This is a genomic window from Harryflintia acetispora, from assembly GCA_004340125.1.
In the GTDB taxonomy this organism is placed as follows: Bacteria; Bacillota; Clostridia; order Oscillospirales; family Ruminococcaceae; genus Harryflintia; species Harryflintia acetispora.
This window is the reverse complement of the sequence record SLUK01000001.1, coordinates 228957-285905: the sequence shown is the minus strand read 5'-3', so window position 1 is coordinate 285905 and position 56949 is coordinate 228957. Positions and strand designations below refer to the sequence as shown.

Annotated in this window: 52 protein-coding genes and 1 tRNA gene (1 of these 53 cut by a window edge); 19 read left to right on the top strand and 34 right to left on the bottom strand. The window is 60.4% G+C overall.

Annotated elements, in window-relative coordinates; translation table 11 throughout:
* Window positions 1–1774, top strand: partial view of a glycoside hydrolase family 31 protein gene (locus EDD78_RS01360; RefSeq protein ID WP_132083613.1) — the 3' portion only. Its footprint begins 239 nt before the window's first position; only the last 1774 of its 2013 coding nucleotides appear in the window; its start codon lies beyond the left edge, outside the window; the stop codon is at window positions 1772–1774.
* Window positions 1775–1790: 16 nt separating this feature from the next.
* Window positions 1791–3329 carry a xylulokinase gene (gene xylB, locus EDD78_RS01355; RefSeq protein WP_350308569.1) on the top strand — a complete coding sequence of 513 codons (1539 nt, stop codon included), beginning with the start codon at window positions 1791–1793 and terminating at the stop codon, window positions 3327–3329.
* A gap of 71 nt (window positions 3330–3400) precedes the next feature.
* On the opposite strand, the gene EDD78_RS01350 is transcribed toward xylB, so the two are convergent.
* From EDD78_RS01350 to EDD78_RS01320, 7 genes are all read right to left on the bottom strand, one after another.
* Window positions 3401–3772 (bottom strand): YkvA family protein, encoded by a 372-nt coding sequence (locus EDD78_RS01350; protein WP_079700363.1) that lies wholly within the window; start codon window positions 3770–3772, stop codon window positions 3401–3403.
* Between the two features lie 112 nt (window positions 3773–3884).
* Window positions 3885–3961, bottom strand: a tRNA-Arg gene (locus EDD78_RS01345).
* A gap of 62 nt (window positions 3962–4023) precedes the next feature.
* The gene (locus EDD78_RS01340; protein WP_079700362.1) at window positions 4024–4578 is read right to left on the bottom strand and encodes a hypothetical protein; all 555 of its coding nucleotides are present in this window, start codon (window positions 4576–4578) and stop codon (window positions 4024–4026) included.
* 21 nt (window positions 4579–4599) lie between these two features.
* On the bottom strand, window positions 4600–5028 hold the full coding sequence (gene ruvX / locus EDD78_RS01335) for a Holliday junction resolvase RuvX (protein ID WP_079700361.1): 429 nt from the start codon (window positions 5026–5028) through the stop codon (window positions 4600–4602).
* A gap of 24 nt (window positions 5029–5052) precedes the next feature.
* The gene (locus EDD78_RS01330; protein WP_132083611.1) at window positions 5053–6312 is read right to left on the bottom strand and encodes a TPM domain-containing protein; all 1260 of its coding nucleotides are present in this window, start codon (window positions 6310–6312) and stop codon (window positions 5053–5055) included.
* 38 nt (window positions 6313–6350) lie between these two features.
* Window positions 6351–7265 (bottom strand): dihydroorotate dehydrogenase, encoded by a 915-nt coding sequence (locus tag EDD78_RS01325; protein ID WP_132083609.1) that lies wholly within the window; start codon window positions 7263–7265, stop codon window positions 6351–6353.
* Between the two features lie 13 nt (window positions 7266–7278).
* Entirely contained in the window at window positions 7279–8046 is a 768-nt protein-coding gene (locus EDD78_RS01320; protein ID WP_079700358.1) for a dihydroorotate dehydrogenase electron transfer subunit, read from the bottom strand.
* Between the two features lie 182 nt (window positions 8047–8228).
* Between EDD78_RS01320 and EDD78_RS01315 the strand changes: the two genes are divergently transcribed.
* Complete coding sequence (locus tag EDD78_RS01315) at window positions 8229–8756, top strand: QueT transporter family protein (protein ID WP_079700357.1); 528 nt, start codon at window positions 8229–8231, stop codon at window positions 8754–8756.
* A gap of 468 nt (window positions 8757–9224) precedes the next feature.
* On the opposite strand, the gene EDD78_RS01310 is transcribed toward EDD78_RS01315, so the two are convergent.
* The 3 genes from EDD78_RS01310 to EDD78_RS01300 are packed head-to-tail and all read right to left on the bottom strand — an operon-like array spanning window position 9225 to window position 12382.
* Window positions 9225–10400, bottom strand: a complete 1176-nt coding sequence (locus EDD78_RS01310) for a SpoIIE family protein phosphatase (RefSeq protein ID WP_079700356.1) — start codon at window positions 10398–10400, stop codon at window positions 9225–9227.
* Window positions 10397–12112, bottom strand: a complete 1716-nt coding sequence (locus EDD78_RS01305; RefSeq protein ID WP_079700355.1) for a [Fe-Fe] hydrogenase large subunit C-terminal domain-containing protein — start codon at window positions 12110–12112, stop codon at window positions 10397–10399. Before EDD78_RS01305 ends, EDD78_RS01310 begins: the two co-directional genes overlap by 4 nt.
* Window positions 12113–12382, bottom strand: coding sequence for a (2Fe-2S) ferredoxin domain-containing protein (locus EDD78_RS01300; RefSeq protein WP_079700354.1), 270 nt, complete (start codon window positions 12380–12382; stop codon window positions 12113–12115).
* 610 nt (window positions 12383–12992) lie between these two features.
* Here EDD78_RS01300 and EDD78_RS01295 point away from each other — a divergent pair.
* Window positions 12993–13265: a thioredoxin domain-containing protein gene (locus EDD78_RS01295; RefSeq protein WP_079700353.1), complete on the top strand. Its 273-nt coding sequence runs from the start codon at window positions 12993–12995 to the stop codon at window positions 13263–13265.
* Window positions 13266–13301: 36 nt separating this feature from the next.
* Window positions 13302–14816 (top strand): 4Fe-4S dicluster domain-containing protein, encoded by a 1515-nt coding sequence (locus tag EDD78_RS01290; RefSeq protein ID WP_079700352.1) that lies wholly within the window; start codon window positions 13302–13304, stop codon window positions 14814–14816.
* Between the two features lie 437 nt (window positions 14817–15253).
* Here the strand turns inward: EDD78_RS01290 and argF are convergent, their stop codons facing one another.
* The 9 genes from argF to EDD78_RS01245 form a co-directional block, all read right to left on the bottom strand.
* Window positions 15254–16186, bottom strand: a complete 933-nt coding sequence (argF, locus tag EDD78_RS01285) for an ornithine carbamoyltransferase (RefSeq protein ID WP_132083607.1) — start codon at window positions 16184–16186, stop codon at window positions 15254–15256.
* A gap of 15 nt (window positions 16187–16201) precedes the next feature.
* Window positions 16202–16948, bottom strand: a complete 747-nt coding sequence (locus tag EDD78_RS01280) for an amino acid kinase family protein (protein WP_132083605.1) — start codon at window positions 16946–16948, stop codon at window positions 16202–16204.
* Window positions 16949–16968: 20 nt separating this feature from the next.
* Window positions 16969–18138: an aspartate aminotransferase family protein gene (locus tag EDD78_RS01275; protein WP_132083603.1), complete on the bottom strand. Its 1170-nt coding sequence runs from the start codon at window positions 18136–18138 to the stop codon at window positions 16969–16971.
* Between the two features lie 16 nt (window positions 18139–18154).
* A complete protein-coding gene (argB, locus tag EDD78_RS01270; RefSeq protein WP_132083601.1) occupies window positions 18155–19012 on the bottom strand; it encodes an acetylglutamate kinase in 858 nt (285 codons plus the stop codon).
* Between the two features lie 47 nt (window positions 19013–19059).
* Window positions 19060–20286 (bottom strand): bifunctional glutamate N-acetyltransferase/amino-acid acetyltransferase ArgJ, encoded by a 1227-nt coding sequence (gene argJ, locus EDD78_RS01265; RefSeq protein ID WP_132083599.1) that lies wholly within the window; start codon window positions 20284–20286, stop codon window positions 19060–19062.
* A gap of 15 nt (window positions 20287–20301) precedes the next feature.
* Window positions 20302–21336: an N-acetyl-gamma-glutamyl-phosphate reductase gene (gene argC, locus EDD78_RS01260; RefSeq protein ID WP_132083597.1), complete on the bottom strand. Its 1035-nt coding sequence runs from the start codon at window positions 21334–21336 to the stop codon at window positions 20302–20304.
* Window positions 21330–22712, bottom strand: a complete 1383-nt coding sequence (argH, locus tag EDD78_RS01255; RefSeq protein WP_132083595.1) for an argininosuccinate lyase — start codon at window positions 22710–22712, stop codon at window positions 21330–21332. Before argH ends, argC begins: the two co-directional genes overlap by 7 nt.
* 76 nt (window positions 22713–22788) lie before the next feature.
* Window positions 22789–24015: an argininosuccinate synthase gene (locus EDD78_RS01250; protein WP_132083593.1), complete on the bottom strand. Its 1227-nt coding sequence runs from the start codon at window positions 24013–24015 to the stop codon at window positions 22789–22791.
* 175 nt (window positions 24016–24190) lie between these two features.
* Complete coding sequence (locus EDD78_RS01245; RefSeq protein ID WP_132083591.1) at window positions 24191–24871, bottom strand: HAD family hydrolase; 681 nt, start codon at window positions 24869–24871, stop codon at window positions 24191–24193.
* A 202-nt stretch (window positions 24872–25073) separates the two neighbouring features.
* Between EDD78_RS01245 and EDD78_RS01240 the strand changes: the two genes are divergently transcribed.
* A complete protein-coding gene (locus EDD78_RS01240; protein ID WP_117507657.1) occupies window positions 25074–26351 on the top strand; it encodes an adenylosuccinate synthase in 1278 nt (425 codons plus the stop codon).
* Between the two features lie 272 nt (window positions 26352–26623).
* On the opposite strand, the gene EDD78_RS13870 is transcribed toward EDD78_RS01240, so the two are convergent.
* Entirely contained in the window at window positions 26624–26797 is a 174-nt protein-coding gene (locus tag EDD78_RS13870; RefSeq protein WP_165873057.1) for a hypothetical protein, read from the bottom strand.
* A 145-nt stretch (window positions 26798–26942) separates the two neighbouring features.
* On the opposite strand from EDD78_RS13870, the gene EDD78_RS01235 reads away from it, so the two are divergent.
* The 4 genes from EDD78_RS01235 (at window position 26943) to rsgA (ending at window position 33200) form a co-directional block, all read left to right on the top strand.
* On the top strand, window positions 26943–27134 hold the full coding sequence (locus EDD78_RS01235; protein ID WP_117507659.1) for a toxin-antitoxin system protein: 192 nt from the start codon (window positions 26943–26945) through the stop codon (window positions 27132–27134).
* 368 nt (window positions 27135–27502) lie between these two features.
* Window positions 27503–29740, top strand: a complete 2238-nt coding sequence (locus EDD78_RS01230) for a heavy metal translocating P-type ATPase (RefSeq protein ID WP_079700340.1) — start codon at window positions 27503–27505, stop codon at window positions 29738–29740.
* Window positions 29741–29874: 134 nt separating this feature from the next.
* Entirely contained in the window at window positions 29875–31992 is a 2118-nt protein-coding gene (locus tag EDD78_RS01225; RefSeq protein WP_117507661.1) for a sodium-translocating pyrophosphatase, read from the top strand.
* Window positions 31993–32132: 140 nt separating this feature from the next.
* Entirely contained in the window at window positions 32133–33200 is a 1068-nt protein-coding gene (gene rsgA / locus EDD78_RS01220; protein ID WP_117507663.1) for a ribosome small subunit-dependent GTPase A, read from the top strand.
* A gap of 64 nt (window positions 33201–33264) precedes the next feature.
* On the opposite strand, the gene EDD78_RS01215 is transcribed toward rsgA, so the two are convergent.
* Window positions 33265–34365 carry a hypothetical protein gene (locus tag EDD78_RS01215; protein ID WP_079700337.1) on the bottom strand — a complete coding sequence of 367 codons (1101 nt, stop codon included), beginning with the start codon at window positions 34363–34365 and terminating at the stop codon, window positions 33265–33267.
* 230 nt (window positions 34366–34595) lie between these two features.
* Here EDD78_RS01215 and EDD78_RS01210 point away from each other — a divergent pair, with 230 nt between their 5' ends.
* Both EDD78_RS01210 and pduL read left to right on the top strand, forming a co-directional pair.
* On the top strand, window positions 34596–35243 hold the full coding sequence (locus EDD78_RS01210) for a uracil-DNA glycosylase (protein ID WP_079700336.1): 648 nt from the start codon (window positions 34596–34598) through the stop codon (window positions 35241–35243).
* A gap of 151 nt (window positions 35244–35394) precedes the next feature.
* Entirely contained in the window at window positions 35395–35970 is a 576-nt protein-coding gene (gene pduL / locus EDD78_RS01205; RefSeq protein ID WP_079700335.1) for a phosphate propanoyltransferase, read from the top strand.
* 69 nt (window positions 35971–36039) lie between these two features.
* Here pduL and EDD78_RS14145 read toward each other — a convergent pair whose 3' ends face one another.
* From EDD78_RS14145 to EDD78_RS01180, 5 genes are all read right to left on the bottom strand, one after another.
* Window positions 36040–36432 carry a VOC family protein gene (locus EDD78_RS14145; protein ID WP_286170661.1) on the bottom strand — a complete coding sequence of 131 codons (393 nt, stop codon included), beginning with the start codon at window positions 36430–36432 and terminating at the stop codon, window positions 36040–36042.
* A 64-nt stretch (window positions 36433–36496) separates the two neighbouring features.
* Complete coding sequence (locus tag EDD78_RS14140) at window positions 36497–37435, bottom strand: hypothetical protein (protein WP_132083589.1); 939 nt, start codon at window positions 37433–37435, stop codon at window positions 36497–36499.
* Window positions 37432–38301 carry a DNA alkylation repair protein gene (locus EDD78_RS01190; RefSeq protein WP_159449077.1) on the bottom strand — a complete coding sequence of 290 codons (870 nt, stop codon included), beginning with the start codon at window positions 38299–38301 and terminating at the stop codon, window positions 37432–37434. Before EDD78_RS01190 ends, EDD78_RS14140 begins: the two co-directional genes overlap by 4 nt.
* 19 nt (window positions 38302–38320) lie before the next feature.
* Window positions 38321–39898: a DHHW family protein gene (locus EDD78_RS01185; protein ID WP_079700332.1), complete on the bottom strand. Its 1578-nt coding sequence runs from the start codon at window positions 39896–39898 to the stop codon at window positions 38321–38323.
* A 10-nt stretch (window positions 39899–39908) separates the two neighbouring features.
* Entirely contained in the window at window positions 39909–41318 is a 1410-nt protein-coding gene (locus tag EDD78_RS01180) for an MBOAT family O-acyltransferase (RefSeq protein WP_132083587.1), read from the bottom strand.
* A gap of 178 nt (window positions 41319–41496) precedes the next feature.
* On the opposite strand from EDD78_RS01180, the gene EDD78_RS01175 reads away from it, so the two are divergent.
* The 4 genes from EDD78_RS01175 to EDD78_RS01160 all read left to right on the top strand — a co-directional run bounded on the left by EDD78_RS01175 (window position 41497) and on the right by EDD78_RS01160 (window position 46486).
* The gene (locus EDD78_RS01175) at window positions 41497–42390 is read left to right on the top strand and encodes a DMT family transporter (RefSeq protein WP_165873056.1); all 894 of its coding nucleotides are present in this window, start codon (window positions 41497–41499) and stop codon (window positions 42388–42390) included.
* A 153-nt stretch (window positions 42391–42543) separates the two neighbouring features.
* Complete coding sequence (secA, locus tag EDD78_RS01170; RefSeq protein WP_132083583.1) at window positions 42544–45291, top strand: preprotein translocase subunit SecA; 2748 nt, start codon at window positions 42544–42546, stop codon at window positions 45289–45291.
* 165 nt (window positions 45292–45456) lie between these two features.
* Window positions 45457–46098: a helix-turn-helix transcriptional regulator gene (locus EDD78_RS01165; RefSeq protein ID WP_079700328.1), complete on the top strand. Its 642-nt coding sequence runs from the start codon at window positions 45457–45459 to the stop codon at window positions 46096–46098.
* A 16-nt stretch (window positions 46099–46114) separates the two neighbouring features.
* On the top strand, window positions 46115–46486 hold the full coding sequence (locus tag EDD78_RS01160; RefSeq protein WP_132083581.1) for a RidA family protein: 372 nt from the start codon (window positions 46115–46117) through the stop codon (window positions 46484–46486).
* A gap of 48 nt (window positions 46487–46534) precedes the next feature.
* On the opposite strand, the gene EDD78_RS01155 is transcribed toward EDD78_RS01160, so the two are convergent.
* The 8 genes from EDD78_RS01155 to EDD78_RS01115 form a co-directional block, all read right to left on the bottom strand.
* A complete protein-coding gene (locus EDD78_RS01155) occupies window positions 46535–46930 on the bottom strand; it encodes a NifB/NifX family molybdenum-iron cluster-binding protein (RefSeq protein WP_132083579.1) in 396 nt (131 codons plus the stop codon).
* Window positions 46927–47325: a DUF134 domain-containing protein gene (locus EDD78_RS01150; RefSeq protein WP_132083577.1), complete on the bottom strand. Its 399-nt coding sequence runs from the start codon at window positions 47323–47325 to the stop codon at window positions 46927–46929. Before EDD78_RS01150 ends, EDD78_RS01155 begins: the two co-directional genes overlap by 4 nt.
* 144 nt (window positions 47326–47469) lie before the next feature.
* Window positions 47470–48153 (bottom strand): DUF2461 domain-containing protein, encoded by a 684-nt coding sequence (locus EDD78_RS01145; protein WP_350308568.1) that lies wholly within the window; start codon window positions 48151–48153, stop codon window positions 47470–47472.
* A complete protein-coding gene (locus EDD78_RS01140; protein ID WP_286170657.1) occupies window positions 48150–49001 on the bottom strand; it encodes an RNA polymerase sigma factor in 852 nt (283 codons plus the stop codon). Before EDD78_RS01140 ends, EDD78_RS01145 begins: the two co-directional genes overlap by 4 nt.
* A gap of 88 nt (window positions 49002–49089) precedes the next feature.
* A complete protein-coding gene (locus EDD78_RS01135) occupies window positions 49090–49566 on the bottom strand; it encodes an SAM-dependent methyltransferase (protein WP_132083573.1) in 477 nt (158 codons plus the stop codon).
* Between the two features lie 1235 nt (window positions 49567–50801).
* Window positions 50802–51749: a PIN domain-containing protein gene (locus EDD78_RS01125; RefSeq protein WP_132083569.1), complete on the bottom strand. Its 948-nt coding sequence runs from the start codon at window positions 51747–51749 to the stop codon at window positions 50802–50804.
* 220 nt (window positions 51750–51969) lie between these two features.
* A complete protein-coding gene (locus tag EDD78_RS01120; protein ID WP_165873055.1) occupies window positions 51970–53016 on the bottom strand; it encodes a hypothetical protein in 1047 nt (348 codons plus the stop codon).
* Window positions 53017–53544: 528 nt separating this feature from the next.
* Complete coding sequence (locus EDD78_RS01115) at window positions 53545–54579, bottom strand: hypothetical protein (RefSeq protein WP_132083565.1); 1035 nt, start codon at window positions 54577–54579, stop codon at window positions 53545–53547.
* A 188-nt stretch (window positions 54580–54767) separates the two neighbouring features.
* Between EDD78_RS01115 and EDD78_RS01110 the strand changes: the two genes are divergently transcribed.
* Genes EDD78_RS01110 through EDD78_RS01100 form a run of 3 tightly spaced genes read left to right on the top strand, consistent with a single transcriptional unit; the run spans window position 54768 to window position 56815 of the window.
* Window positions 54768–55478, top strand: a complete 711-nt coding sequence (locus EDD78_RS01110) for a tyrosine-type recombinase/integrase (protein WP_132083563.1) — start codon at window positions 54768–54770, stop codon at window positions 55476–55478.
* Window positions 55475–56443 (top strand): tyrosine-type recombinase/integrase, encoded by a 969-nt coding sequence (locus tag EDD78_RS01105; protein ID WP_132083561.1) that lies wholly within the window; start codon window positions 55475–55477, stop codon window positions 56441–56443. Before EDD78_RS01110 ends, EDD78_RS01105 begins: the two co-directional genes overlap by 4 nt.
* A gap of 54 nt (window positions 56444–56497) precedes the next feature.
* Window positions 56498–56815, top strand: a complete 318-nt coding sequence (locus EDD78_RS01100) for a DUF6809 family protein (protein WP_350308567.1) — start codon at window positions 56498–56500, stop codon at window positions 56813–56815.
* Window positions 56816–56949 lie beyond the last annotated feature (134 nt).

The window sequence follows — 56949 nt, the reverse complement described above, 5'->3', positions numbered from 1 at the left end:
CAAGGTGCTCTTTTATAATCGTCAGGGCGGGCTGCTGCTGGAGGAATACCTGCGCACCGAGGAGGCCGTCGGGGGATTTAACAGCCTCTTAAAGGTGAAGGCGCGGGACCTGCGCCCGGTGATCGGCGGGGAATACTCCCTCACCATGCGCTTTGAGTCCAAGCGGGACGAGCGGCTCTACGGCATGGGCCAGTACCAGCAGAGCATCCTCAATCTGAAAGGGGCCACGCTGGAGCTCGCCCAGCGCAATTCCCAGGCGAGCGTGCCCTTCCTGCTGTCCGACTCGGGCTACGGCTTTCTGTGGAACAACCCGGCCATCGGGCGGGCGACCTTCGGCACCAACCTGACCGAATGGGAGGCGAAGAGCACCCAGCAGCTGGACTATTGGATCTGCGCGGGGGACGCCCCGGCCGAGATCGTCGAGCGCTACAGCGCCGCCACCGGCCGGCCACCCATGATGCCCGACTACGCCACTGGCTTCTGGCAGTGCAAGCTGCGCTACCAGACCCAGGAGGAGTTGCTGCAGGTGGCGCGGGAATATAAGCGCCGCGGCCTGCCGCTCTCGGTCATCGTAATCGACTACTTCCACTGGCCCAATCAGGGCACCTGGCAGTTCGACCGGGAATACTGGCCCGACCCGGAGGGGATGGTGCGCGAGCTGCGGGAGCTGGGAGTCGAGCTGATGGTCTCGGTCTGGCCGACGGTGGACTCCGAGAGCCCTAACTTTCCCCTCATGCTCGAGCGCGGGCTCCTGGCCCAGACCGACCGGGGAGTGCGCACCCAGATGCAGTTTTTGGGCAACGAGACCTTCTTCGACGCGACCAACCCCGAGGCGCGCGAGTTCGTCTGGAACGAATGCAAAAAGAACTACTATGACTACGGGATACGCTCCTTCTGGCTGGATGCGGCCGAACCGGAGTACTCCACCTATGACTTCGACCTCTACCGCTACAGCCTGGGCAGCAACCTCAAGGTGGGGAACATCTACCCCGCGCTGTACGCCAAGGCCTTTTACGATGGGCTGAGGCGCGAAGGCGAGGACCCCCTCATGCTCATACGCTGCGCCTGGGCCGGCTCCCAGCGCTACGGGACCCTGGTCTGGTCGGGGGACATCCACTCGAGCTTCGAGTCGATGCGGGACCAGTTCGCCGCGGGGCTAAGCATGTCCATCGCGGGAATCCCCTGGTGGACCACCGACATCGGCGGCTTCAACGGCGGGGACATCCACGACCCGTATTTCCATGAGGTGCTGGTGCGTTGGTTCCAGTACGGCGCCTTCTGCCCGGTCATGCGCCTGCACGGCAGCCGCCTCCCCTGGAAGGAGCCGCTCAGCGACAAGGTGGGCGGGGGGATGTGCTCCTCGGGGGCCGAGAACGAAGTCTACAGCTTCGGCGGGCCGGTCTATGAAATCTGCAAGGACTATATGCAGCTGCGCGAGCGGATCCGCCCCTATGTCACCGGGCTGATGGCCGAGGCGCACAAAAAGGGCACCCCGCCCATGCGCCCGATGTTCTACGACTTCCCGCACCAGAAGGAGGCCTGGGAGACGGAGGACCAGTACATGTTCGGCCCCGACGTGCTGGTGGCCCCCGTGATGTACCATGAAATGCGGGAGCGGGGCGTCTGGCTCCCGGAAGGCCGGGAGTGGATCGACACCGCCACCGGCGAGCGCTTCGCGGGCGGTCAGCGGATCGTCTGCCAGGCGCCGATCGAGCGCATGCCGGTGTTCTGCTCAAACGAGGCGCTTTCAATTACAATTCGCGGCTCACACTGATGAAAGGAATGGTCGTATGAGCATGGACAAGCTGCTGTTGGGAATCGACGTGGGCACCTCGGGCACCAAGACGGTGCTCTGCGCGGGCGATGGGACGCTCCTCAGCTCCAAGACGGTGGATTATCCCCTGAGCCAGCCGCAAAACGGCTGGGCCGAGCAGGATCCCGAGGATTGGTGGCAGGCGGTTCTGGAGGGGATCCGCTGCGTACTGAAAAAGAGCGGAGGGGACCCCCGACGGATCGCCGCCGTCGGGCTGACCGGCCAGATGCACGGGCTCATCATGCTGGACCGCGACGGCGCGGTGCTGCGCCCGGCCATCCTCTGGTGCGACCAGCGCACCGAGCGCGAGTGCCGGCGCATGGAGGAGCTGGCGGGCCGGGAGAGGATCCTCGAAATCACCGGGAGCCCGGCCATGACCGGCTTCACCGCCTCCAAAATCCTTTGGGTCAAGGAGCACGAGCCCGCGCTCTACGCACGGTGCGCGCACATTCTGCTGCCCAAGGATTATATCCGCTACCGCCTGACGGGGGAGTTTGCCACCGACGTCAGCGACGCGTCGGGGATGCAGCTGCTGGACATCCGCACCCGCCGCTGGAGCGAAGAACTGCTCTCCATTTTCGACATCGACGCGTCGCTCCTGCCGGCCCTCTATGAGTCCGCGCAGGAGTCGGGCCGGGTCAGCCGTAAGGCCGCCGATGAAACCGGGCTTGTCCCGGGCGCGATCGTGGCGGGCGGGGCGGCGGACAACGCCGCCGCCGCCGTGAGCGCGGGGGTGGTCAAGGAGGGGAAGGCCTTTACCACCATCGGCTCCTCCGCCGTGATCTACGCCATCAGCGACCACGTCCGGGTGGACCCCAAGGGGCGGGTCCACGGGCTCTGCGCGGCGGCGCCGGGGAAATGGAGCGTCATGAGCTGCACCCAGGCGGCGGGGCTCTCCTTAAAGTGGCTGCGGGACACCTGCTGCGCGCCCGAAACCGAGCAGGCGCAGCGGGAGGGCGTGGACGTCTACACGCTCATGGACCGGCTGGCGGAGAAAATCCCGATCGGGGCGGGGAAGCTTATTTACCTGCCCTATCTGATGGGGGAGCGCTCGCCCCATCCCGACCCGCACTGCCGGGGCGTGTTCTTCGGGCTGAGCGCCATGCACACGAGGGCCCACCTGATCCGGGCGGTGATGGAGGGGGTGGCCTTCTCCCAGCTCTCCTGCCTGGATGTGCTGCGGGAGCTAGAGCTCCCCGTCGGGGAGATGACCGTCTGCGGCGGCGGGGCGAAGAGCCTCCTGTGGCGGGGGATGCTCACCGACCTGTACGGCTGCCCCACCGACATTTCCCTCTCGGACCAGGGGGCCGCCTGGGGCGCGGCGCTCCTCGCCGCGGTGAGCGCCGGGCTCTACCAGTCGGTGGAGCAGGCGGTGGCGGCGACGGCCCGGCCCGGCCATTGCCTCTTGCCGGACCGGGCGCGGCACGCGCGCTATCTGCCCTATTACCAGCTCTATCTGAAGCTCTACGACCAGCTCGGCGGCAGCTTCAAAGCCCTGGCCGGGATCGAAGAATAAAAGGGAAGCCCGTGCGGGTGCATAGCACCCGCACGGGCTTTTTGTTTTCGGGGCGCACCCGGCCCAAACCGCTAAAACCAGATTGCCTTCACAATCAGCCATAGGAATAAAAACCATATGGCAAGGATGGGGACGGCAAAGTACCACTTCTTCGGTTTCCCGTTTTCCCACAGATGCTCCGCCCGCGCGCGGCTGCGCTCCCAGACCCGGCCGGGAATCAGCCGGACCGTCAGCGCCACCAATGCCGGCAGCAAAATGACGTCGTCCAGATAGCCCAGGATTGGGATGAAATCCGGGATCAGGTCGATGGGGGAGAGGGCGTATCCCACTGTGACGGCCGCCATGACCTTGGCGAGCACCGGCGTCTCCCGGTCCCGCAAGGCCAAAAACACGGCGGGTATATCCCTTTTCAGCTTTCCCGCCCGCTCTCTTAAATTGCCCATACCGCCCGCTCCATTCTTATCAGTTGAAATAGCGACGATTCCACAGTCTTAGGTGTGCAAACGCGCCCCCCACTTCTTGTGGGGGGCGCGTTTGGGAACGGCGGCTTGCCGCTGGCGCGCCTAAGGGGATTCGAACCTCCGACCTACCGCTTAGGAGGCGGTCGCTCTATCCTGCTGAGCTATAGGCGCATAGGAGCGCTCCTAAAAGCGCTCAATTATTGTACAACAGTTTGCCGGCCCTGTCAACCGGACTAGTAGCCGACGATGGTCAGCTCTCCGAAGCCGGGCTTTGCCAGGAAGGAGCGCACCTGCCCCTCATCGCCCAGATCGAACGGGGAACAGGGGAAGAGGCAGCCGAAGTGGTCCCGCCCCGTCTTCCCCCCGTGCAGGGATTTAAAGACGTTGCCGCGCATCGTCATGCCCACCGCCGGCGTGCGGCCGAGCCGGTTGGAGAGCGGCGCCAGAGGCAGCGCGAGGTCCGCGCCCCAGTAGATCCCCTGCAAATCCTCCGAACCGATCTCCTGCGCCTTCGCGCCGAGGCCGCCCCCGCCCAGCTCCTCGAGCCGCCCGCCGGGAAAGCAGGAGAGCAGCACGCCCCCCTCGAGCGCGACGCTCAGGCGGCTTTGGGGGTCGGGGCCCACCTCAAAGGCCATCAGCCGCACGAAGAGGGCCTTTTCTCCCAGCGCGAACTGCGCCTGGGCGAAGGGGCGGAAGTCCCGCTTCTCGCCCGGATAGTCGAGCAACTTGGCGATGGGCAGCGCATCGAAATCGGGCGCGCTGCCCACCCGGTTAATATAAACGGTCATGCCGTTGCCTCCCTTGTCAGTCTAATCCTGGTCCGGGTGGTTCTTGCGCCAGGCAAGATAGCTCTCCAGAATCAGGGTGGCGGCCACCTCGTCGATGACCTCCTTGCGCTTCCTGCCCCGGGTATCGGTCTCGTTGAGGATGTTATGCGCCGACACGGTGGTCGAGCGCTCATCCCACAGCACCACCGGGATTTCCACCCGCGCGCGCAGCGCCTCGGCGAAGCGCTCGCACTTTTCGGCGCGCTCGCCCACGGTGCCGTTCATGTTGACCGGGTAGCCCACCACGACCTTCTTCACATCGTATTCCTTGGTGGCGATCGCCACCTTATTTAGTATGCTCTCAAACACCCGGTCATGAATCACCCCGACCGGGGAGGCCAAAAACTCGGTCCTATCGCACACCGCAAGCCCGGTACGCGCGTCCCCGAGGTCCACCGCCATGATTTTCATATCGTTCCTCCAAAAATGTGGTTTTTAAAAGCCGCGCGACGAGCCGCCGCCTCCGGAACTGCCCCCGCCGCCCGAACTGCTGCTCGAGCTGCTCGAGCTCGAAGACCCGGACGAGCCGCCCCACGAGCCGCCTCCCCGGGAGGAGCGGGACGACTGCTTACACGCCTCCCTGAACCCTTTGCGGATTCCTCCCGCCCTGATGATTCCGATCACAAACCTCAAAAGCGGAATGGTGAAAAACAGGATCACCAGAACCGCAAAAATCATCCCGGGCAGATTGGAAAGGACCTTGCTTTTGGCCGACTCGGGCAGCACCTCCACCCCGTCCGGCGGGGCGTAATCCCAGAAGGTGAGCAGGTCGGCCAAAGCCGCGTCATAGACCGCCAGGAAGGTTTCGGCGGGCGTCTGCCCCTCGGGCGCTTTTTCCAGGCGCTGCTCGATAATATAGTCTGCCCGGCCGGCGCTGAGCATATGATAGTCGATCACCTCGCCCATGGCCATCCCGCAATCGTTCTGCGCGGGGGAGTAAAAGAGGATCATGCTCTCCCCGTTCCCGCCGGCCTCCCGCGAGATCTTCTGCTCCTCATACAGCGCGTCGGCGCATTCCTGCGCGCTCTTCGAGCCGGTCTCGTCCGAGATCACGCAGGCGATCCTGATCCCGGTGTGGTCGTAGAGCGCCCCGCTGTAAGCGAGGACGTGCTCGCGCACCTCCCCGCTCAGGAGCTGCGCCTGGTCCAGCAGAAAGTCCTCGTCCCCATAGTAGCGCGGCTCCTCCGGCTCCGGCGGCGCGAAATCCTGGAGCCCCGCGCCCTGCGGCGGCTCGACCTCATATTCCCGGTAAACCTCGGCTAGCAGCGCCCGGTAAAGGGAATAGACGCCTCCGTCGAAGTCGTCCTCCCGCAGGGAGGGGACGGCATATTCATCCATCAGCCGGCCGGTCTTCGCGTCGTTGAGCGCGCCCTCCAGCCCGTAGCCGACCTCGACCTTGATCTGGCGCTCGTTGGGCGCGAGCAGGATCAGCAGACCGTTGTTTTCTTCCTTATCCCCAATTCCCCAATCGTTGAACAGGTCGTTTGCATACTGCTCGACCGTCTCCCCCTCCAGCGAGGGGACGCTGACCACCGCGATCTGCGCGCCCGAGCAGGATTCCTGCAGCAGCTTCCCCTGCTCGATGTAGTACTCCTCATGCTCGGCGGAAAAGACGTCGGCAAAGTCGCCGGCATAAAACTCTCCGGTCGGCTTTTCGAGCGCCGAAACGCTCACCAGCAGACAGGAAAGCAGCATGACACAGCCCGTTAACAGGGCGCCCCCCCGGCGCACGGTTAAGACCAGGGCCGCACGGTGCCGACGATTTCCCCTACGTCCGCAATCCCGTGCCCGCTAAGCCAGCTTTCCATTCCCTCGATGATCTTGACCGGGGCCATCGGGTCCGAAAACATCGCCGCGCCGACCTGCACGGCACTGGCCCCCGCCATCATCATCTCGATGGCGTCCTTTGCACTCGCGATCCCGCCCATCCCGACGACCGGGACCTTGACGGCGTTTGCCACCTGCCAGACCATGCGCACTGCCACCGGGAAGACGGCGGGACCCGACAGCCCGCCGACGTTGTTATAGAGCACCGGGCGGCGGCGCTCGATATCGATCCGCATTCCGAGCAGGGTGTTGATCAGCGAGATCCCGTTTGCGCCCTCGCTCTCGACCGCCTTCGCGATCGATACGATGTCGGTCACATTGGGGGAGAGCTTGACCAGCAGCGGCTGCCGCGCATGCCGCTTGACCGCCCTCACCACCCCGGCGGCCCCCTCGCAACTCACCCCGAAGGCCACCCCGCCCTCCTTGACGTTGGGGCAGGAGATGTTGAGCTCGAGCAGGTCGACTTCGCTGTCCGCCAGTCGGGAGGCGATCTCGCAGTAATCCTCCACCGTGCTGCCCGCGATGTTGGCAATCAGCACGGTATCCTTGGTTTTGAGATAGGGGAGGTCGTCCCGCAAAAACGCGTCCACCCCGGGGTTTTGCAGCCCGACGCTGTTGAGCATCCCGGCGGGCGTCTCCGCAATGCGGGGCGGGGGATTGCCCAGCCGCTTCTTTGCGGTCATCCCCTTGAGCGAAATCCCGCCCAGGCGGGAAATGTCGTAAAAGTCCTCGTATTCCCGGCCGAAGCCGAAGCAGCCGGAGGCCGTGATCACCGGGTTTTTCAAGGTCACCCCGGCAATATTCACCGAAAGGTTCGCCACTTCTGTTCCCCTCCTATTCAAAGACGACGCTCTGCGCCTCGAAGACCGGCCCGTCCTTGCAGACGTGGGCGTAGTTTTCCTGCCCGTCCTCTGCACGGGTCTTGCAGGCGCAGACGAGGCAGGCCCCGACGCCACAGCCCATGCGCTCCTCGAGCGAGAGCTGGCAGCGCACCGGATACCGCGCGCACAGCTCCTGGATGCCCTTCAGCATGGGCTTCGGCCCGCAGGCGTAGACGATCTGCGGACAAAACCCCTGCAGCGCAGCCTCCAGCGCGGGGAGCACCGTCCCCCGCACGCCCCAGCTCCCGTCGTCGGTGCAGACGACGGTGCCGCAGGCCGAGGCGAAGTCTTGGTCGAGGATGACGTTCTTGACGCTGCGGAAGCCTAAAATCGCTTGGCAGCGCTCGCCGTAGTGCCGCGCCACCTCGAGCAGCGGCGGGGTGCCGATCCCGCCGCCGACCACCACGGCGCGCGCGCCCGGGTCGAGCAGCTCGAAGCCGTGCCCGAGCGGGCCGAGGATGTCCATCCGATCCCCGGCCGCGAGGTGGGAGAGCTCCCTCGTCCCCTCGCCCCGCACCTCGAAGACCAGGCGCAATTCACCCGTCCCGCGGTCCAGCGCGCAGATCGAAATCGGCCGGCGCAGCGAACGCTCCCCGCAGCGGATATGTACGAACTGGCCCGGGGAGGCTTCTGCCACCAGCTCGGGGCAATGGATTTTATAATCGAACACCCCGGGGATAGGCTCCTGCCGGGAGACGATTTCAAATTCCCTGCAAATCAATTTTGACCCTCCTGAAAATCTCTTCGGTTGTTTTTACAGTATACCATACTTTTACAGTCCTGTCATCGGCACTTGCAAAGAAGCCCCGGATCGGGTATGATGTCCTTCGCGGGAAAATCCCATCTTCCTGCAGTCAGTCGAAACCTCCTGACTTAAAACAATACTAGGAAGGAAGAACACAAATGACAAGAAGCAAAACCAAGGCGATGGTGATCGCCTCCCTGATCGCGGCGTTCTACACCGCGCTGACCCTGGCGCTCGCGCCCATCAGCTACGGGCCGGTGCAGATGCGCCTGTCCGAGGCGCTGACCATCCTGCCCGCCTATTCCCCCACCGGGATCGTGGGAGTGACGCTCGGGTGCGCCGTCGCCAACCTCGTCGGGTTCCTGACAGGAGCCAACATCCTGGGGGCGCTGGACATCCTCTTCGGCACCCTGGCCACCCTGGTCGCGGCCATGCTCAGCTGGCTGCTGCGCAGGGTCCGCTTTCGGGGGCTGCCCATCCTGGCGCCGCTTCCGCCGGTGCTCATCAACGCGGCCGTCATCGGGGCGGAACTATATGTGGTGATGGGCGCGGGCAAAAACCTGGCCGTTTTCTGGACCCAGGCGCTGCTGGTCGGGCTCGGGCAGCTCGTGCCCTGCTATCTGCTGGGGCTGCTGCTCTTTTACACGCTCTCCCGCACCGGGCTCGACAAAAAGCTGTTTGATTAAGTTGCATTTAAAATGGGAGAAACCCCCTTGGGTTTCTCCCCTCGGGCCTCCGGTGGAGGCCCGATTCCCCTCTTCCGGGCTTTTGGACGAGCAGGACCTTGGAGACGCTGTCTCCAAACCTCTGCCAAAGGGTGCGTCGCACCCTTTGGAAACCCTTGATAAAAGAAGCCGCCCGTCGGGAGCACGCATAAAAAGTTTACAGGCAGCAGATTCCATCTGCTGCCTGTAAACTTATAAAGGGCGCACCCTTCTGAAATCACACATATGGAAGGATTGGAAGCGCAGCTTTCAATCCTTTGAGAGGGGTGCTGCGCCAGCCTCCGCGCCGAAGAAAACAGGCGCGCCCCTTCCGGGAGCACTCATATGGAAGTATTGAAAGCTCTGCTTTCAATACTTTGAGAAGGGCGCAGCGTCAACCCGCGCCTTGAAGAAAAAGGAGTGCGCCCTTTGAGCGGGTGGCTTCTCTTTTTAGAAATATTCCACATCCACGCGTTTTCCCGTTTTCTCAAGCTCGGCGGCCAGCTCCTTGATCAAATTGAGCTTTAGCCCCAGCGAGACCGGCATGCCGGGATTCTGGTGCGCCGGGTTGAGCGCGCGGCCCACCAGGAAGTGCACCTCGGTGCTCTCCTCGAGCAGCACCCGGGCCAGCAGGGTGGCGCCGTCCTTCTTATTGAGGGTGAAGGTGTCCAGCGAGGCCTCATCCTTGCTGTCGGTCAGGTTCTTGATCAGCTCCAGCGCCTTGCCGATGGTGAGCACCCCCTCGGTCACCAGGTCCACCCCGGCGATCTTGGCGGTGGGGGGGATGGCGGGGTTCTCGTAGTCGATGGATACCTGCACCTCCCGGCCCGTCACCTTCGAGACGATCTGCGAGGTGGTGCCCCCGCAGACCACCTTGACCCCCTTGGAGTACATCAGCTTGTGGACCACCGTCTCGTCGAGGTCGGCGTTCATCGGCGGGCCGACCATCACGGTCGCCGGCCGGCTGGGCTTCAGGCGCAGGCAGCAGGCGGTCGAGTCGTCCCCCGGCTGTTCCATATACAGGGTGTTGACCGCCGAGAGGAGCTTGCGGGTGAGCATAAGGGGCGAAATGTCGGGGGTGATGTTCTCCTTGACATACCCCACGATGTTGTCGTACTGCCACCCGAGGTCGAGCAGCCGCCCGACCCCCGCGTGGACCACCCCGTCCGAGAAGGTGACCAGCATGTCGCCCTCCCCGGCCTGAAAGCGGCTGACATAGATCGTCTTGCCGTCCATCTCCAGGGTCTCGCGCGGGATGTCGCAGACCTTGTTGTCCTTAAAGTATACGCAAAGGGGATTGTCGAACTCGGCGATATAGACCCACCCGTCGTTCTTCACCTTGACGATGGTGAAGGTGGAATAGGCCACCCCCCGCTCGGAGCAGACCGGCAGGGTGCTGGCCATGGTCTCCACCACATCCCCCAGCTTGCCGCCCTCGGAAAACATGGTGGAGATGATCTTGCTGGTCATGGTGGAGAGGATATTCGCCTTCACCCCGCTGCCCAGTCCGTCGGCGAGCACCGCCATGGTATAGTCCTCGCCGCGCACGATCTCCACCTTGTCCCCGCACAGCTCCTCGCCGTAGTGGTTGAGGCTCTCCCAATAGGCGTCTACAAACAGGTTCATCGCGATTCCTCCGATTGGGCCTCGGTCATCGAGCGCTTGAGGTTGGTCAGCGCGACCTTGGTCTCGGCGGTCGTCTCGCCGAGGAGGCTTGCGATCTCCTGCGCCACGCGCATCTGCTTGTCGATGACCTTCTGCGCGGTTTCGACGGTGTGGTGGCGCATCTCCTCGAGCTTCTGCGCCTGGTGCTGCTGCTCGGAGATGTCCTTGACAAAGGCCAGGTACATGCGGTGCTCCTTTATGTAGACGATCGACTTTTCCACGCTGCGCCCGAGCTCGTCGAGATAGACCTTCTTTTCGATCGGCCGCTCGCTCTCTCGCGCCTGCTCGAAGCCGTCCTCGCCGTAGAAGGCGGCCATGAAGGTGCCCAGCACGTCGGCGCGCTTGACGCCGTAGATCTCCTCGGCGCGCGGGTTGAGCTCGATGACGTTCATCTCCTCGTCAAAGGCGATGATCGCGTTGGGGCTGTGCTCGATGACCATACTCGAAATATTCTCGGCGCGCTGGCGCAGGTAGGGCATGCACATGCTGACGTCGGCCTTGCCGCGCAGCACCGCAATCGCCTTGTCCCGGCAGGTGGGATAGCCGCAGGAGGAGCAGTTGAGCTCGTCCTCGGGCCCGAACTTGCCGATACTTTCCAGCACCCGGCGGATATCCTCCTCGCTGATTTCCTCGTATTGGGGCGCGCGGTTCTGGAAGACCCGCGGATAGGTGCTCTGCATTTCGGCGCTGCCCGCCACATGGCGGTCCTGCGCCTGATCCCGCTCGGTGAGCAGCGCCTCGCAGAGGGTGGCGTTGCGGTGATGCATGCGCAGCAGCGGGCCGCCCATGCAGCCGCCCGGGCAGAGGTTCATTTCGATAAAGAGCCCCTCGGGCTGCTCATCCCGGATCGAATCGAGCAGGGCGATACACTTCTCCGGCCCGTCCACCGCGATGGGCGTATACCCCGCGGTATCCTCGGGCGCCATCGTTTTTAAAATCCCGGTCGGCTTCGGATAAAGCCGCGCCACCGGGCTTTTGACGCCCACGGCTTCGGGGTCCTCCTCGCCGAGCTCGATTCCTTCCTCCTCGAGCCAGCGCCCGAGCGCCTCGAAGGTCAAAGCAAAGTTGACCATCCCGCCCGCGAGCGGGTCGTCCGACTCCTCCATCTTGGAGAGGCAGGGCCCGGCGAAGACCACCTTGATGTCCCCGTAGCTCTCCCGCATGAGCTTGGCGTGCGCCATCATCGGCGAGGAGACCGGGGCGAGGAGCTTGATGAGCTCCGGGTAGTGCCGCTCGACGAGCATCACGGCCGACGGGCAGGCGGTGGCGATAATGTTTTTCATCTGCCCCTGGCGCATGAGTTCGCCATAGCTGCGCGAGCACTCGGCCGCGCCGATGGCGGTCTCCTCCACCCCGCAAAAGCCGAGACGCTTGAGGGCGGCCGACACGGCGGAAAAGCTCTTGCCGCGAAACCAGCTCACCCAGGAGGGGGCCAGCGAAAGGTAGACCGGCTTGTCGCCGCCCACCAGCTGCCTCACCTGCGAAAGGTCGTCGCGCAGGATCCTGGCGTTCTGCGGGCAGCACTCGACGCACCTGCCGCACAGCACGCACTCGCCCGGGATGACCTGGGCCTTGTTGTCCTTGAATTCGATCGCCTTGACCGGGCACTCCCGGATGCATTTATAACAGCTCTGGCAATTTTTCGTGTTGAGCTTGATAATACTGCTGCTCATTTACGCGTCCTCCCCGTCGTTTTTCTTGGCCAGCGGGTAGATGTGCTGGTAAAACACATCCTGCGCGTTGGCAAAGCCCACATTCTGCACCGGCTCGCCGTTCACCGTGATCGAAATCCCCTGAAGGCACTGCCCCATGCAGAAGGAGGCCTTGAGCGCCACCTCGTCCTTCAGATCGTTTTTCTTGATCAGCTCCTCAAAGGTCTTGATCACCTGATAAGACCCCTTCATATGGCAGGAACTGCCCACGCACACCTTTACCTCCACCATTTGTCCGGTCCCTCCTGAACATGATTGTTAATAGTTTCACATTCTATTCCCATTGTACCGCATCCTTCGCCGCAGCGCAAGCCTTGGGGCGGACTTTTTGCAGGAAATCTTTCAAATTTTTCCCTTTTCCGGCCCGGCGCTTTGCGGCCGCGGCATAAACCTTACCCGGCTGTCCAAACTACCGGGGCGGCATACCTTTGGCCCCAGTATAACGGAAAGAAGGCGTGAAGGCAACCGGAGCTTTTCAATACCGAGAAAAAACCAGAAATGGACGGGATTTCATTTGACAGGCCCGCCGGGCTTTTAGTATAATAAGGTTAACAATACGGTGCGCAGCCAACCGGTGCATAAGGGGCGCTTTTCCCGGTATTTTACACGGGGAGGGGCCTTGACTTTGTATGGGGCCGGGGATATAATAGGAACTGATTGTTAAATAAATAACAACCTTCCGATCAGCTCCTGCCGCCAGGGACCGGGCGGCCACAAATCAAGCAGAGGGGCAAAGTTTGAAAGCTTGGTCTTTTAAACTTATGGTTTTTGCGCCTGGACGACGCCCGCCATTTCCTCCTTGCCGGCGGCGCAAATTCCCGAGAAAGGAATGGTCATAAGCATGAAAAAGGTTAACGTCGAGGTCTGCGTCTGCACACAGTGCGTGCTCAACGGGGCCATGCACATCATCGAGTCGATCGAGAGCCTCAAGAAGCTCAAGGTCCAGCTCAGGCTCAACACCCAGGTCAACATCACGACCTGCACCAACCTCGTCGAGGGCACCCATCCGGATATTTCCCCGGTGGTGCGGATCAACGGCGACCTGATCGAGAACGCCGACAGCGAAACGGTCATGGAGAGGATTATTGCAATGGGGCTCCCGGCAAAGAGCTGAGGGCCGGCTATTTTTTGTAGAAATGGGGTTTCATAGTTGAAAGGCATTTATACTCCCGTAACCAAGATCCGCCGCCAGATCTTCCAGGAGATCGCAAAGCTGGCGTTCGAGGGCGGAGACTATTCCCGCATCGAGGATATCCCCTATAAGATTATCCCGGGCGAGATCGCGACCTATCGCGACAGCGTCTTCAAGGAGCGGGCCATCGTCGGCGAACGGCTGCGCCTGGCCTGCGGGCTGGACGTGCGCCCCGCGGACAAGCATGCGCCCATCTCCCAGGGGATCGAGGAGAGCGCCATCGACGAGCTGGTCTACGAGCCGCCGCTGGTCAACGTGATCCCCTTCGCGTGCGAGGCCTGCCCGCCCAAGCAGTACTACGTCACCGACAACTGCCGCGGGTGCCTCGCGCACCCCTGTGTGAGCGTCTGCCCGGTCAAGGCGGTGTCTCTCAAGGACGGCAAGAGCCACATCGACAAGGACAAATGTATCAAATGCGGGCGCTGCGCGGAAAGCTGCCCCTACAACGCGATTGTTAAATTCGAGCGCCCCTGCGCCGCCTCCTGCGGGGTGGACGCCATCGAAAGCGACTACCTCGGACGGGCCAAGATCAACTACGACAAGTGCGTTTCCTGTGGACAGTGCCTGGTCAACTGCCCCTTCTCCGCCATTGCGGACAAGTCCCAGATTTTCCAGCTGGTCCACGCCCTCAAGGAGGGGAAGGAAATTATTGCCGAGATCGCGCCCTCCTTCGTCGGGCAGTTCGGCCCGCTCGCCACGCCCCAGCGGGTGAAGGACGCGCTCATCCAGCTCGGCTTTTCGGACGTCTATGAGGTGGCCATCGGCGCTGACCTCGGCGCGATCGCCGAGGCGGAGCACTACGTGCACGGGCTTTCCGAGGAGCAGCCCTTCATGGCGACCTCCTGCTGCCCGTCCTGGTCGGTGATGGCCAAGAAGTTTTTCCCCGAGATTGCGCACTGCGTCTCGACCGAGCTGACCCCGATGGTCGCCACTGCCCGGATCATCAAGAAGGAGCACCCGAACGCGCGGGTGGTCTTCATCGGGCCCTGCGCCTCCAAGAAGCTGGAGGCCCTGCGCCGCACGGTGCGCAGCGACGTGGACTTCGTCATCACCTACGAGGAGCTGATGGGCATCTTCGCCGCCAAGGAGATCGACTTCGGCCAGATCGAGGACGCGCCCGAGATGGAGGACGCCACCGGCGGTGGGCGCGGCTACGGCGTTGCCGGCGGGGTCGCCGGCGCGATCGAGGCGGTCATCCGCGAGCGCTACCCGGACGTCGAGGTCAAGATCGATAGGGCCGAGGGGCTCTTTGACTGCCGCAAAATGCTCACCCTCGCCAAGGCGGGCAAGCGCAAGGGCTACATCCTCGAGGGGATGGCCTGCCCGGGCGGATGCATCGGCGGCGCAGGCACCATCGAGCCGATCAAGAAGGCTGCCGCCGCGGTCAAGAAGTTCGCGGACGAGGCCGAGCACCATGTTGCGACGGGGAGCGACTATATCGGCGAGCTGCCCGAGGAGCACGAGCATAAATAGAATAGATGATTTAAGGGCCCGGGGAAGTTCCCCGGGCCCTTTTTGTTTCCTGAAATGGCGGCTTTGCCGCCATGGGGAAACCCCTTGATAGGGTTTCCCCACGTGCCAACGTTCCACTGGAACGTCGCCACTCCCCTTCCTGATCTGAGGGGGATTCCATCAAGGCGAATACCAGCAAACCACACTGAAAGGGGGTACACGGGGGAAAACGAATCGTTTTCCACCCGTGAGACGCACCGCTCGCAAAGCGAGCCTGCATTTTGGGGCGGGCGCCAAAAATGCGTGCGCCCAAGCTCCCCTTCCTGATCTTTGGGAGGATTTGTAGCCGTGAGTTGTAGCAAGCCGGAAAAGGCCGCGGGCTCTGCCCGCGCCCGCCAGAAGGGCATGGTGCCATCGGCGCCTTGGCCCTTTGGAATCCCGGAGCGGCAGCGGCAAATCTACAGCTTATACTTGTTCTCGTTCTTCTGCCCCATTAGCTTGACCATAACCGCCTTCTGGGCGTGCAGGCGGTTTTCCGCCTCCTCAAAAATCTCGCTGGCGTGCGCCTCGAACACCTTGGCGCTGATTTCCTCCTCCCGGTGCGCGGGCAGGCAGTGCAGCACCATTGTGCCCGGCGCGGCGGCTGCAACCATCTCGTCATTGATCTGCCAGCCGGCGAAGGCCTTTTTGCGCTTTTCGGCCTCGCCCTCCTGGCCCATCGAAGCCCAGACGTCGGTCACCAGCACGTCGGCCCCGGCCGCCGCCTGCAGCACCTGGTCGGTCAGCAGGAAGCGCTCCCCATACCCCGCCGCGAAATCGAGCACCGCCTTGTCCGGCTCGTAGCCCTTCGGGCAGGCGGCCGCCATCGACATGCCGGTCTTGAGCGCGCCCACGATCAGGGAATTGCACATGTTGTTCCCGTCCCCGACGTAGCACATCTTGAGCCCCTTGAGGCCGCCCCGAAACTCCCGGATGGTCATCAGGTCGGCCAGCACCTGGCAGGGGTGGCAGAAGTCGGTCAGCCCGTTGATGATCGGGATCGAGCCGTGCTGCGCCAGGCTCTCCACCTCGGACTGCGCGAAGGTGCGGATCATGATCCCGTCGAGGTACCGCGAGAGGACCCGGGCGGTGTCCTGCACCGCCTCGCCCCGCCCGATTTGCATGTCGTTGGCGCTCAGAAAGAGCGCCTTGCCGCCGAGCTGGTACATCCCCACCTCGAACGAGACCCGCGTGCGGGTCGAGGCCTTCTGGAAGATCATCCCCAGCGACTTGCCCGCTAGGATGGGATGCGGGATGTCGTGGTGGTGCTCATATTTGAGCTGGTCGGCGATCGAGAGCAACTCTTCGATCTCCTCGCCGCTGAGGTCCAGCAGCTTTAAAAGATGTTTCATGACGATACCCTCCAATCAGTAAAGCATGGTGCCGATGCCCTCGTCCGAGAACATCTCGATCAGGATGGAATGGGGGATCCGCCCGTCGATGATGAAGGTTTTCTTCACCCCGCGGCGCACCGCCTCCACGCAGTACTCCACCTTGGAGCGCATGCCATCCGTCACCGTGCCCGAGCGCAGCAGCGAAGGCACCGCGCTGACCTGGATGGCCGAGATGAGGGAGCCCTCATCCGTTTTGTCCTTTTGCACCCCGCGCGCCTGGGAGAGCATGATCAGGTTCTCGGCGTGCAGGCAGCTGGCCACCGCCGAGGCCGCCGCATCCGGGTTGAGCGCGCAGGCGCCTCCGTCTGCGCCGCAGCCCACCGCGGCCACCACCGGGATATACCCGCTCCCGATGAGATCGAGAAGGATGGACGGGTCGATCCTGGCCACCCGGCCCTCCTCGCCGTTTTGCTCGACCTGGATCATCCCGCCGTCGATTCCGCAAAGGCCGATGGCCCGGCCGCCCTGGGCTTGCAGGCTCGCCACCAGGCTCTTGTTGTCCTGACCCATCGTCTCGGGCAGGCTAGCCCCGCCGTGCACCAGCACCGCGTGGATCCCGACAGCACCGAGCAGCACGATGTCGCTCATCACCGCCTCGTACACCCCGCCCTGCTGCAGCGCCGGGTCGTACTGGATGACCACCGTCTTGTCAAAATACTTCTGCATGTAGGGCAGCGCCTGGGTCAGCACCAGCGCCTTGTCCGCATTGGATAGATTCATAACCGTTCCTCCCACTTTCATTAAAACCCGGCGATCACGTCGCACAGGATATCGCTTGCTCTCGTCAGTTCCCCGCCGGTGATGACCAGCGGCGGCAGCAGGCGCAGCCGCTCGTGCGCCGTCAGGGGGATCACGCCCTTGGCAATTGCGGCCTTGACCACCTCGGCGGGGGAAATCCCCTCCCGCAGCGCCACCCCCAGCATGAGGCCGCGGCCGCTGACCTCCCGGACGTTCGGAGTCGCCAGGAGCCGGCCTCGCAGGTAGTCGCCCTTTTTCTCCACTTCCGCGAGAAACCCGTCATCCAGCCGGCGCAGCACCGCGCAGGCGCCCGCGCAGACGGCGGGGTTCCCGCCGAAGGTGCTGCCGTGGTCCCCGGCTTGAAGCGTCCCGGCGGCGCGCTCCCCGAAGAGCGCCGCCCCGATGGGCAGCCCCCCGCCAAGGCCCTTGGCCAAGGTCACAATGTCGGGGCGCACGCCGCTGTGCTCGCAGCCCAGCAGCTTACCCGTGCGCCCGATTCCGGTCTGCACCTCGTCGGCGATCAGCAGGATGTCCTGCTCCCTGCACGCCGCGGCGAGCTTTTGCAGGTAGCCGTGGTCCAGCTCGACCACCCCGCCCTCGCCCTGGATGGGCTCGAACAGCAGCGCGCAGACGTCGCCGCGCAGCGCCGCCAGCGTGCCGGCGAGGTCGTTGGCCGGCGCATAGCGGAACCCTTCGGGGAAGGGATCGAAATGCCGGTGAAACACGTCCTGCCCGGTGGCCGACAGGGTCGCCATGGTCCGCCCATGGAAGGAGTTTTGCAGCGTCACGATGACGTGTCGTCCCGCTCCGTAATGCGTGAAGCTGTATTTGCGCGCGGCCTTGATCGCGCACTCGTTGGCCTCGGCCCCGGAGTTGCAGAAGAAGGCCTTTTCCTGTCCCGTGCGCGTGCAGAGCTCCTCGGCGAGCCGCGCGCAGGGGGCGGTGTAGTAGAGATTGGAGGTGTGCGCGAGCTTTTTCAGCTGCCCGGTGACCGCCTGGAGCCACCCCTCGTCGGCGTGGCCGAGGGCGTTCACCCCAATCCCGCTGCCAAGGTCGATGTACTCCCTGCCGTTTTCGTCCCAGACCAAGGCCCCCTTGCCGTGATCCAGCAGCAGGTCCTGCCGGGCGTAGGTATTTTCCACATACTGCCGGTCAAGCTGTTTATCATCCATCCTTCACCACTCCTTTTCAGTGGAACAGGGTGCCGATCCCCTTGTCGGAGAAGAGCTCGATCAAAATCGAATGGGGGATCCGCCCGTCGATGATGACGGTGTGCCCCACCCCCTCGCGCACCGCCGCAGCGCAGCATTCGCACTTGGGGATCATGCCCCCGCTGACGATTCCCTGTTCGATGAGCGCGGGCAGGCTTGCAATCCCGACATCCGCGATCAGGGTGCTCTCATCCCCGGGATTTTCCAGCAGCCCCCGCACGTCGGTCATCAGGATCAGGTTCTCCGCTCCCAGGCTCCCGGCCAGGGCCGCGGCCGCGGTGTCGGCGTTGATGTTATAGACGTTCCCCTCCCGGTCGGTCCCCACGGTGGCGATCACCGGGATGTAACCGCTGTGCAGCGCATCCTCCACCACGGCGGTGTTGACCGCCGCGATCTCCCCGACGAAGCCGAGGTCGGTATCCGACTGCTTTTTCCGCGCCTCGAAGAGGCCGCCGTCCATCCCGCAGAGCCCCACCGCGCGGCCCCCGTGCCGCCCGATGGCGGCGACCAGGTCCTTACTGAGCTTTCCGGCCAGCACCATCTGGGCGACCTCGGCGGTCTCCCGGTCGGTGTAGCGCAGCCCGCCCACAAAGCGGGACTCCTTGCCCATTCTTTGCAGGGTCGCGGTGATCTCGGGACCGCCGCCGTGCACCAGCACCACCCGCACCCCGACGGCGGCGAGCAGCACGGCGTCGCACATCACGGCGCTTTTCAGCTCCTCGTCGATCATCGCGTTCCCGCCGTATTTGATGACCACGGTCTTGCCGTCGTATTTCTGGATATAGGGCAGCGCCTGGGTCAGCACCCGCGCCATATCCGCATTGGAAAGCTCCATCACAATCCCATCCCTATCTATGGCGTGAAAGGGTCCTTTCACGCTCCTTAAGTCCGGTAGTCCCCGTTGATCTTCACATAGTCATAGCTCAGATCGCACCCGTAGGCGGTGGCGGCGGCGCCGCCCTCTCCCATCTCGATCTCGACGGTGACCTCGTCCTCCTTGAGGACCGCCAGCGCCTCGTCCTCCGAGAAGGGCAGACCCGCGCCGTTTTGGCAGACTTGTACCCGCCCCGCCCTGGAGGCGAGCCAGACGGCGATATGCTCCACCGAAAACTCGGCGTCGGTATAGCCGATGGCGCAGAGGATCCTGCCCCAGTTGGCATCGCACCCGAAGACGGCACACTTGAAGAGGGTGGACTTGACGACCGATTTGGCGATTTTTTTGGCGGTCTCCCCGCCGTTTGCCCCGCGCACCGTGCAGGTGAGCAGCTTGGTCGCCCCCTCGCCGTCCTTGGCGATTTGGCGGCAGAGCGCGGTGTTGAGCGCATGCAGCGCCGCGCAGAAGATGTCGAAGTCCTCCCCCTCGGCGGTGATTGGCGCGTTGCCCGCCGCACCGTTTGCCAGCAGCGTCACCATGTCGTTGGTCGAGGTGTCCCCGTCTATGCTCACCATGTTGTAGGTGTCCTGCACGCTGCCGAGCAGTGCTTTCTGCAGCAGCGCGGGGGAGATGGCCGCGTCGGTGGTCAGGAAGGCGAGCATGGTGCAAAGGTCTGGCTCGATCATCCCGCTGCCCTTGCACATCCCGCCCAGATGGCAGGTTTTGCCCCCGAGGGTGAATTCCACCGCCGCCTCTTTCGGGTGGGTGTCGGTGGTCATGATGGCCTGCGCCGCCTCATTGGCGGCGCTCTCCCCGGCGCAAAGGCTCCGCGCCAGCCCCGGCAGGGCCGCCTCGATCGGTCTAATCGGCAGCGGCTGCCCGATCACCCCGGTGGAGGCGACGATCACGTCGTCCTCCGGGATATGTAGCGCCGCAGCCGCGGCCTTGCACATCGCGGTCGCCTTCTCGACCCCGTCGGCGTTGCAGGTGTTGGCGTTGCCGCTGTTGCAGACCACCGCCCTGGCGCTCCCATTTTGCAGGTGCCGGCGGGTCACGGTGATCGGCGCGCCGAAGACCTTGTTGCGGGTATAGCAGGCGGCGGCCGCGCAGGGGAGATCGCTACAGAGCAGCATGAGGTCCCGCTTGCTGGCGTTTTTGCGTATCCCGCAGTGGACCCCCGCGGCTTGAAACCCCAAGGCGGCGCAGACGCCGCCGGGTATCATTTTGATTTCCATGTCCGTCTCCTCCTATCAGATTGCGGGCGGCACGAACAGCAGCCCCGCCGTCTCGTCGAGCCCCAGCGCGATGTTCATGTTCTGCACCGCCTGGCCCGCCGCGCCCTTGACCATGTTGTCGATGGCGGACACGACGATTAACCGGCCGGTGTGCGCGTCCAGGTGCAGCGAGATATCGCAGTAGTTCGAGCAGCGCACGTTTCGCAGATTGGAAACCTCCCCCTCGGGCAGCACCCGCACGAAGGGGGCGGACTCGTAGAAATCGAGGTACCGCTGCCGCACCTCGGGCAGGGAGGCCCCGCCCTTTAATTTCGCATAGATGGTCGAGACGATCCCGCGGCTGACGGGCAGCAGGTGGGGCACAAAGGTCACCGCCGCCGGCTCCCCGGCGAGGATGGATAGGGTCTGCTCGATCTCGGGGGTGTGCCGGTGGCAGGCCACCTTGTAAGGGGCGAAGCCCTCGTTGCACTCGCAAAAGTGGGTGGTCTGGCTGAGCCCCCGCCCGGCGCCGGTGGCCCCGGACTTCGCGTCGATGATCAGGTCTTCGCTCCCGATCAACCCGCCTTTCAGCGCCGGGGCCAGCCCCAGCGCCACGCTGGTGGGGTAGCAGCCGGGATTCCCGATCAGCCTCGCCCCCTCGATCTCCTCCCGAAAGAGCTCGGGCAGGGCGTAGACCGCCTGTCCATGGAGCTCCGGGTCCTCATACTTCTTTTGGTACCAGCTCTCGTAGGTATCCGGGTCGTGCAGCCGAAAGTCGGCCCCCAGGTCGATAAAGAGCGCGCCCGCCTGCAGGCATTTCCTGGCGATCGGCTCGCTGAGACCGGCGGGGAGGGAGGCGAAGACCACGTCTGCTCCGTCGATCGCCTCGTCCTCGCTCACCAGCCTTTCATCACAGAGCCCGCGCAGGGCGGGATACACCTCACTGATCGCCTTCCCCGTAAAGCTGACTGAGGAGAGCCGATGAATATTTGCCTGCGGATGGGTGAGCAGGATCCGGCAGAGCTCGACTCCGGCGTAGCCGGTCGCCCCGATGACAGACGCCTTTAGCATCTCTCTTCCTCCAGCTGGGCCTTGATCCAGTCGAGCTGATGTTCGACCTGCTCCCTGGCGGGGCCCCCGAGCACACGACGCCCGTTGACGCAGTTCATCAGATCAATCGCCTCGTAGACCCCCTCCTCAAAGAGCGGGTGCATGGCCTGATACTCCTCGAGGCTCAGCGTCTCGAGGGTCTTGCCCTGCTCAATGCAGGACGCGACCAGCTGTCCGGTCACCTTGTAGGCGTCCCTAAAGGGGAGGCCCCGTTTCACCAGGTAGTCGGCGCAGTCGGTGGCGTTGATGAAGCCCTTCGCCGCCGCCGCGCGCATGTTGTCGCCCAGCACCGTCATGGTCTCCACCATCGGGGTGAAGGCCGCCAGCGCCATCTTCACGGTGTCCAGCGCGTCGAAGACGGCCTCCTTGTCCTCCTGCATGTCCTTGTTGTAGGCGAGCGCCGTACCCTTTAACATGGTCAGCAGGGTGATCAGGTCCCCGAAGACCCGCCCGGTCTTGCCGCGCACCAGCTCGGCGATGTCCGGGTTCTTTTTCTGGGGCATGATGGACGAGCCGGTGGCGAAGCGGTCGCTCAGCTCGACGAATTTAAACTCCCACGAGCACCAGAGGATGATCTCCTCGCAGCAGCGGGAGAGATGGGTCATGATCAGCGAGATGGCGCAGCAGAGCTCCACGCAGTAGTCCCGGTCGGACACCCCGTCCAAAGAGTTCATCATCGGGCCGCGAAAGCCCAGCAGCTCGGCGGTGCGCTCCCGGTCGATCGGGTAGGTGGTCCCGGCCAGCGCCCCGCACCCGAGCGGGCAAACATTCATCCGCTCCCCGGCGTCGCGCAGCCGCCCGAGGTCGCGCAGGAGCATCTGCGCCCAGGCCAGGAGGTGGTGCGCGAAGGTGACCGGCTGCGCGCGCTGCAGGTGGGTGTAGCCGGGCAGGATGGTGTCGAGGTTCTCCCCGGCCTTTTTGCAGAGCACCCCGATGAGCTCACGCAGCTGCCCCTCCAGGGCCGTGATCTCGTCGCGCAGATAGAGGCGCAGGTCCACCGCCACCTGGTCGTTGCGGCTGCGCGCGGTGTGCAGCCGCTTGCCCGCGTCACCGATCCGCGCGGTGAGCTCGGCCTCGATGAACATGTGGATGTCCTCGGCCTCGGGGTCGAACGGCAGCTTTCCGCTCTCGATGTCATGAAGGATCCCCTCGAGCCCCTCAATGATCGCCTCGCTGTCCTCCTTTGCAATCACCCCGCACTCGGCGAGCATGGTCGCGTGGGCGATCGACCCGCCGATGTCCTGCCGGTACATCCGGCAGTCGAACGAGATGGAGGAATTGAAGTCGTCCAGCCTCTTGTCCGACTGCTCCGAAAACCTGCCTGCCCATAGCTTCATTGGTGTTCCCTCCGTTTAAGAAAGGCGTCGGGCCGCATCTGCATGCGGCCCGACAGCCGGGTTTTGATCGTTTCCCTTATTTGCCGCGCTTCTCATCGAGCAGCGCCTTGACCTTGATGGGCAGCCCGAACAGGTTGATGAAGCCCTGGGAATCCATCTGGTCGTAGACGTTGTCCTCGCCGAAGGTCGCGACCTCCTCCGAGTAGAGGGAGTAGGGCGAGGTCATCCCCGCGCCGATGATATTGCCCTTGTAGAGCTTGAGCTTGACGTCGCCCGTCACCGTCTTCTGGGTGCTCTCCACGAAGGCGGACAGCGCCTCCCGCAGCGGGGTGTACCACTGGCCGTTGTAGACGATTTCGCTGAATTTCTGCGCCACCAGCGCCTTGTAGTGCTGGGTCTCCTTGTCCAGGCAGATCTCCTCGAGCATACCGTGCGCGTGGTAGAGGATGGCGCCGCCCGGAGTCTCGTAGACGCCCCGGCTCTTCATCCCGACCAGGCGGTTTTCCACCATGTCGATGATCCCGATCCCGTTCTCGCCCCCGAGCTTGTTGAGCGTTTTAATCAGCTCGACGCTGTCCAGCTCCTTGCCGTCGAGCGCAACCGGCACGCCCTTGACAAAGGTGAGTGTGACGTAGGTCGCCTTGTCCGGCGCCTTTTCGGGGGAGACGCCCATCTCCAGGATCTTGTCGTAGTCCGGCTCGTTCTTGGGGTCCTCGAGGTCGAGCCCCTCGTGCGAGAGATGCCAGAGGTTCTTGTCCTTGGAGTAGTTGGTCTCCTTGGTCAGGGGAATCTCGATGTTATGCTTTTCGGCGTACTCGATCTCGTCCTCGCGGGACTTGAGCTCCCAGGTCCTCCAGGGCGCGATAATCCCCATTTCGGGCGCGAAGGCCTTGATGGCCAGCTCGAAGCGCACCTGGTCGTTCCCCTTGCCGGTGCAGCCGTGCGCGATGGCGTCCGCGCCCTCCTTCTTGGCGATCTCGACCAGCCTCTTGGCGATGATCGGACGCGCAAACGAGGTGCCCAGCAGGTACTTGCCCTCGTAGACCGCCCCGGCCTGCATGGTCGGGATGATATACTCGTCTACGAACTCCTTGGTCAGGTCCTCGATATAGAGCTTGGACGCCCCGGTTTTCAGCGCGCGCTCCTCGAGCCCCGAGAGCTCCTTGCCCTGGCCGACGTCCCCGGCGACCGCAATGACCTCGCAGCCGTAGTTGTCCTTGAGCCACGGGATGATGACCGAGGTGTCCAGCCCCCCCGAATAGGCAAGGACTACCTTTTTATATTTCTTCTCGGTTTGATTCATAATGTTCTGCCTCCGCTTCTTCATTTCCATCTTCGTTATAAGCATAATTATACACCAGTTTTGCCAGAAATCAAGATATTCTTGAATATTTATTCATTAAACATGTAATTTTGTTCAACCTGAGCAAATCTTTTTTCCCGGGCGGCAAAAATGGTGTAAAATGAATAAAAATTCACTACCTGCTTATAAACAGTCCCCGGTCCAGGTCGTCAAAGTCGCGCAGCAGCACATCCACCCCCGGGGTGGCCGCAAGCTCCGTGCGGCGCTCTTCGGGGGCGATGGCCGCGATCAGCCCGGCCCCGGCGCGCCGGGCGGACTCGATCCCCGAGAGGGCGTCCTCCACCACCACGCAGCGCCCCGGCGCCAGCCCCAGGCGCCGCATGGCCGCAAGATAGATGTCGGGCGCGGGCTTTCCGGGGCGGGTGCCGTCGTCGTAGACGATCTTTTCAAAATCGAACCAGCGGTCCAGCGAAAACTTTTCACGGTAGTAATCGATGTTGGTTTTCTCGCAGGCGGTGGCGATGTTGCGGGGAATTCCCCGTTCCTTTAAAAAGTCGAGCAGGCGGGCCGCCCCGGGGGCAAGCACGGTATGCGCCGGGTCCTGCTCGCAGAGGGCGCGGTAGACGCGCTCCTTCTCGAGCGAAAACGCCTGCACCTCCTGCGCGCTCAGGCGCTCCCCGGCGAGGTAGCGGATGATCTCGTCGTTGACCCGGCCCAGGACGTGTTCCTTCATTTCGCGGTCGGTAAACTCGCTGCCGCGCAGCTCCTTGGAAAAGCTCTTCCAGGCCTGCACATGCTTGGGGGAATCCCAGAAGAGGGTGCCGTTAAAATCGAAAACGATGCCGTCAAATTTCATGTCCTATCCTTCCTTCCTGCCAGTCGCCTTTACTATAGCACGGCCGCGCCCGGCGCACAAGCGTGCAGAAAAAATGCCAGCAAGCGACAAACTTGCCCCTGCCGGTTGAATCCGGCGGCATTGTTTGCTATAATACCCCTGTTGGGTTTCACGGTTTAGCATGTTAAAAACGGCGATTGAATATAGGAAATGAGGGTTTGCTGTGCCGACAAAAGTAGTGGTAGGCGTCCAGTGGGGCGACGAAGGCAAGGGGAAGGTCATCGACATCCTCGCATCCCGCGCGCAGGTGGTGGTCCGCTCGCAGGGCGGCAACAACGCGGGACATACGGTGGAAAGCGGCGGCGAGGTCTACAAGCTGCGCCTGATCCCGTCCGGGATCCTCTACCCCGAAACGCTCTGCCTGATCGGCTGCGGCGTGGTGGTGGACCCAAAGGTGATTTTAGGCGAGATCGACGGGCTGAAGGCCCGGGGGATCACCTGTGACAATCTGCGGATCGACCCGCGCGCGCACGTCATCATGCCCTGGCACATCGCGCTGGACGGCATGAGCGAGCGGGCGCTGGGCGGCGGCAAGATCGGCACCACGGGGTGCGGGATCGGCCCGTGCTACATGGAGAAGGCGGAGCGCACCTCGATTCGCATCTGCGACCTGATCGACCCCGCGCTGCTGGAAAAGAAGGCGCGCGCGTCGGGGGAGAATAAAAACGAGATCATCACGAGGGTCTACGGGCAGCCGCCGATCGACCTGGACGCGGTAATCGCCGAGTACGCCGAATACGGCAAGCGGCTGCGGCAGTACGTGGCGGACGTGTCGGTGCTGACCTACAACGCGATCAAGGCGGGCAAACAGGTGCTGTTCGAGGGCGCGCAGGGCACGCTGCTGGACCTGGATTTTGGGACCTATCCGTTCGTGACCAGCTCGAACCCGGTGGCGGGCGGCGTCTGCACGGGCAGCGGGATCGGCCCGACCTGCATCGAAGAGGTGATCGGGGTGTGCAAGGCGTACACCACCCGGGTGGGCGAGGGCCCGTTCCCGACCGAGCTGTTCGATGAGACGGGCGACCTGATCCGGGAGCGGGGGCACGAGTTCGGCACAGTGACCAAGCGTCCGCGCCGGTGCGGCTGGTTCGACGCGGTAATCCTGCGCCATGCGGTGCGGGTAAACGGCCTGACCGGCCTCGCGCTCAACAAGCTGGACACGCTCAGCGGGATCGGCAGGCTCAAGGTCTGCTCGGCTTACAAGAAGCCGGACGGGAGCGTGCTAAACGACTTCCCGCCCTCGTTGGAGGAGCTGGCCGAGTGCACGCCGGTATACACCGAGATCGACGGGTTCGAGGGCGACCTTTCCGGCTGCCGCAGCTACGACGAGCTGCCGCAGGCATGCAAAGACTATGTGGAGACGCTGGAGCGCCTGTGCGACTGCCCGATCATTATGGTCGGAGTCGGCCCGGGCCGGGAGCAGAACCTGGAGCGGCGGTGAGCCACCGCCCCCTGGACGCGAAAGATTGAATTTGCAGGTCGGCAATGCTCAGCCCGCATCCTGAACGCGAGCATGGTAAAGAACAAATAAAAAACGCGGTGGATTTCTCCACCGCGTTTTTCTGTTGCGCGCAAAACGGAGTTCCAAGAGGGCGACGCCCTCTTGGCGGGGAGTTTGAGGGCGAGGAGCCCTCATAAAAATGTAAAGGCGCGGGGAGGGGGAATCGGGCCTCCAGTGGAGGGCCGAGGGGGAACCCCCAAGAGGGGGTTCCCCTAAAAAGCCTGCTCCCCGGGAGCGTCCTGTTCCCCGGCGGAGATGGAATCCCCTGTGCGCGCGCAGGGGGATACCTCCTTTTCGATTTGGATGGAACAACCCTTGAGCAGGGCCAAGAGCTCGAGCAGGACGGCGACGTAGGAGCCGTAGAGCCGAAAGGGTTTTCTTTTCATTCTGTCTTCTCTCCGCTTGCTTTCTAACAAGTTTGATCTGCATATTATTGACTTTTTACAGTAATACTAAATACTACTTAGTAAGAAATAGCAGGATATTCTAGCATTTTATGCTAGACTAAGTACGTAGAAAGGTGGACTGTTAATGAGCGTTGAAGGTCAAGCGTATGATAAAAGGCCCTTGAAAGCGAAGGTAAGCATTTCTTTAGACCAAGATATTATTTACGAGATAAAGAATTATGCTGTGAATGGCAGAACGAGCTTTTCCGAGTATATTAATAAAGTCCTCTGGGAGCATATACAAGCGAGAAACGAAGAAGAGAAAAAGAACCAGTAGGCCGCCGAGGGTGTTCGGCGGCTTTTTTTGCGGCTTTGCCGCATTGGGGAACCCCCTCTTGGGGTTTCCCCGTCCGACCTTCCACTGGAAGCTCGGCCTCCCCTCCCTGCGCTTCGCTGACGCTAAAGAGTTTCGCTCCCTGCGGGGAGCGCCCAGCAGGCTCCGCCCGCTGGACACCCGCCAAAGGGCCTTGGGCCCTTTGGAAACCCTCCCGTTCAAAGCGCGGGCTGCGCATTTGCACCTTGTAAAACTAGTTCTTTCGCGAATCGGGGGCGGCAGCCTGCCGCCTGTGAAAAGCTGGCATTCATATTCGGCCCCCCGTTTCACAAGCTAGTGTTAGTACATTTGTGAAATCGGGGGGAATTCTTATGCAGTCCATCACCATCCGTATAGGCGGAATGACCTGCGCCGCCTGTGCCGCCGGCATCGAACGCGCCCTGCGCAAAAACGAAGGCATCGCTTCCGCGCGCGTCAACCTCGCATCCGAAAGCGCGCAGATCGAATTCGACGAGCGTGCCCTCTCGCCCGCGCGCATCCGCGATATCATCTTAAAGGCCGGCTTCTCGGTCATCGAGCCGCAGCAGGCTTCCCCCGATCAGCTGCGCGAGCGAAAGCGCCGCGAGCTCAATACCGCCCGGGTCAAGCTCTGGTTCTGCGCCGCCTTCACCCTCCCGCTGCTCTACCTCGCCATGGCGCCCATGCTCCCCGTTTCCCTGCCTTTTCCCGGCTTCCTCGACCCGATGGCGCATCCCTTCGCCTTCGCCGTCACGCAGCTTCTGCTCTGCCTGCCGGTCCTGCTCGCCGGGTACCGCTTCTATACCGTCGGCTTCACCTCCCTTTTGAGGCTGCGGCCGAATATGGACTCCCTCATTGCCATCGGCACCAGCGCCGCCTTCCTCTATAGTATCTATTCCTTGGTGCGCATCTATGCGGGGGATCACATGGCAGCGCACCATGGGCTCTATTTTGAGTCCACCGCCACCATCATCACCCTGGTCATGCTCGGCAAGTTCCTGGAGCAGCGCTCCCGCAACCACACCGGCGACGCCATCCAGAAGCTGATGGGCCTCACCCCAAAAAACGGGCTCGTCGTGCGGGACGGGCAGGAGCAGCAGGTGCCCATCGAGCAGATCGTCCCGGGGGATGTGGTGATCGTCAAGCCCGGCGAGCGCATCCCGGTGGACGGCACCATCACCGAGGGGGAGGGCAGCGTGGACGAAAGCATGCTCACCGGCGAGAGCCTGCCGGTGGACAAGGCCGCCGGGGATAAGGTCGTGGGCGGCAGCGTCAATAAAAACGGGTACTTCCGCTTCGAGGCCACCCGGGTGGGCAAGGACACCGCCCTGAGCCAGATCATCCGCCTGGTCGAGGAGGCGCAGGGTTCCAAGGCGCCGATCGCCAAGCTCGCGGACATTATCTCCGGTTGGTTCGTGCCCGCCGTGCTGCTCATCGCCGTCCTCGCCGGAGCGGGTTGGTTCCTCGCCGGGCGGGATGTGGAGTTTTCGCTCACCATCTTCGTCTCGGTGCTGGTCATCGCCTGCCCCTGCGCCTTGGGGCTGGCGACCCCGACCGCGATCATGGTCGGTACCGGCAAGGGCGCGCAGAACGGAGTCCTCTTCAAAAACGCCGAGGCGCTCGAGGTCGCGCACAAGGTTCGCACCATTGTCTTCGATAAGACCGGCACCATCACCGAAGGAAAGCCGCAGGTAACCGACCTGTGGGCGGTTTCGGGGGACGAGCGGCGGCTGCTCGGTCTGGCCGCCAGCGCCGAGCAGGGCTCGGAGCACCCGCTGGGCGAAGCGATCCTCGCGCGCGCCAAAGAGGACGGGGTGCCGCTGCTGCCCATCACCGGCTTCCATTCCCTGACCGGCCGGGGGATCGAGGTACAGATCGAAGGGGAAACGGTGCTTTTAGGCAACCGCGCCCTGATGGAGGAACGGGAGATCTCACCCGCTCCCGCGCTGGAGCAGGCCGAGCGGCTGGCGGGGGAGGGCAAGACCCCGATGTTCCTCGCCGCCGGCGGCACGCTGCAAGGGCTGGTGGCGGTGGCGGACACCATCAAGGAGCACAGCGCCCACACCGTGCGGGAGCTCCACCGCCTCGGGCTGCGCACCGCCATGCTGACGGGGGACAACCGGGCCACCGCAGCCGCGATCGCGAAAGCGGTGGGGATCCGCGAGGTCCTCTCCGAAGTGCTGCCCCACCAAAAGAGCGAGCAGGTGCGCCAGCTGATGGCGCAGGGTGACACCGTGGCCATGGTGGGCGACGGGATCAACGACGCGCCCGCGCTGGCGCAGGCGGACGTGGGAATCGCCATCGGCTCGGGCACCGACGTCGCCATCGAGTCGGCGGACATCGTGCTGGTGCGCAGCGACCTGCGGGACGTGCTCTACGCCATTAACCTCAGCCGGGCGACGATCCGCAACATCAAGCAGAACCTCTTCTGGGCCTTCTGTTACAACACCGTGGGGATCCCGGTGGCCGCCGGCGCGCTCTACCTCTTCGGCGGGCCGCTCATGAGCCCCATGCTCGCCGCCGCGGCGATGAGCCTCAGCTCGGTTTCGGTGGTGCTCAACGCCCTGCGGCTCGGCCGTTTTCGCTTATAAAAAAACAATTATGCAAAACCAACAAAAAAAAACATTTTCTCTATTCAAAACGAATCTTGAAAGTTTGCCATCCCCAAGAATATACTTAGGCTAGAGGATTTTCGGATTCTCAATTTGAGTATGGAGGGTTTTGCATGAGTCTTACCATTCTGGCCCCGGCCGGCTCGATCCTGGCGCTGCTTTTCGCACTCTATCTGGCGCGCAGGGTTTTAAAGGCCGACCAGGGCACCGACCTGATGAAAAAAATCTCGGGCGCGGTGCAGCAGGGGGCCAACGCCTATCTCAAGCGGCAGTATATGGGCGTTTTGATCTTCTTCGTTGTGATGTTCGTCGTACTCTTGATCCTGGCAATGAGCGGTTTCCTTACCATGTTCGTGCCCTTTGCTTTTGTCACGGGCGGCTTCTTCTCGGGCCTCAGCGGCTTCATCGGGATGAAGATCGCCACGGCCGCCAACTCCCGCACCGCCAACAGCGCGCGCCACAGCCTCAACAGCGGGCTGCGCGTCGCCTTCTCGGCGGGCGCGGTGATGGGCTTCGTCGTGGTCGGGCTCGGGCTGTTCGATATTTCCTTCTGGTACTATTTCCTGAAATTCTGGTATTCCAATCCCGCCCACCTGGTGCTGGCGGCGGGCCAGGCGCTCGAGGACGCCCAGGTCCAGGCGATCACCTCGGCCATGCTCACCTTCGGCATGGGCGCCTCTTCCATGGCGCTCTTCGCCCGGGTGGGCGGCGGGATCTTCACCAAGGCGGCCGACGTGGGCGCCGACCTGGTCGGCAAGGTCGAGGTCGGCATCCCGGAGGACGACCCGCGCAACCCGGCGGTCATCGCCGACAACGTCGGCGACAACGTGGGCGACGTGGCCGGCATGGGCGCCGACCTGTACGAATCCTACGTCGGCTCGATCATTTCCACCGGCGCGCTCGCGGTTGCCGCCGGGCTGGGCTTCCATGGGGTGACCATCCCGATGGAGATGGCCGCGATCGGGATTCTCGCTTCGATCATCGGCTCGTTCTTCGTCTCGACCAAGGAGGGCGCCAGCCAGAAAAACCTCCTGAGCGCCCTGCGCCGCGGGGTCTGGATCAGTGCCGGGTTGATTGCGATCGTCGCTTTCCCGCTGATCTACTTCGGGCTCGGGTCCCAGTACATAGGCCTTTATTTTGCGATCCTTTCGGGACTTTGCGCCGGTATTTTGATCGGCGTGGTCACCGAATACTACACCTCGGACAGCTATAAGCCGACGCGCAAGCTGGCGGGCTCCTCCCTGACCGGCCCCGCCACCATCATCATCAGCGGCCTGTCGCTGGGGATGCTCTCCACCGTGCTGCCGGTACTGATCGTGGGCGTGTCGGTGCTGGTGAGCTACTACGTTTCGGGCGGCGGCGCGGACTTCAACATGGGCCTTTACGGGATCGGCCTGTCCGCCGTGGGCATGCTCTCAACGCTGGGCATCACCCTGGCCACCGACGCTTACGGCCCGGTCGCGGACAACGCGGGCGGAATCGCCGAGATGGCCCACCTGGGCGAGGAGGTGCGCGAGCGCACCGACGCGCTGGATTCACTGGGCAACACCACCGCCGCGACCGGAAAGGGCTTTGCCATCGGCTCGGCCGCGCTGACCGCGCTGGCGCTGATCGCCTCCTACATCGCCGAGATCAAGGTGCTTGCGCCCGACTTTGTGTTCGATCTGTCGATCACCAATCCGACCGTGCTCGTCGGCCTCTTCGTGGGCGGTGCGCTGCCCTTCCTCTTCGCCGCGCTGACCATGGAGTCGGTGGGCAAGGTGGCGCAGAGTATAGTCGTCGAGGTGCGGCGGCAGTTTAAGGAGATCACCGGCCTGATGGACGGCAAGGTCGATCCCGACTACGCCAAGTGCGTGGATATCTGCACCCGCAGCGCGCAGCATGAGATGATCCTGCCCGCCCTGCTGGCGGTCGCCGCGCCGATCATCGTCGGATTGGTGCTGGGGGTCAACGGGGTCGCCGGGATGCTCGCGGGCGCGACGGTGACCGGGTTCATCCTGGCCGTGATGATGGCCAACTCCGGCGGCGCCTGGGACAACGCCAAGAAGTACATCGAGGGCGGCGCGCACGGCGGCAAGGGCAGCGAGGCCCACAAGGCCGCCGTGGTGGGCGACACGGTGGGCGATCCGTTCAAGGACACCTCCGGCCCGTCGATCAACATCCTGATCAAGCTCCTGTCGATGGTCTCGATCGTCTTCGCCAGCCTGGTGGTGGCCTTCTCGATTTTCTAAAATTTACAATACGCGGGCCGGCGTGGTTGTCCGTCTTTACGGGCATAATCACGCCGGCTCTGTTCATCTTAACAAGGGGGGATGGTTTATGGGTGTTCCGGTATGTTTAAAACGAAACAACCGCTTCAAGGAGGCCATATATGATCGATTTAAAGGAATACGGCTATGACGGGCCGCTGGAACCTGTAAGCGGGCTGCTGCCCGGGCGGGTCACCGAGCAGCACCGCGACCGGTACAAGGCCGTCTGCTTGCGCGGCGAGGTTTGGGCGGCGCCCACCGGTTCATTTTTTTACAGCGCCGGGCAGCAGCAGGATTTCCCCTGCGTGGGGGACTTCGTACTGCTCCAATACAATGAAACCGGGGACAGCAGGATCACCGGGCTGCTGCCCCGCCGCTCCCAGTTTTCCCGCTCTGATTTCGGCGGGCACAAGGCCGAATACGCCAAAGGTGTGCAGCAGCAGGTGGTGGCGGCAAATTTCGACTATGTCTTCATCCTGTCTTCCCTCAACCGGGACCTGCGCCTGAGCCGGCTGGAGCGCTACCTCTCGGCGGCGCTTTCGAGCGGCGGGCAGCCGGTGGTTCTGCTGACGAAGGCCGACCTCTGCTTTGAGGTGCAGCCTGTGCTCGAGGAGGTCCGCCTCGCCCTGCCGGGCGCCCCGGTTTACGCCCTCTCCAGCCGCACGGGAGCCGGTATGGAGGAGCTGGAGCGCTATCTTCTCCCGGGGAAGACGGCGGTTTTCCTCGGGATGTCCGGCGTGGGCAAGTCCTCGCTGCTCAACGCCCTGGCGGGGCAGGAGGTGATGAAGGTGCAGGGCATCCGCGAGGACGATAGCCGCGGACGGCACACCACCACCCACCGGCAGCTCTTCCGGTTGCCGGGCGGCGCGCTGGTGATCGACACCCCGGGAATGCGGGAACTCGGGCTCTGGGACGCCGACGAGGGAATCGGCAGCGCGTTTTCCGACGTCGAGGCGCTCTTCCCCCTTTGCCGCTTCCCGGACTGCCGTCACCAGAGCGAGCCGGGCTGCGCCGTTTTGGCGGCGCTGGAAAGCGGAGAGCTCTCCCGCGCGCGGTGGGAGCAGTATCTCGCTCAGAAACGGGAGAACGCCTTCACCGCCGAAAAGTCGGAATACCTGCAGGAGAAGCGGGCATGGCAGCGCTCCCTTTCCAAGCAAATCCGGCAAATGAAAAAGGGTCCGAAGTTTTAAAAAGCAAAAATTGCCCCCCGCTCAAGCTGATGGGCGGGGAGCGGCTTTTTTTAAAGCAGAATATTCAGTCCTTATCGCCGCGGCAGAAAATTTCGATGGTTTCGTCTCTTTTGCTCTCCAGTCGGGAAAAGTCCATCGCCTCGATATAGAAGCTCTCCAGCTCGTCATGCAGCTCTTTCGCCGCCGCGAGGTACTCGGTGGACTGGTGGAGCATCTCGAACGCCGCCTTGCGGTTGAAGGAGAGACGCTGCTTCTTCTGGCGCAGGGCCTCCACGTCGGTGAAGCGGCGGGCGTGCAGGGTGCGGAACGCCTCCAGCTCCAGCGGATGCACCCGGTTGGAGGTCATGAAGCCCAGCGAGAGCGCGGGGATAAAGAGGTGCTCGATCTTCTCGAACGGCGCGCTCGGGCAGTAGCAGGTGATGATGTCGTATCCCCGTTGCAGCGCGAGGGCGCGCAGATGGGAAAGCAGGATCCGCGAGGAGGCGGAATACTCGTCGTCGATGACATAAATGCGCTCGGCCAGCGCCTTGGCGGTATCCTCCAGCACCAGCACCCCCTTGTTGCAGATGGCGCTGATGAAACGGATGTCCTCGTGGGGCGGGTCGTGGCGGACTCCGCCGCCCAGCTCCCTGTTGGCGAGCCGGCCGGCAAAATCCCGGATCTTATCCTGATTGGTGCACTCCAGCGCGAGGCGGTAGTTGTCGCTGATCAGCGCACTGTAAGCGGCGAGGAAACGGGTGGACTGCTCGTGCATCCCTGAAATCCTGCGGTTGAGCTTCATGATTTCATCCCGGTGCGCGCGCAGCTTGGCGCTGTCCCAGCACTCGCACAGATTGACGATCTCATCATAGGCGCCGGGGAATTTCGGCTCCAGGGTATGCGGCGCGGTGCCGTCCGCGATGGAGGCTTTGCGGTCGTGGAAGATCACCCCGTCGAGCGAGTCGCAGTCGGACGAGCAGTATATTTCCTCTATGTAGCTGTCGTTATCCTTCATGGCGCAGGCAAGGTTCTTCATCAGGGTGCTCTTTCCGCTGCCCGGACCACCTTTTATTATATACGTACTCCAGCTGTCTTTCTGGCGTTCCAGCTGGTCAAACCTCGAAACAAAGCCCTGCGGTGTGTTTGCGCCCAGGAAAAACCGCACAAGCTTGACGCCTTCGGTCATACTGTTTCCTCCTTCAGAGAGTATTCTTACTTTCTAGTTTATGATATTCCAAACGGCTTGTTTATGATACATTGCATTTGTTTTACAGCCGCCGGACATCCCTTTAGACGCCGCAGACACGGCCTTTGCCGCCCGCACCGCGCTGGAGTCTAAGGCGAATGATTGCAATCCGCTTTGCACAGTGCTATCATGGGGACAAACCAAGGTTTACTGAGTAGGGGGGATTATAATTGGCAACCGAAACGGCGGCGCCCGAGGGGATGAGCGCCGCGGCGGTGATGAAGCGCGCGCGTGAGGCCCAGTCCCTCGAGCAGCTCGAACAGCTCTGCTTTCGCTGTGAGGGGTGCCCGTTTTGCTCGCTTTGCACCTATAAGATTTTCGGCTACGGCAACGAGCACGCGCCGATCATGTTCATCCAGACCAACCCGTCGCGGGAGGAGGACGAGTGCGGCGAAATCCTGGTGCAGGACGCGGGGGAGATCTTCGACTTTCTGCTGGAAAGCGTGGGGATGAGCCGCCAGTCGAACATCTACATCACCCAGCTGGTCAAGTGCATGCCGCTCTTTGGGCGCAGCCCGCGCAAGAAGGAATCGGCGTTTTGTATCAACACCTTCTTAAAAAAGCAGATCGAACTGATCGCCCCCAAGGTGATCGTCACCCTGGGCAGCCTGCCCACCCAGACGCTGATATTGGGGCGCACCAACCTGGAGGACATGTGCGGGCGGTGGTACAAGATCGGGGATACCTGGTTTTTCCCGACCTATCATCCCGCGTCCTTCCTGCGGGGGAAGATGGTGTATTTCCGCAACATCGGACTGGAGCATTTCCGCATCTTCCGCGCCAAGCTCGACGAACTGGGGATCGATCCGAACGCCTGAAAGCGGGCGCAAAATTACCTCTTGCAATCTATGCAGAGAGGCTTTAAAATGTTAAGTGGAAACGGCGCCTTTAGAAAGCGCCGCACGGCCGGGCTTTCGCAGAGGCCTTGCCGCAGACCCGCATACCTCTGCGAGGAAATGGAGTACAGATATGGACAACAAAGTATTGGTTGAAACCTCCGCACGCCATGTGCATGTGACCGAGCAGGACCTCGAAACCCTCTTTGGCAAGGGCGCCAAGCTGACCAACAAGAAGGACCTTTCCCAGCCGGGGCAGTTCGCCTGCGTCGAGCGGGTGACGGTGGTGGGCCCCAAGCGCGAGCTTGCCGGCGTGACCATCCTCGGGCCGACCCGTAGCGCGACCCAGGTCGAGCTCTCCTTGACCGATGCGCGGAGCATCGGCGTTGCCGCCCCCATCCGTGAGTCGGGCGATATCAAGGGCAGCGGCGCCTGCAAGCTGGTCGGGCCCTGCGGCGAGGTGGAGCTTTCCGAGGGTGTGATCGCCGCCAAGCGCCACATCCACGCCACCCCAAGGGACGCCGAGGCGCTGGGGCTTTGCGACAAGCAGATCGTCAAGGTCAAGGTCGATTCCGACGGGCGCAGCCTGGTGTTCGACGACGTGGTGGTCCGGGTGCGCGGCGACTTCGCGCTGGCCATGCACATTGACACCGACGAATCCAACGCCGCCGGATGCGCCGGCGAGGTCTACGGCGAGATCATCAAATAATCTTCTGTTAAAAAACCCGCCCCGGGCGCTTAAAGCGTCCGGGGCGGGTTTTTTGCATGCAAGTCCTGATTACATCCAAGGCATAATGGGAGGAAGCAGACAGAACGGATGTCCCGCAGGGTCGAGCATCACCCGCCAGCGATCATCGAATTGAATTTCAGACATGGCGGCGCCACATGCCAGAGCATGCTTCACGGCTTCCTCCACATCCTTGACATGGAAGTCCAAATGCGCCATCTGCTGTTGTTCTTCCCGTTCCGCAGGCCAAACGGGCGGCACATAATCGTCCGCCTGCTGAATGGTAATCCAGGTTGGAAGGCCCTTCTGCTCCAGGTCCGTCAAGACTGTATATTCTTCACCTTTGAACCGCGTCCAGCCGAGCAGTCTTTCATAAAATGCAGACAGCTCGTCTGCATGATCGGAATCCAGGACAACATTCCATCCCACAAGATCAAGCGCCAAAATATCCCCACCTTCTGTCGGGCTCGCCTTTTCTGCCGACGGCGAGCATCCCTTTTTACTGCCCCTAGCGTCCGTACTCCTCAATGGCCTGGTAAAGCTGCTGCCACTGCTGGAAGAGGGTAAGGCCTGCCTGTTCCTCCCGCACCTGCCGCCGCAGGCGGGTGGAGGGCCCGACCCGGTCCGGCAGGGCTGCGGCGATCTCCTCGTCCAGCTGCCGGTAAGCCGCCTCGCAGGCGGGGCGCGCGATTGCCGCCGCCTCCAGCACGGTGGCGTAGTCCCTTTGGCCCAGCTCCTTTTGCAGGCCCTCGCGCAGGCAGAGCATCCCCGTTTGGTAACGGTACCCAAGGTCGCAGAGCACCAGCTCCCCGGTTTGGGGAGGGAGGAGGCCGGCGAGCGTCTCGGTATCGGCATAATACAGGGTATCCTTGGGGAAGGAGGCGCCCACGGTCAGCGCGCGCAGTTCGATCGTGCCGTCCCGCACGTCCCGCACCGCCCAACGCATGGCGTCCGAATCGTCCGTGCGCACCGCGCCCGTCAGATCGTTTCGCACCCCCAACAGGTACTGCCTGCCGCAGTAGAAGGCGCTCTGCACCTCGTAGCCGTACCGGCTTCGCAGCGGAGCTGACAGGAGCTCCTGCACCGTGGGAGCGTTCAGCGCGTCGTTCATCTGGGAGAAGGAGCTGAAGGTGAAGTCGGCCTGCAGCGCGGCGAAGGCCGGCAGCGCCTGCGCCAGCGTGTCGGACCCGGCAAAGACCACCTGCGCGCCGCTCAGCATCGGATCCTCCCAGTGCTGCAGCTGAACCCCCAAGCGGTTCCCCGAGAGCCGCTCGATGTCGTCGCAGAAGTCCTCCAGCACCCGCAGCGCCGCTTCGGGGCAGTCCTTCGCCACCGCCACCGCCAAAACCGCCGCCTCGGGCTGCTGCCCCGCGTTCTTCGCCTGCCGGCCGCAGGAGCACAGCAGCAGCGCCATGGCCAGCAAAAGGGCCGTCAGCCGCCGCCTCATACCTTGCTCTCCTTTTCCTGCTGCTCGCACCGGGTGCTCTCCACCAGAGCGCGGATGCGCTCATACTCCAGCTGACGCACTCCGGGCGCCTTCGGCTTGCGGGGGCGCCCCCCGCCCTCGGCGCGCTCCTCGGCGCGGCGCTGGGCGCGCAGCATGCGCTCGCGCTTTTGCAGCACGTCCTGCAGACCGCGCACGGGCTGCTTATCGCTCTGCGGAATATCCCGGAACGCCAATATTTTTCGCACGGCGGTCAGCTTGGTCTGATCGCAAAGCCCCGAGCGCACCAAAAACCGGCCCGTCTGCTGCGGATAGCTGCGCCAGGCGTAGGAAAGCAGCCAGGCCTTGGCGTACTCCACGAAATGCTGCTCGGTGGGATAACGCTCCATCACCTTGCAGATCCGCTCAAAATAGGCCGGCTCGTCCAGATAGTAATAGAGCATCAGCACATACCCCAGCCGCGCGCGGTACTCCTCGCCGCTGGCCACCAGGTCTTTGACAAAATCCCAAAACAGCTCCCGGCGCTTGCCCACGATCTTGAGCGCGGCGGCAAAGGTGTCGCAGACCGACCAGTTGTCCACGAAATCCATGAACGAGTCCACGATATACATGTACTCCACCAAATCGTTGTAGGTCGCCCTGCCGATCACCATCGCCGAGAGCATGGCGTGCTCGTAGGAGGTGGGCACCATATAGAAATCCACATAGGCCGCGGCATCCGCCCCGCTGATCGTCTTGGCCAGCGCCCGGATATCCCGCAGCGGCACGCCGTAGACCGGCAGGCTGGTGCTCACGGTGTTCTGCACATAGGCGCGCACCGTCTCGCTGGTGTGGGATTTGAAATACTTTACCAGATTGAGCTGGAACACCCGGCTCCCTCCTTTTGATTTAGTCGTCTCTCTTCTTTTCCCAGTAGTCCCGGTCATACCCGCCCGAACGCTTCTCGGGCTTCGAGGAGCTGGATGCCTTTTCCTCATCCTCCCCGCCCTCGGAGGAGCTCTCCTGCGAGGATGCCTCCTCCTTTGGCGCGGGCGGGTTATAGGGCAGGAAGGTCTGGGTGCGCAGCCGCTCGATCTCCGAAATGCGCACCGCGGTGTTGGCGGCGAAAATATTGTTGATGAAGAGCAGCTCGTTGATGCCGTGCTCCTTCATATAGTCGACCAGGTTGAGCTGGAAATAGCGCTGGTCCACCACGTAGACCTCCTCATAGTGGTTGACCAGGAAGGGGGAGAAGGCGTTACCGAAGGATTCCTTGACCACCGCGATCTTCCGCCCGTTCTTGATGTTGGTGGTGATCTTGGTCAGTGGATAGTCCCCCTGCAAAAAAACCGAATAGCTGTTGGGGCTCTTGGCGTACTCGCCCAGCAGGGTGGTCTCCCGCCCCTGGTAGGGCGAGCCGCGCAGGTATTGCTCCACCTTGTGCGGGGTGGGGATGATCCAGTAATCCACATGGTCGGGGTTCTTGAGCAGCGAGGAGTTCTGCGTCTGGGTATAAAGGCTGCCGATAAAGTTTTCCAGCGTGCGCTTCTCCATACTCTCCAGCGGCACCGGCTCAAAGCCCGCCTGCTCACAAAACGCCTGATAGGCGTAGTAGGCCCCGAGCCCCGTCCAGTGGTGGTCGGTGGCGAAATAGAGGTACTCGTCATTGTGGAGCAGGAGGTTTGTATAGGCGTCCACCGGCTTGATCCCGGGCTCCAGAAGGGAGTAGATGAAGTCGATGTTCGGCTTCTCGGGCGAAGTGATGTCCTGCAGCCGCTCGGGCAGCGCAAACTCGATGTGCGCGGGGACAATGAGATTATAGATCTGCGCCGAATCGCCCAGGGCGGCGTGATAGTCGTTGATCGCCTGCGCATAGCGGCGGGAATTCTGCTCACTGGGTGAGAAGAGCGGCAGCGCCTGGCCCTTGTAGATAAAGACCGAGCCGTACTGCTCGCCCATCGCGCCGTCGTCCGCCACCGTGGGGATCTCGGGCGTCTCCTCGGCGGGGGTCTCGTATCCATTTTCCACCGGCACGGCCGAATCCTGGGGCTCGGGCCGGGACGGCGCGGGGGAGGGCGTCTCGTCCTGATGAACCGGGTCGGGCGCGGTGTGCAGCCGCCCGCCCAGGTCCACCCCGAAGTCCTCCTGGATATTCGCCGCCGCGCGCACGAAATTCTCGCGCAGCGGGAAGCTGTCGGAATAGTAGAGCTCCAGCTCCTCGATGTACTTCCCCGAGACAAGGCCCTGCAGCGAAAAGTGTGGCATCTCCTGCAGGCTGCGGTTCTCATACTCCGACACGGTGGGCTTTGGAAGCACCAGCGAGAGCACGCCAAAGGACGCGAGCACTCCCACCAGGAGGATCACGTTGAGCTTGGAGGTCACCCGCCAATGGCTGTCCCGCCGCCGCAGGGCGGCCCCGGTGTTGACCAGGTCGGCGTAGCCGGCGTTATATTTGCGCGTGCGCTTGCGGTTTTTGGGGGTGTACATGTGTTTACCTCTAAAAGCGGAAATATAAGAATGGATTGAAGCTCTGGCCCACCAGCAGCGAGGTGCACAGGAAGAGCAGGGCGAAGTTCATCACCGTCTCGCAAAGGCGAACCAGGACCATCTGGCGGTGGCTGGCGTACCGGGCGATCAGCGCCTTGACGTGCGGCACCACCGGCAGGCAGAAGAGCAGCGCCACGATCAGCCAGAGGAGGTTGTTGAGGATTACCAGCCCCACCTTGGTCTCCCAGAGCGGCGCGCCCGAGAGGCCGAACATCACGCCCAGATACCCCCGCAGCCGCCCGAAGTCCTCGAAGTAGAAGAGCGTCCAGCCCAGCAGCGCCACCACGAGCAGGTAAAGATGGGAAAAAACGAGCGGGAGCCGCCCCAGGACCTTCGAGAGGAAGAGGCGCTCCAGGGCGATGAACACCCCGAAATAGAGCCCCCAGAGCACAAAGTTCCAGCTCGGGCCGTGCCACAGCCCGGTCAGGAACCAGACGATGAAAAGGTTGAGATACTGGCGGCGGCGGTTGCCGCCCAGCGGGATATAGACATAGTCGCGGAAAAACGAGCTCAGCGAGATGTGCCAGCGCCGCCAGAACTCGGTGACGCTCCTGGAAACGTAGGGGTAGTTAAAGTTTTCCTGGTAGTGGAAGCCGAAGACCTGCCCGAGGCCGATCGCCATATCCGAATAGCCCGAGAAGTCGTAGTAGATCTGCAGACCGAAGAGCAGCATGCCAAACCATGCCCCGGCCACCGACAGGGTGCCCACGGGCGCGCCGGTGAACCCTTCGAGCAGCTTGCCGGCGACGTTGGCGATCACCACCTTCTTGGTCAGCCCGCAGAGCATGCGCGTCAGCCCCAGGCTCACGTCCTGGCTGGTGGTGCGGCGCTCGTCTATCTCGACGGCGATCTGGCTGTAGCGCACGATCGGGCCCGCGACCAGCTGCGGATAGAGCGAGACGTACATCAACAGCTTGTAGTAGCTCTTCTGGGCGGCCACGTCCCCGCGGTAGACGTCCACGACATAGGAAATCGCCTGGAAGGAATAAAACGAAATCCCGATGGGCAGGATGAACTGCGGCACCGGCAGCGAGAGGCCGAAGGCGGCGTTGACGCTCGAGACGAGGAAGCCGCTGTACTTGAAGAGCCCGAGCAGCGAAAGGTTGACCCCCACCGAGACCGCCAGCGCCAGCTTGGCGGCGAGGCGGCCGCGGCTGCGCTCGATGATCCGGCCGTTGCAGTAGTCCACCCCGACAGAAAACATGAGGACAAAGACCCAGACCGGCTCTCCCCAGGCGTAGAACAGGAGGCTGAAGAGAATCAGCACCAGGTTGCGGTATGTCTTGTTTTTCGACAGGTAATATAGTATGATATTGAGCGGCAAAAACAGGTAAAGAAAAATGAGATTTGAAAACACCATGAAAGCAAAGCCCGCCCTTACATTTGTCCTATCCGCCCGAAAAAACGCGCCGCGGCGGATGATACTCCCTTTAAAAAAGAGCGCTAATACTGTTATTATACTATCTTTGCCGTTTAATGAAAAGCATTTGCTGGAAATTTTGTATTGCGGCCCAACCGGCCCAAAGGAGGAGCCCGCCATGCCGAAAACCGCTGTTTTTCCCCTTCGCCGCCTGGGCGCGCTCTCACCCGCCGGCGCCACCGGCTGCATGCTGCTGTGCGGCGTGCTCTGGAGCTTTGGGGGACTGTTCGTCAAGCTGCTGCCCTGGCACCCGGTGGTGATTTCGGGCGCGCGCGGGCTGATCGCCTGCCTTTCGCTGCTCGCCTTCTGCAAGGCAGCCAAAATCCCGGTGCGCCTGACGGGCCGGGGCGTACTGGGCGGGGCCTTCCTTTGCGCGACGCTGCTGAGCTACGTGCTGGCCACCAAGCTGACCACCGCGGCCAACGCGATCGTGCTGCAGTACACCTCCCCGGTCTTCGTCATGCTGCTGTGCGCGCTGATCTACCGGCAGCGCCCGCGCGGCGCCGACGTGCTGGTGGTGCTCGTCACCCTCTCAGGTATAGCCCTGTTTTTCCTCGAACAGCTGACCCCCGGCGGACTTGCGGGGAATCTGGTGGGCATACTAAGCGGTGTGGCCAACGCCTCGTTTTACGTCTACTGCGCCAATGCCTGCAAGGAGGAGAGCGGCCCGTTCGGGGTGATCATCCTCGGGCAGGGGATGACCTTCCTCGTTTCGCTGCCCTTCTGGTTTTTGGCCCCGCCCGTTCCCGGCGCGGCGCAGATCGGCTCCATCCTCTTTTTGGGCCTGGTGCAGCAGACCCTGCCCTATATCCTCTACGCCTATGCCATCCGGCGTTGCCCGGCGCTCACCGCTTCGCTGGTGTCGGTCGCCGAGCCGCTGCTCAATCCCCTGTGGGTGCTGCTGGCGGTGGGGGAGCGCCCGGGAACGCTCTCCCTGATCGGGGCCGGGGTGGTGCTGCTGGCGGTGACCGCCTGGTGCCTGAATAACCAGCGCCTGGGAGCCAAAGTTTAAACTATATACATGATTTATTCAAGATATATTTGACATATTGGAGGGGAAAAGTGTACAATAACAATATGTGCATTTTTGTCCGTATTCACGGCATGATGATAGGATTGGCGTCCATAGCGGCGCCGGATAAGAAAGTTTTGAGGTGAGGCATTCGTGGGATTGCTCAATAAGGTATTTGGTTCCTATTCCCAGAGAGAGGTAAAAAAGATTCAGCCCATCGCCGACAAGGTACTGGCGCTGGAGGAGGATTTTAAGCGCCTCTCGGACAGCGAGCTGCGGGGGATGACCGATAAGCTCAAGGGGCGCCTGGCCGCCGGCGAGACGCTCGACGACATCCTGCCCGAGGCGTTCGCCACCTGCCGCGAGGCGGCCGACCGGGTGCTGGGCATGCGCCACTTCCCGGTCCAGATCATCGGCGGAATCATCCTGCACCAGGGGCGGATCGCCGAGATGCGCACCGGTGAAGGCAAGACCTTGGTGGCCACCCTGCCCGCCTACCTCAATGCACTCAGCGGCAAGGGCGTGCACATCGTCACCGTCAACGACTACCTGGCCAAGCGCGACAGCGAATGGATGGGCAAGGTTTACCGCTTCTTGGGGCTCAGGGTGGGCCTGATCGTCCACGCCATCGAGCCGGATGCGCGCAAGGAGATGTACGACTGCGACATCACCTACGGCACCAACAACGAGTTTGGATTCGACTACCTGCGCGACAACATGCAGATCTACAAGGAGCGCATGGTCCAGCGCGGCTTCAACTACGCCGTCGTGGACGAGGTGGACTCCATCCTCATCGACGAGGCGCGCACCCCGCTGATCATCTCGGGCAAGGGGGACAAGTCCACCGACCTGTATAAGGTCGCCGACCAGTTCGCGCGCACCTTAGGCTACATCAAGGTCAAGGAAGTCGACACCAAAGAGGACAACGACGACGTCGACGCCGACTACATCGTGGACGAGAAGGCCAAGACCGCCACCCTGACCCGGCGCGGCGTCAAAAAGGCCGAGAAATATTTCAACGTCATCAACCTGATGGACGCGGAAAACACCACCCTGCAGCACCACATCAACCAGGCCATCAAGGCCCACGGGATCATGACCCGTGACATCGACTACGTGGTGCGCGACGGCGAGGTGCTGATCGTCGACGAGTTCACCGGCCGCCTGATGATCGGCCGGCGGTACAACGAGGGGCTCCATCAGGCCATCGAGGCCAAGGAAGGGGTCGAGGTCAACCGCGAGAGCAAGACCCTGGCGACCATCACCTTCCAGAACTACTTCCGCATGTACGACAAGCTCTCCGGTATGACCGGTACGGCGATGACCGAGGACGCGGAGTTCCGCGAAATCTACGGCCTGGACGTGGTGGAGATCCCCACCAACCGCCCGGTGCGCCGGATCGACCACACCGATGTGGTTTATAAGACCGAGAATGCGAAATTTAACGCCGTCATCGACCAGATCGTGGAGTGCCACGAAAAGGGCCAGCCGGTGCTGGTGGGCACCATCTCGATCGAGAAGTCGGAGCACCTGTCCAAGATGCTCGGAAAGCGCGGCATCAAGCACGAAGTGCTCAACGCCAAGTACCATGAGAAGGAAGCGCAGATCGTCGCCCAGGCCGGTAAGTACGGCGCGGTGACCATCGCCACCAACATGGCCGGACGCGGCACCGACATCATGCTCGGCGGCAACGCCGAGCTGATGGCCAAGGAGGACCTGGTGAAAGCCGGCTACTCCGAGGAGGTTATCAACGAAGCCACCGGCTTCGCGGACACCGACAACGAGGAGATCATCGCCGCGAGAAAGCTCTTCCAGGAGCAGATGGCCGCGCACAAGAAGGTGGTCGCCGAGGAGGGCGAGAAGGTCAAAGCCGCCGGCGGGCTCTTTATCATCGGCACCGAGCGCCACGAGTCGCGGCGTATCGACAACCAGCTGCGCGGGCGCGCCGCCCGCCAGGGCGACCCCGGCGAGACGCGCTTTTACCTCTCGCTCCAGGACGACCTCATGCGCCTGTTCGGCGGCGAGCGTACCGCGGGGCTGATGGACACCCTCAAGATCGAGGAGGACATGCCCATCGAGCACAAGATCCTGGCCAACACCATCGAGGGGGCGCAGAAGAAGGTCGAGGCGCGCAACTTCGGGATCCGCAAAAACGTGCTGCAGTTCGACGACGTGATGAACAAGCAGCGCGAGATCATCTACGGCCAGCGCAACAAGGTCCTCAACGGCGAGGACATCGCGGACGTCATCTCCAAGATGATCGACGACACCATCGAGAAGGCGGTCGCCCTCTACCTGCCCCAAGGGGTCGCGCACGACGACTGGGACTTCAAGGGCCTGCGCACCCATTTCCTCGGGTGGATCACCGTCCCGACCGACTTCAGCGAATATGAGGACGTCGAAAAGCTGGCCGACGCGAATGCCGACGACGTCTGCGAGATGATCAAAAAGCGCGCGCACGAGATCTATCAAAAGCGCGAGGAGATGTTCACCCCACGTTTCATGCGCGAGCTCGAGCGGGTCATCCTGCTCAAGAACGTCGACCTGCACTGGATGGACCACATCGACAACATGGAGGAGCTCAAGAAGGGGATCTACCTGCGCTCCTACGCGCAGAAGGACCCGGTGGTCGAGTACCGCCTCGAGGGCTTCGAGATGTTCGACGCCATGATCGACTCCATCCGGGAAAACACGGTGCGCCACCTCTTCACCGTGCAGGTGCGCACCGACTCTGAGGAGCCCAAGCGCGAGAAGGTCGCCGACGACAAGGACATGGTTGCCTCGGGCGGCAGCACCGAGCCTGAACAGAAGCAGCCGGTGCGCAAGGGCCAGAAGGTCGGGCGCAACGACCCCTGCCCCTGTGGGAGCGGTAAAAAATACAAGAAGTGCTGCGGCCGCTGAGCGGTGTCGCAGCAAAACCGGGCCCGCGGCAAATGCCGTGGGCCCGGTTTTTGGATTTGATAACTTTTTCTCGCCAAACCACAGAAAAAAGGATTTACAAACCGGAAAATCATGCTACAATAAAGGCATACAAGAAATTTTTCTCACAGAGAGGGGCTGGGAGCGTTGACTAATCGTGAACGTCTCGAGCGTTATTTCCCGATTGCGGATTTCATCCAGGCGATGACGGGCCCCAACTGTGAGGTGGTGATCCACGACCTGAGCGATTTATCGCACTCGATCATCTACATCACCAGCCCCGGCGTGACCGGGCGGATGGTGGGCGGGACCATCACCGATTACCTCTTGGGGCTGTTTACCGAACGGCAGTACGAGCAGAAGGACTTCCTCGTCAACTACACCGGCCGCGGCCCGAAAAACCGGCTACTGCGCTGCTCGACCTACTTCATCCGGGAGGAGGGCGAGCTCATCGGGCTGATGTGCGTCAACATCGACATCAGCGAGCTGATTCACGCCCGTGAGGTGCTGGACGCCGCCCTAATGATCGATGAAAGCCAGCTGCCCGAGCACCGCGCCAAGGAGGATTTCACCCTTTCGGTGGGGGAAATTATCGCGCACGCCATCTCCGAGGCGACCATGGGCGCCGATGCGTCGACCCTTTCCCCCGAGCAGAAATGCCGGGTGGTGCAGGACCTTTCGGGGCGGGGCGTCTTCCTGGTCAAGGGGACCATCCCCTCGGTGGCGGGGCTGCTGGGCGTTTCGGAACAAACCGTATACCGTTACATCGGCAAGATGAAAAATGAATAGATTGGAGCGTGTCAGAATGAAAACAGTCATTGATACCAAAAAGGCGCCCGGTGCGATCGGGCCGTATTCCCAGGCGATCGTGGTGAACGGGATGCTCTATACCTCCGGCCAGATTCCGATAAACCCGGCCGACGGCAGCATCCCTGAGGGGATCACCGCCCAGACCGAGCAGGTGATGAAGAATATCGCCGCCATCCTCGAGGAGGCCGGCACCTGCTTCGAGAACGCGATCAAGACTACCTGCTTTATCGCGGACATGGGCGATTTCGGCGCCTTCAACGAGGTCTATGCCAAGTACTTTACCGGGAAGCCCGCCCGCTCCTGCGTGGCGGTCAAGACCCTGCCGAAGAACGTGCTCGTCGAAGTCGAGGTCATCGCGGTCATCTAACTATGAAAAAGGCGTGCCGGGAGTTTCCTCCCGGCACGCCTTTTTGTTTTAGTGACAGGTTCCGCCGCAGCTGTGTCCCTGGCAGTCCCCGTGACCTTCTCCGTGATGGTCGTGGTGGCTGCAGGTGGTGCCCGGGTCGTATTGCAGCCTGCCCGCGAGCAGGTCGCGCACCGCCTCGTCCGCACTTCCGCTCGCCCCGGGGTAGAGGGTGATCCCGGCCTCGGCCAGCGCCTGCCGGGCCCCGCCGCCGATCCCGCCGCAGATCAGGGTATCCACCTTCATGTTTTTGAGCGCGCCCGCCAGCGCGCCGTGGCCGGTGCCATCCATATGCACCGTGGTGGCAAGGGTGACCGCTCCGTCTTCACAATCGTAAATTTTAAAGCGCTCGGTATGCCCGAAGTGCTGAAAAATCTGTCCGTCCTGATAGGTTACTGCAATTCTCATAATGACTCCTTCTTTTCCTGTTCTTCACGCTCCGCACAGCAGGGGACCGTCCGCCCCATCCTGCGGCAGTGGCGCCGGTGACGATGGGGCCGCTCCTCCTCGCTGCACAGGCGGTAATTTCCGCCCTCGATGGTCAGCCGCCTGCCACCGACAATGGACTGGGCAATTTTCTTGCGGGCGCTGTCGTAGATGGCGCTCACCGTCGAGCGGGCCACCTCCATCTGCTGCGCGCACTCCTCCTGGGACAGCCCTTCCAGATCGATCAGCCGGATGGCCTCATATTCGTCCACCAGCAGCACCACGGGGAGCAGCGCTTCCCCGTCGCCCCCGTCGGGCAGGAAGCGGCTGGTGCGCGGCAGGGCGCAGACCCGGCGGCATTTTGGGGGTCTGGGCATCTTGATTCCTCCTTATTCCTGACATATGTCAATTATTATTATACCCCATTTCCGGCATATGTCAAGAATAAATTTTAGAAAACAAGAGAGGCGGGCGGCAGATAAAATCTGCCGCCCGCCTTCCTGCCGTTTCGCCGGGGACCGCTATTTCCCCGGGCGCTGCGGCATGACGAAGCCCGTAAGCGCCTCGTTGAGAAAACCGTTGAAGGGCCTCATGGCCGCGAAGGTTTCGATAGCCTCGTCGAGAAAGCCCTCCCCGAGCAGCTGCCGGTCGGTCACCGGCACCTCGAGATACCAGCTCTTGTACTTTAAATACTCCGCCTGCGGATGATCGCTCTCATATCCCTGCGGCACCCTCTTGAGGCGGGAGCCTTGCGGGGTAAAGCGGCTGGCGAACGCGGGATCGCTTAGCAGCCGCTGCCATTCGCCGCCTTGGGCCGAGATCCGTTGGCGGACCATGTCGGTGGCGTCCTTGAAGCAGTCGGCGAAGAGCCCGCCGCCCAGAAAGGAGCGGTCTCCCGGGCGCAGGAAGAGGAAATACCCCACCGGGATGGGCAGCTTGCCCTTGGGACCGATGTGTGCGCGAAAGGCGGGGTTGTAGGGGGACTTGTCGTGGCTGAAGCGGGTGTCCCGCATGAGCTTAAAGCAGAGCTCCCCCGGTTTTGCGGGCGGGATGGACCCGTCCAGCTCGCGCAGCCTTAGCAGGAGCACCCCCACCAGCTCCTCGAACTGCCGGGCGGCCGCGCGGTACTCCTCCTTGTGCGCGTGAAACCATTCGCGGTCGTTGTTCTGCTCGAGCGCCGCGAGGTAGTCGAGAATCTGTTTCATCCGCACACCGCCTCCTCCCGGTCCTGAAGTACCGTGCCGAACTCCCGAGAGGCGATCAGGGAGCGCACCCAGTCCCGCGTCTGCTGCGGCGCGCGGTAGTGCGGCAGGGCGGCGAAGACCTGCGAGGCGTCGTCGAGCTGCTCCATCGCCTCGGTAAAATCATCGAGCCGCTGCAGCGACTGGAAGTCCAGCCGGCCCGGGTCGATCCGGTGCTGGGCGATGGCGTAGTCCACCCGCCGCTTACATGAGCAGCGCCCGGTGCCGCTCAGGCCGCAATATTCGCCCAGGAAGTTCGCCACCTTGCGGCGGATGCGCGAAAGGCGCTGGCGGTAGGCCTCGGGGGTCGTCTCCAATATTTCGGCGGCGATCCGGCTGTCCAGGCGGAACATCGTGCCCAGCACGAAGATGCACCGGCTCTGCGGATCCAGGCACTGGAGCATGACGTTGGTGCAGGAGTATTTCAGTTCCTGCTCCAGTAACCGGCGGTCCACGCCGCCGCTGAGGTCCCCCACATCCTGCTCCCGGCCCCCGGCGATGTCCGCGCCGTAGTGCTCGAAGCTCAGCGGCCGCTCATCAAACCGGCTCTTGTGCACGTCGCGCAGGTGATTGACCGCGATCCGGAACACCCAGGTGGATAAGCTGCTCTCCTGCCGGAAGGTGGAGAGGCGGGTCATCACCTTGATCAGGATTTCCTGGGTGGCGTCCTCGGCGTCCGGGACCAGCCCCAGCATGCGCAGCGAGAGGCCGAACACCATGTCCTGCACCCCGTTAAGAACCTCCGCCAGCGCCTCCTGTTCTCCAGCGACGGCCCGCGCGATCAAATCCTTTTCCAAATCCATGTTTTTCATTTTTTATTCCTTTCCTGAAAGCAGTGTCTATACTTCCGATTTATTAGACCGCGCCGGAGGAGGCGTGTGACAGATTTCGTGAAAATTTTTAGCAAGAAATTTCGCGCTCCCAATCGAAGTCCCCGCTCGCCTCCACGCTCTCCGGCCAATGGCTGCACCAGACGGGCACGGCGGGGTGCTCCACCCGGTCCAGGCTGGGGGTATAGGGCTTTATGTCCAGCACCGGACTACCGTCGTCGGCATCGAGGTAATCGAGACGGATCACCCCGTTTTCCTCGTCGAGCCCGATGATTCCGGCACAGGAGAGTGCGAGCGGATTGGGCCGCCGGGGCGAACGGGTGGCAAAGACGCCAAGGCTCTGCGGCCCCTTCGCATAAGGGTGCTCCTCGCTCAGGCTCGCGCGGGAGGCCGGGTCGTCGCAGCCACTGAACCACCAGAGGGTTGTCAGATGGCCAAAGCCCACAAGACCCGTAAGCCCTGCGCGATAGGCATGGAAAAGCTCGATTTGGAACCCGTTTTCCGAAACGTGCACCGTGCCGATCGGGTTGACTGTCAAAAAATCCATAAAAATTTCCTCGTTTCGATTTGATTTTTACGGTACCGTGTCTCCAGTATAGCAGGGCTTGCTTATACTACAAGCCCCAATTTCTGCAAAATTACCCGGCGGGATTTTGGCTGACATTTGGGTAGGCTTCAATCTGGTCCTCGCATTGCCGGCCGCGGGCCGGGCCCCCGACTGCAGGGGGCTTTTCTAGCGCGTATCATTAGGGGGCTGACGGAAACCGTCAGCCCCCTTAATCGTTGTTTTATTGTTTCACCAAATGTTTGGCAAACCGCTGTCCGGACCCAGTGAGCGCGGGGAGCAGGTACTCCCGATTGAAGCGGGTGACCGGCGGCCGGTCAAGGGCGAACATCGCCATATGGTACAGCGTCTGCTCAAGCCGATCCAGGCGCTGGATCGCTCCGCTCAGGCAACGAGCAGACAATTTTTCCTTACGTATGGCGATTAAAAATAAAAACGATTTGTTTTACAAGTCGTTTTTATTTGCAGTAAATAGAAAAAGGCCCGGAGCGCGAATTGGCTCCAGGCCCTTGCCTGGTGGTCCGAGTGCTCATAAGGACAAACTCCACCCCCTCGCATAAAATCAGTGTTTACTGACTATCAACAAACAAATATTATACGACAGGCACTTGTTTGGATAACAGGTGCTTTGTTCATGTCCTTATTCAGAAGAATGGAAACGGTCTTCATAGAGGAGCTTGTTATATTTTACCATGCTTACGAAGCATTTCTTTTAAAAACCGTTCTTCTAGTTTAGCATGGTTTCCATTTTCAAAATAATAATCAGTAAAATGGCTTAACAACAATTTGGGTATCCCCATATCTGCCAAATCGGACTCATAACTACGCTCGAGAACTTCAACTAAAATTTTAGGACGCCTCGAATCACTATTACGGTTATTTTCACTGAAACGCAAATTAAGGAACGATAAAAACGCTTTAAAGTCATCATCGCTGCGACTGTTTAATTTGAGCAAAAGGGAATGCCATGCACTTGGCTTGACAACTAAAGGGACGGTCCCAGGCATAAGCCCGCGTGACCAATTGCATAAATTCCCATCTGTTGAAATAAAAAAGTTGTGTATAACAAAAGCAAAATTCCCTTTTCAAAAGAACAAGAAAACTCAAGTTCTTCCGAAAAGGGAATGGTGCGAGCATTCATAACGACAAACTCGTAAAACCGCATGAAATAAAACATCCGGCAGCAAGCAGACGAATATTGGAGCTAAGTAAAATATTTAGCTATTTATACGAAGTTCCCATACGCCGGAGCTAACCCTATGAAAAACATCATCTTTTCCAAGGTATGCTGTTACATCACTTGAGTGTTGGTAGATTGTCCTGCGAATAGTGCTATCAATTGTAGCGTTACTAAACTTATCCGGATGGAATAGGGCAATTAAATCTTTACATTCCTCATAAATTTCCGCTAAAGTTGCCCTTCCTCCAAGTTGTTCAAGCGCCTGAATAATAATATCTACCCACCGAATATTGTCCTCGGCCTCCATTGCACGCTGGTCCATTTCAATATCAATCATAGAAAAGGCCAAGTACACAGTATCACATATTACGAGTTCACTTCCTGTTTTTGTACGATAATCATATTGCAAAAATTCTTTATTCTGAGTGTATGTTCGATCTTTGCTAACAATAATTAGATTGCATTTTAATGTGTTAATCAAGGTCTCCCATATAACTTCGTCTCCACTGGAGTATTTATCCCCTCCGGGAGGATTCCCCAGAGTTTTTCTTTTTGTTGCAAGGTCGATGTACTCATCTGCTGTGGGTATAGTATTATTGCTTTTCCACAGTTTTACAAAGCTCTCATAGATGTAGTCTTGCTTTGTATCAGATAGAACAGTGTCGATTTTGCCTATAACTTTTTTGCGACAGCTTTTTAATTCTTTTACACACCGCAAATAATCCTTGTATTCCGAAAAGGAGCTAACAAAAGATGATGTATGGGTAGTCGCGGTAGGATCGAAAAAGGTGTTTTTGAAATCGCTGATTATTCTTGTCCTATTCCTCAAATACTCGTTTACGGATTGCTCGGTCGTGATTAAAATCTGCTTATTCTTAAAAAGGGTTCTCATAAAGGCTTTTACATTCCCGGAGTCGTTTGAATTATAAAGCCCAAGAAAGATATTGGTATCAATAAATATCTTGGTGTTTTGTTTTGTAATCACAATATCTCTCCTTTTGTCTTTTGATAAAATGATACCATAAAAATGCAACGGAGGCAAACAAAAAGCAGGATGGCAAAATACCAACCTGCTTTTTTGTCGTTATGACCGCTCGAGGGTCATTCGTAGTGGTCGGAGTGGAATTATAGGATTTGAAAAAATCAAATTGTATCAATGGTTTGTAGGCAATCGGCAAGCAGTATTTACACATTATATTCCCGTGTCATTTCTTTAGTAAATGTATTATCCATTCATTCATAGTATACTCTTGCTTTTGCTTCCAATCACAGATTAAACCAAGAAATCCAGGGAATTCGTATGCATCTAACGTTTCGTCCCAGTCAGCAAATTCAAATGTATGGAGGAACGCACTGTAGAGACAGACTATAGCCACGAGTTTACCGTCCTCACTACGCATAAAGAAGCAAAAGTGTGCTTTTTCAGGGAATTTAAGAACTCTCATACCACCAAACCCTTTTGGCAATGATACAAACCTATCGGTATCCGATTTCCCCAAAATCCAATTACGAATTTCTTTGAATCGAATATCTTGGATAAACTCTTCTCCTCTAAAGTATGCAAGTACATTATATGCTATTTTCGCATAAACTCGACAAGAATCCGCACTTTCCATCAGATGCAACTCAAATTTTCCGAGAGTGTCCCGTTGCAAAACTTCTTTTACCTTTGCCTTTTCACAAAACAAGGCAATTTGGTCAGCTAGAAATTGAACTGTTGGAGGCGATTCGGAAAACGCAACGTAAAATTTGCCACTCCAAGTACCGACGATTATCGAAGAAACTCCAAGTTCAGATGCACGGATAGAAACAAATTTACCAGAGAATTTTGACAAAGCATTTTTGAACGAAGTTAAAATCTCCTCTGGCTCATTTTCACACCTGGGTGTTATAAAATGGAACTCAGTTTCCGCCATATTTGTACTGATTCTTATCTGCGGTATAGAATATGGCTTCCCCGCTTTTATGTACCCTAGCTCAAAAGTTTTATCATCCGATTCATATATACAAATTTCACTTGTTGATGCTTTCGAAGGGCTTGAACTCCCCCTTTTCCCGGGGCCCTCCATCGCTCTTATTATAGAAATTGTGGAGCATCGCATTAAGTCCAATTCCCATTGAGAAAAAAGTTCATTTGCCTGATCAGAAACACATCCTTGAGGAAGCATCATTTTACCGCCCAAACCTGCCGGGAAAATGTGCTCTCGCTTTATGTACGTTAAGTCAGGCATATCTCCATAGTAAATGCACATTGTCAGTTACCTCTCTTCTAAATGAGCCTTGCATTTTTAGATGTACTAATTATATCATTGTCAGTAAGTCCTGTCACTCAATTTAGCTTTTGAGTGTAATTATAGGACTTTCCAATCTTTGACGGTCTACAAACCCGCATGGATACAGGCATAGCAAAAAGCCGTCGACAAAAGTCGACGGCCTTTTCAATGGTCCGAGTGACAGGATTTGAACCTGCGGCATCGTGCTCCCAAACGTGTGTCTGAACCTTCAGGGAGCCATTTACAGCTCTCTTTGGCCCTTTCCGCTGCTCCGGCCCTTCCTCTTTGGCACTCTTTTGCCCTGGTTGTTTCAAGGAAAAATCTCGCCTTTTGGGATTTGTGTGGGATGGGATTCTGTGTATTAAAAGATGTTCCGTCCGGTTTGAGGGGGAGATGACAGACCAATCACCTCAGAGGAGCGGCGCAGGAATTGCACCGCATAAACAAAGAATAAAGCTCTTATAACATCTTTTGTTCACTATCTCAGTCGTATGAGACTTTCGAAAATTAATTGTTATTCACCAGAGCACCATTAGGAGGCGGAACATCATTTGCATCGATGCCATTGATTTTACAGAAGTGCTCGAAAAATCGCTGGGCAAATTCCTTTTCCTTTGGATTGCTCTTGACAGTAACGATGTCCCGTAAGATTTGCGCAGCCTGCTCGTCAGTTAAGTACCGATGAAGCCCAGACCCGAAGACTATTTTTTGTGGAGCGTTTCGGTTGATGTAATAGTTCCAAAAAAGTATTTTATGAGCTTCTGCTGGAACAAGTTCAATTTTCCATTCAGAATTTGTCGTTACATAACCTACATCTCGGTTATCACCTTCATAACTCTCATCAACGAGGAATACTGCAAAAACAAACCGCGATTCGTCTGAAGCGGCATTAGGTTCTCGTGTGGTCAAAACCGCGAGACTGTTTTTCTGTACTTTCAAGAGACGCATTGGTTTTCCTTTGTCGGTCCCAGTCTGGACAACCCCAGCGCTTGCCATCCAGTCTCGCAGCATATGACTCTCATAGCAGACAGAATCCAGGCCATGGCCGCCACTCATCATAGATTCCAATTCTTTTCTGGTAATTTCCCCATCTAAGTACCAACGACAAGGAGAGTCTTCGGAAGAACACCAAACATGGCGGGCTTTCTCAATATTGAATCTTAATATAGAATCAGAACAAACGCCTTGGAATCCTATATGATTCTGCTCTTTCCCTCCATCACAGTAATTGCATTTGAACGCTATATTAGAGCGTTCTACTTTTTTGGCATGCTTCTGTGACCGCATCTGCGGCTGTGTTGGTGTTGCAGATAGGTGATTGGCAGACAGAACAGAATTTGAGTGGGCAGATTTTTTGGATTGGATATCTTTATCAACCTGTTCCATAAGTTCCGGATCTGTACTCGTCAGGTATTTTTCAAATGCATCCGGGTAGACAAATTTCTTTTCGCTATCCCCAAAATTGACGGTGAGATACGCACTTGTGAGTTCAGTAATTGTTCCACATCCAAAAACCTTGTGGTTCACTTTTCGCCCGAGCATATCAGCACCTCCTTTTGTTAGACATTTTATCATCTGCTATCAAAAAAGGCAAATTGCAACAAATGATATCAGCAGTTCAGCATCGTTAGAATGTAGTTAAGGCTTCCACTCCAAAAGAATTCCGTTCTTTCCAGTAGCTATTTCCCTCGTTCTGTGGTATTGTTCGGTTGCCGAAAGGAGGCAACGATATGCAGAAAGGAAACAGCTACACCGTAGGCCAGTGGTGTGACCGCTGGTTTCGTGTGAATCAAAGCAGATGGAACGGCAGCACCGTGGGCGGATACCGCAACCTGATCTACCGCCACATCCTCCCCGGAATCGGGAGTATCCCACTGGAAGAACTGACTGAAAACACCGTCGCCAGCTTCTATGACAGCCTGCGGAGCCAGGGACTGAGCACCAGAAGCGTCTGGTGCGTCCATCTGCTCCTGCGGCGCTGCATGGACGACGCGGCCCGTGACCAGCTTATTCCCTGCAATCCGGTGCGGCTTTGCAAAGAACCGAAGACAGAAGAATATAAAACGGTCCCTTTGCGTCTGGGGCAGCTTCAGCGGTACCTGAACGCGGCGGAACAGTTTGGCGTACTCCCGCTCATCTACACTGGACTTTCCAGCGGCCTGCGGCAATGTGAACTCATCACCTTGTCGTGGGCTGATTTTCATATCCGCTGCCGGTACATCCTCAAGGGTCAGCGGTTGCTGACGCTAAACGGCAAGGCGGAGCATCTTCTGGAACGGATACCGAAAACCGACTGCTATGTGTTTCTCAACCCCAAGACCGGAGCGCCGTATCAGCTCTACGAGTTTTACTACCTGCACAAGCGGATACTGAAACAGGCCGGCCTGCCGTGGGTGGCCTTCCGGAACCTGCAACGCCAGTGTATGGAGGTGGGGATATGACGCTGAAAGAGTACATCGTTCACTGGCAGGAGGTCTACGACAAAAACCAGAGCAGGCCGACCACATACGCAGCTCATGGTTATCTCTTCAAAAACCACATTCTCCCCGGCTTGGGGGATATACCACTGGAGAAATTAACTACAAAACAGGTGGGAGATTTTCTGGAGGAGCGAAAACACTTTGGCGGTCACCGCCCGGAGAGTCCCGAATACCCAGGACTGGGCGAACACACCATGCGGCATATCCACCGCCTGCTCCAGCAGTGTCTGGATCAGGCGATGCGGGATGGCCTGATAACGGACAATCCCGCCCGAGCATTCCGCTATCCGAAACCCAGGAAGGTCAGCGCCAATGTGCTGACGCCCTCAGAAGTGGAGGACTATCTGGACGCGGCGGAGCGGTTCGGCCATCTCCCCATGTTCCTGCTGGCGCTGACAGCAGGGCTGCGGCAGAGAGAGCTGATTGCCCTGAAATGGAGTGACCTTAATGTTAAGAAACGAACGCTGACTATTTCCGAGGGCCGCTCAATGGAACGGCGGGAACTGGTGGAGTATAAAGGCGGAACCAGATCCATCAGCCTGACCCCGGAAGTGGTGAAGCTTTTGCTTGAAGAACATGCCAGGCACCCCAGCAGCCCGCTGATGTTTATGCATCCGGCGACCCAGAAACCCTACTCACCCCAGATGGTGCGTCGGTTCCACAGTGAGATTATCCGGGAAGCAGGGCTGGACCATATCCGGTTTGAGGACCTCCGGCATACCTGTGCAGTCCTTTCATTGCAGAATGGAGTGGGAGTGGAAGAAGTAGCGCAGATGCTGGGCCATTTCAGAGCAGCGATGACCCGGCAGAACTATGAAGATTATCTGACCCACGAAACATCCAAAAGGATGGATGAGTCTGGCAAGGCAACGGAGAAAGAGCTGCAGCAGGCGGCAGATCTGCTGGATGGACTTCTGAAATTCTGATAGCTATTTTGCAGAAAGTGTGGTATATGTTTGGGTCACAAAGAGGCAATGGCCATGGAAAAGAAACTGCTTCGGACGCTGTATGATTGCTTTTATATCCGTCCGGAGTTTGTCGAACAGGAAGAAGAAGTGAAGGCGTGCCACAAAGCGTTGATCACCGCTCTGGAAAAACCGGAGCGCAAACTGGTACTGAGGATCATTGATGCTCAAGATTATATCAAAACGGAAACCTCCCTGGATAGTTTTATAGCTGGGTTTGAATTGGCGTGCAAACTTTCCAACGAGATACATCATGATGAAAATGGGAGGTCAGCCTCCTATAAAGCCAGGAGATTGGGCGTTCGTTTGATATCTGAGGAAGAACCGAAATGAAAAACGAATTGCCATAACCGCAGCGATTACCGCCAGTTTCTTCCTGTGGGGCCGCTATGTCACCTCAAATCCCCGGTGGGCAAGAAGTATCCGCACCAAGTCCAACACACGGTGGCTGCACCCCGGGCGACGCT

What these genes read in the sequence shown, in the direction of transcription:
- EDD78_RS01340 (WP_079700362.1), bottom strand. Translation starts at nt 4,578, where the DNA reads ATGACCGTTTATATTAACCGGGTGGGCAGCGCGCCCGATTTCGATGCG.
- EDD78_RS01185 (WP_079700332.1), bottom strand. Translation starts at nt 39,898, where the DNA reads ATGTACACCCCCAAAAACCGCAAGCGCACGCGCAAATATAACGCCGGC.
- EDD78_RS01350 (WP_079700363.1), bottom strand. Translation starts at nt 3,772, where the DNA reads ATGGGCAATTTAAGAGAGCGGGCGGGAAAGCTGAAAAGGGATATACCC.
- EDD78_RS01175 (WP_165873056.1), top strand. Translation starts at nt 41,497, where the DNA reads ATGCCGAAAACCGCTGTTTTTCCCCTTCGCCGCCTGGGCGCGCTCTCA.
- argH (WP_132083595.1), bottom strand. Translation starts at nt 22,712, where the DNA reads ATGAAGCTATGGGCAGGCAGGTTTTCGGAGCAGTCGGACAAGAGGCTG.
- EDD78_RS01225 (WP_117507661.1), top strand. Translation starts at nt 29,875, where the DNA reads ATGAGTCTTACCATTCTGGCCCCGGCCGGCTCGATCCTGGCGCTGCTT.
- EDD78_RS01160 (WP_132083581.1), top strand. Translation starts at nt 46,115, where the DNA reads ATGAAAACAGTCATTGATACCAAAAAGGCGCCCGGTGCGATCGGGCCG.
- pduL (WP_079700335.1), top strand. Translation starts at nt 35,395, where the DNA reads ATGGACAACAAAGTATTGGTTGAAACCTCCGCACGCCATGTGCATGTG.
- EDD78_RS01110 (WP_132083563.1), top strand. Translation starts at nt 54,768, where the DNA reads ATGCAGAAAGGAAACAGCTACACCGTAGGCCAGTGGTGTGACCGCTGG.
- argC (WP_132083597.1), bottom strand. Translation starts at nt 21,336, where the DNA reads ATGCTAAAGGCGTCTGTCATCGGGGCGACCGGCTACGCCGGAGTCGAG.
- EDD78_RS01235 (WP_117507659.1), top strand. Translation starts at nt 26,943, where the DNA reads ATGAGCGTTGAAGGTCAAGCGTATGATAAAAGGCCCTTGAAAGCGAAG.
- EDD78_RS14140 (WP_132083589.1), bottom strand. Translation starts at nt 37,435, where the DNA reads ATGAGGCGGCGGCTGACGGCCCTTTTGCTGGCCATGGCGCTGCTGCTG.
- EDD78_RS01100 (WP_350308567.1), top strand. Translation starts at nt 56,498, where the DNA reads ATGGAAAAGAAACTGCTTCGGACGCTGTATGATTGCTTTTATATCCGT.
- EDD78_RS01300 (WP_079700354.1), bottom strand. Translation starts at nt 12,382, where the DNA reads ATGGTGGAGGTAAAGGTGTGCGTGGGCAGTTCCTGCCATATGAAGGGG.
- EDD78_RS01150 (WP_132083577.1), bottom strand. Translation starts at nt 47,325, where the DNA reads ATGCCCAGACCCCCAAAATGCCGCCGGGTCTGCGCCCTGCCGCGCACC.
- EDD78_RS01140 (WP_286170657.1), bottom strand. Translation starts at nt 49,001, where the DNA reads ATGAAAAACATGGATTTGGAAAAGGATTTGATCGCGCGGGCCGTCGCT.
- EDD78_RS01230 (WP_079700340.1), top strand. Translation starts at nt 27,503, where the DNA reads ATGCAGTCCATCACCATCCGTATAGGCGGAATGACCTGCGCCGCCTGT.
- EDD78_RS01310 (WP_079700356.1), bottom strand. Translation starts at nt 10,400, where the DNA reads ATGAACCTGTTTGTAGACGCCTATTGGGAGAGCCTCAACCACTACGGC.
- EDD78_RS01145 (WP_350308568.1), bottom strand. Translation starts at nt 48,153, where the DNA reads ATGAAACAGATTCTCGACTACCTCGCGGCGCTCGAGCAGAACAACGAC.
- EDD78_RS01275 (WP_132083603.1), bottom strand. Translation starts at nt 18,138, where the DNA reads ATGGATGATAAACAGCTTGACCGGCAGTATGTGGAAAATACCTACGCC.
- EDD78_RS01250 (WP_132083593.1), bottom strand. Translation starts at nt 24,015, where the DNA reads ATGAATCAAACCGAGAAGAAATATAAAAAGGTAGTCCTTGCCTATTCG.
- argB (WP_132083601.1), bottom strand. Translation starts at nt 19,012, where the DNA reads ATGGAGCTTTCCAATGCGGATATGGCGCGGGTGCTGACCCAGGCGCTG.
- EDD78_RS01155 (WP_132083579.1), bottom strand. Translation starts at nt 46,930, where the DNA reads ATGAGAATTGCAGTAACCTATCAGGACGGACAGATTTTTCAGCACTTC.
- EDD78_RS01280 (WP_132083605.1), bottom strand. Translation starts at nt 16,948, where the DNA reads ATGAATCTATCCAATGCGGACAAGGCGCTGGTGCTGACCCAGGCGCTG.
- EDD78_RS01105 (WP_132083561.1), top strand. Translation starts at nt 55,475, where the DNA reads ATGACGCTGAAAGAGTACATCGTTCACTGGCAGGAGGTCTACGACAAA.
- EDD78_RS01115 (WP_132083565.1), bottom strand. Translation starts at nt 54,579, where the DNA reads ATGCTCGGGCGAAAAGTGAACCACAAGGTTTTTGGATGTGGAACAATT.
- rsgA (WP_117507663.1), top strand. Translation starts at nt 32,133, where the DNA reads ATGATCGATTTAAAGGAATACGGCTATGACGGGCCGCTGGAACCTGTA.
- argF (WP_132083607.1), bottom strand. Translation starts at nt 16,186, where the DNA reads ATGAAACATCTTTTAAAGCTGCTGGACCTCAGCGGCGAGGAGATCGAA.
- xylB (WP_350308569.1), top strand. Translation starts at nt 1,791, where the DNA reads ATGAGCATGGACAAGCTGCTGTTGGGAATCGACGTGGGCACCTCGGGC.
- EDD78_RS01295 (WP_079700353.1), top strand. Translation starts at nt 12,993, where the DNA reads ATGAAAAAGGTTAACGTCGAGGTCTGCGTCTGCACACAGTGCGTGCTC.
- EDD78_RS01315 (WP_079700357.1), top strand. Translation starts at nt 8,229, where the DNA reads ATGACAAGAAGCAAAACCAAGGCGATGGTGATCGCCTCCCTGATCGCG.
- argJ (WP_132083599.1), bottom strand. Translation starts at nt 20,286, where the DNA reads ATGGAAATCAAAATGATACCCGGCGGCGTCTGCGCCGCCTTGGGGTTT.
- ruvX (WP_079700361.1), bottom strand. Translation starts at nt 5,028, where the DNA reads ATGAAAATCATGGCGGTGGACCTCGGGGACGCGCGTACCGGGCTTGCG.
- EDD78_RS13870 (WP_165873057.1), bottom strand. Translation starts at nt 26,797, where the DNA reads ATGAAAAGAAAACCCTTTCGGCTCTACGGCTCCTACGTCGCCGTCCTG.
- EDD78_RS01180 (WP_132083587.1), bottom strand. Translation starts at nt 41,318, where the DNA reads ATGGTGTTTTCAAATCTCATTTTTCTTTACCTGTTTTTGCCGCTCAAT.
- EDD78_RS01135 (WP_132083573.1), bottom strand. Translation starts at nt 49,566, where the DNA reads ATGGATTTTTTGACAGTCAACCCGATCGGCACGGTGCACGTTTCGGAA.
- EDD78_RS01330 (WP_132083611.1), bottom strand. Translation starts at nt 6,312, where the DNA reads ATGCTGCTTTCCTGTCTGCTGGTGAGCGTTTCGGCGCTCGAAAAGCCG.
- EDD78_RS01245 (WP_132083591.1), bottom strand. Translation starts at nt 24,871, where the DNA reads ATGAAATTTGACGGCATCGTTTTCGATTTTAACGGCACCCTCTTCTGG.
- EDD78_RS01305 (WP_079700355.1), bottom strand. Translation starts at nt 12,112, where the DNA reads ATGAGCAGCAGTATTATCAAGCTCAACACGAAAAATTGCCAGAGCTGT.
- EDD78_RS01120 (WP_165873055.1), bottom strand. Translation starts at nt 53,016, where the DNA reads ATGTGCATTTACTATGGAGATATGCCTGACTTAACGTACATAAAGCGA.
- EDD78_RS01215 (WP_079700337.1), bottom strand. Translation starts at nt 34,365, where the DNA reads ATGACCGAAGGCGTCAAGCTTGTGCGGTTTTTCCTGGGCGCAAACACA.